The organism is Arthrobacter sp. P4_F10 (assembly GCF_056401435.1).
On record NZ_JBFUJJ010000007.1, the window covers coordinates 115,343 to 171,361 of the forward strand.

Here is a 56,019-nt window from a genome sequence, read left to right on the forward strand (position 1 = left end):
GCCTGGGAGAACTTCGCCGAGGCCACCGTCATCACCGTCCCGTCCGAGGTCCAGGTGGACGGCGAGGTCAGCGTCCTGCTGACCGGGCAGGGCACCGAGGCTTCCGCACAGCACATCGTGATCGTCGCGGAAAAGTTCTCCAAGTCGGTCGTCGTCCTGGACCACCAGGGCACCGCCGTCGTCTCGGAAAACGTCGAAATCCTCGTTGAGGACGGCGCGCAGCTGACCGTCATCTCGCTCCAGGAATGGAACGACGACGCCGTGCACGCCTCCTCCCAGCAGGTCAAGCTCGGCCGCGACGCCAAATTCAAGCACATTGTTGTCAGCCTCGGCGGCGACCTCGTGCGCGTCACGCCCTCGGCCCGCTTCACCGCCCCGGGCGCCGAAGTGGAACTGTTTGGCCTGTACTTCGCCGACGCCGGCCAGCACCTCGAGCAGCGCCTGTTCGTGGACCACGCCGTGGCCAACTGCAAGTCCAACGTCCTGTACAAGGGCGCCCTGCAGGGCCGTAACGCGCACACCGTGTGGGTGGGTGACGTTCTGATCCGCAAGGAAGCAGAAGGCACCGACACCTACGAGGCCAACCGCAACCTGGTCCTGACCGACGGCGCCCGCGCCGATTCCGTGCCGAACCTTGAGATCGAAACCGGCCTGATCGCCGGCGCCGGACACGCCAGCGCCACCGGACGGTTCGACGACCAGCACCTGTTCTACCTGATGGCCCGTGGCATCCCTGAAGACGTGGCCCGCCGCCTGGTGGTCCGCGGGTTCCTGAACGAGATCATCCAGAAGATCAACGTTCCGGCCATCGAAGAGCGCCTCACGGAAGCCGTCGAGCGCGAACTCGCGGCAACGAACCACTAGTGCGCAGCACTAGAGAACACGGAACACATCAATGACTGAACAGCCAAAGGGCGAACTAGTCTGCAACGCCAGCGAGATCCAACTCAAGCAGGCGCTGCGGATCCTGATCGACGACTACCCCGTAGCGATCGTGAAGGACTCGATGGGGGAGATCCACGCGATCGGCGACACCTGCTCGCACGCGGACATCTCTCTCTCCGAAGGAGAGGTTGAAGGCTGCAAGATCGAGTGCTGGGGCCACGGTTCCCAGTTCGACCTGCGCACCGGCGAGCCGCTCCAGCTGCCAGCCTATGATCCTGTTCCCGTGTTTGCCGTGACCGTCCTGGATGACGAGGTCTACGTGGACTTCACCAACGTCCTGAACGGCGCCGAGGCTCCAAACTTCAGCTAGCTGCCTGCAGCCGGCAACTCGCACAAGAAAACTTATCGCCAAGAAAACGCACAGTGCCGGAGGGCACGGTGCAGAGGAGAACAAGACATATGTCGACTCTTGAGATCAAGGACCTGCACGTCAGCATTGACACCGAGCAGGGCACCAAGGAAATCCTGAAGGGCGTCAGCCTGACCATCAGGACCGGCGAGACGCATGCCATCATGGGCCCGAACGGTTCCGGCAAGTCCACGCTGGCGTCCACCATCGCCGGGCACCCGCGTTACAACGTCACCTCCGGCACCATCACGCTCGACGGTGAGGACGTCCTCGCGATGACCGTTGACGAGCGCGCCCGCGCCGGCCTTTTCCTTGCCATGCAGTACCCGGTGGAGGTCCCGGGCGTCAGCATGACCAACTTCCTGCGCACCGCCAAGACCGCGATCGACGGCGAAGCGCCCAAGCTGCGCACCTGGACCAAGGACGTCAAAGAGGCCATGGCGCAGCTGCGCATCGACGCCGACTTCACCCAGCGCAACGTCAACGAAGGCTTCTCCGGCGGCGAGAAGAAGCGCGTCGAGATCCTCCAGCTGGAGCTCTTCAAGCCGAAGTTCGCCATCCTCGACGAGACCGACTCCGGCCTCGACGTCGACGCGCTGAAGGTTGTCTCCGAGGGCGTCAACCGCGCCCACGGCGAAGGCAACATGGGCACCCTGCTCATCACGCACTACACCCGGATCCTGCGCTACATCAAGCCGGACTTCGTGCACGTGTTCGTCGATGGCCAGGTTGTGGAAGAGGGCGGCCCGGAGCTCGCCGACCGCCTCGAAGACGAAGGCTACGACCGCTACGCCACCGGCGCAGGGGCGGCCACCATCGCTGCCGCCTCGGCTGCAGCCCAGGCGTAGTTAGGACTCCGCGATGACCGAACTCAATGTGGCCCGCACGGGCCTCGAGGATGTCGAAGAGGCGCTCAAGGATGTGATCGACCCGGAACTCGGGGTCAACATCGTTGATCTGGGCCTGCTGTACGGTCTGAAGTACTCAGACGACGACGGCGCCCTGCTGATCGACATGACGCTCACCACCGCCGCCTGCCCGCTCACCGATGTCATCGAGGAGCAGGTCGGCAAGGCCCTGGACGGGGTCGTCGATGAATGGCGGCTCAACTGGGTGTGGATGCCGCCATGGGGTCCGGAACGGATCACCGAGGACGGCCGCGACCAGATGCGCGCCCTGGGCTTCAACATCTAGGTCCCCACCGCCTCCCTAGCCTCGCTTCGCTCGGCCAGGGAACCCTCGGCGGCGGAGGCCCCTAATTACGACGACGGCGGCCCCACCTCACCGAGGCGGGGCCGCCGTCGTCGTCGTCGTCCCATCCGGCGTTCCCTGATGGCCGTTCCCTTATCGCCCCGGCGGTGGTCTGATAAAGACAACCAATCCACAGGGCCGCAGGCTTCGGACCGGGCACACTGTCGAACAGGAGGCACACCGGAATGGATGCCACCCCACCACCACGGCCGTCCGGCGCGGGCGGGGACTTTGTGGTCGTTGAGGACAGCGGCGAGTTCTCCTACTACCGCTCCCGGGATGCCCTCCTGGCCGACTTTGAATATGTCGGCGAGGCTCCGTGCATCATTGACCGCAGCGCCACCACGTACCGGCTCGAGCTGGACGAGAACCGCCACCTGCGCATGGGGCCGCCCCTGGGGTCCGTGGAATTCCATTGGCTTCGCCAGGCCCTGGCCGATGCCCGCGACGTTCATCCGGAGGGGCACCGGCTGCAACGCGCCGACACGGCCGGGCTCGCCGGGCTCGTCGCCGGACTGTTCGAGACCCTGCAGCTGGAACGCGGAACGGATGCTGAGCTGGGGCTCTGGAGCCTGGACATCGACGGGCTAGCGACGCGGCGCAACGCACTTGCCGACGTCGACCGCCTCCTGGCCGGGAACGACCGGCTGGAGGCAGTCCTGGTGACCGACCCGTTCGGGCACGAATACCGCCCGGTATGGCACCCGAAGCACCGGCACCTGGGCCACGCCGGATTCCTCAGCTACGTCGAAGTCCCGATCCGGCGCCGGCCGCGGCGCGGATGAGGCCCCGGCGGATGGGGCCGGGGCTTTGGTACCACAGGGGTGGGACTACGGGGTTGCCACCGCAAACGTGTCGCACTTGTTGATGTCCCCGGTGGTGTAGCCCTGGTAGAACCACTTCTGCCGCTGGGCACTTGACCCGTGGGTCCATGCCTCCGGTGAAACGCGGCCAGTCGCGGCCTTCTGGATGCGGTCGTCGCCCACGGCCGAGGCAGCCGACAGGGCATCCCGGATGTCCTGGTCCGTGAAGGGTTCGAGGTAGGGCTGGCCGGTCTTGGGGTCCGGCTGCGTCGTCGCGTAGTGGGCCCACAGCCCCGCGTAGCAGTCGGCCTGCAGCTCAACCCGGACACCCCCGGAGCCGGGGCCCTGGGGATCCTGCTGAGCACGGTCGAGGTCTCCGAGCACGTTCTGGATGTGGTGGCCGAATTCGTGGGCCACCACATACTCCTGGGCCAGCGGCCCGCCGGACGAGCCGAACCGGTCCACGAGCTCCTGGAAGAAGCCGGGGTCGAAGTACGCCGTCGTGTCGACGGGACAGTAGAACGGTCCTACGTCAGAGGTGGCGGCGCCACAGCCCGTATTGGTTCCGCCGGTGAAGATTACGGCGTCGGGCCGCGGGTATTTCGTGTTGTACTGGGCCAGATAGGCCGGCCAGAACGCGTTCAGGCTGTTGACCGTGCCGGTAATCCTGCAGTCGAGGCGGGCGTCGGCGTCGGCGCCGGTCTGGCAGGCGGGGGCAGAGCCCTGGCTCTGCGACTGGGGATCCTGGACGGTGCCGGCCAGGCCCTCGAGAAGCTGGGGATTGATGCCGAAGAGGGCTGCCAGCAGCAGGATGATGCCGCCGCCGATCCCGCCGCCGATCATCGGGCCGCGGCCCATTCCGCGGCGATCCTGGACCTGTGACGGATCCAGCGGGGCGTTGTCGTTAAAGCTCATGGAGTCACAATATCCCGCACAAGCCGCTGGGGCGTCCGGCAACGGTAAAGTTGGTTCGATGCCTTTTCTCGACAGACTCCAGCGCTGGGCCGACGACCGTCCCGACGAAACAGCCGTCGTCGTGGCYGGAGAGCACCTCAGCTGGTCCGGTCTGCGGGACCAGGCAGCGGCGCTGGTGCAAACGGCGCCTGCCATCACCGTGCTCTCCGAACAAAATTCAACCCGCTTCGCCGTAGCGTTCGCGGCGGCCGTCGCTGGTCAGCGGCAGTGCGCCGTGTTGGACCCGGCCTGGCCGCAGCAACTGCAGGACAGCATCACCGCCCGCATCTCCGGGATGGAAACGGGCCGTGCGGACCCGGGCCTTGCGGATCCGGGCCGTGGGGACCCGGGCTCGGCGCTGCCGGCGTGGCAGGGGACCGGGCTGGGCACTGGGCTTGTTGACGGGCCGGCAGACACCTCCTTCCTGATCGGCCTGACCTCCGGCACCACCTCGGTGCCCAAGGCGTTCACCCGCTCGCGACGGTCCTGGCAGGAGTCCTTTGAGGCCTCCATTGAATTCTTCGGGCTGACGCAGGACGACAAAACCCTGGCCCCCGGCCCGCTCGCGGCAAGCCTGAACCTCTATGCCCTCGCCGAATGCCTGTACGCCGGCGCGGAGTTCCACAGCCTGGACCATTTCGACGTCGGCGCCGCCCACGCTGCCGTCAGCCACGACGGCATCACCCGCCTGGTCCTGGTGCCCACCATGCTCCGGCTGCTCAGCGAACGCGGCCTGGCCGGCGGGGTCGATGCCTCCGGCATCCGCAGCATCATCTGCGCCGGTTCCAAGCTGGACGCACGGACACTGGAAGCGGCCCGTCGCTGGGCACCCAACGCCACCATTTTCGAATACTACGGCGCGTCCGAACTCAGCTTCGTCTCGGGCGCCGGGCTGCGTCCGGGTGACCCCGCTGAGCCGGGCGGGACCGGCATTGGGAAGCCGTTTCCCGGCGTCGACATCCGCATCCTGGACGATCGCGGCACCGAACTCCCCGACGGCAGCGACGGCAACATCTGCGTCCGCAGCGGCATGGTCAGCAACGGCTACCTGTGGGGTGACGACGGCCAGGCCCTGCGCTGTTTCGACGGCTGGTACACCGTGGGCGACCAGGGGTACCTCTCCGGCGGGACCCTGCACATGCTGGGCCGCCGCTCCGACATGATCATCACCGCCGCCACTAACGTCTACCCGCACGAGGTCGAGATGGCGCTGGCCTCCGTCCCCGGCGTCGCGGCGGCCGTGGCAGCTGGCATGACCGATGATCTTCGCGGCCAGCGCGTCGTGGCCGGCGTGGTGCCCTCGCACGGGGCGGTCACCGCCACGCAGCTGAGGTCCGGGATCGACGACGTGCTGGCACGGAACAAGCGCCCCCTGGAGTACTTCGCGCTGACGGAGCTGCCCCTGACGGACCGGGGCAAGATCAGCCGGCAGCTGCTGCTCGACTGGATAGCCCGGAACGATCCCAGGATCCGGCGCCTTGGCTGAGCCCCGCGCGGGCACGGGGCCGGCTCCGCTCGGGCTGCCCTTCCCCGGACCGTCATTGCCCCGGCGGCTGCCGGAGGACCGGCAGCCGGTGATCATCGCCGCGCGCCGTACGCCGCTCTGCCGGGCCAACGGGGCCCTGAAGAAGCTGCGCGCCCACGAACTCCTGGCTCCGGTACTCCGCAGCCTGCTCGCCGACGCGGGCGTCGGCCCCGGCCTCGCGCCGGAGTCCGTGACCGACGTCGTGATCGGCAACGCCGTGGGCGGCGGCGGAAACGTAGCCCGACTCGCCGCGCTGGAGGCCGGCCTGCCCGTCACCGTCCCCGGCGTCACGGTGGACCGGCAATGCGGCTCCGGTCTGGACGCGATCGTCCTGGCCTCCCGGCTGGTCGCGGCGGGCGGCGGCAGCCTGTACCTTGCAGGCGGCGTGGAGAGCATCAGCACGGCTCCGCTCCGGGCCCACCGCAACGACGACGGCAGCCCGGACTATTACAGCCGGGCCCAGTTCGCACCCCTCAGCCTCGGCGATCCCGACATGGGAGTGGCGGCCGAGAACGTCGCCGCCCACTTCGGCATCAGCCGGGAACGCCAGGACGCCTTCGCGCTCCGCAGCCACCACCGTGCCCTGGCCGCCGCCGCTGCCGGAAAGTTCGGCGGCGAGATTGTTCCCCTCGCTGCGGGCCCCGGGGTGGCCGCTGAAGCCGACGACGGTCCACGGCCCAGTCTTGGCCCGGCCCTGATGGCCCGATTCCCGCCCGTGTTTGCCAGCGGCGGCACGGTGACGGCCGGGAACTCGTGCTTTGACGCCGACGGCGCGGCCGCCGTGGTCATTACGTCCACGGAACGTGCCCGTCAGCTGGGCGCGGCGGACGGGTTGCTGGTGCTGGGAACCGACACCGCCGGGGTGGCGCCGCAGCTCCTGGGCATCGGCGCGGCCGCAGCAGCCGAACGGCTCCTCGTGGCACACGGCCTGACGGCCGCGGACCTGGGCCTCGTGGAGTTCAATGAGGCCTTCGCCGCCCAGACGCTCGCTTGCTTTGACCAATTGGGGATTGACCCGGAACAGGCCAACCTCGACGGCGGGGCGCTGGCTCTCGGTCACGCCTATGGAGCCTCGGGTGCGGTGCTTGTCACACGGCTTCTGGCACAGGCGCGCAGGTCCGCGGAGCCGGGCCAGCTGGCCCTGGCAATGATCAGCATCGCCGGCGGCATGGGCACGGCAGCGCTGCTGGGGTACTCGCGCCTCACCTGATCCTCCGGGGGACATGCCCATTCTTCGCCGCGCACGGTGGACATATGGGCCACATGTCCACTGGCTGCGGGCAGGGGAGGGCATGCCCATCTGCCGGGTGCGGGGCATGCCCTGCCGTGGCACCGGAGTAGGGACATGTCCGTGCGTTGTGCTGGGGACGGGACATGCCCATTCTTGGGCACGAGGAGCGGGCATGGCGGCCCTATGTCCACTGGCTGCGGCCAAGGGAGGGCATGTCCACTGGCCAACCCCGCGGGGCAGCCACTCCGCGGGCACCCTGATTGGGACATGCCCATTCTTGAGGACGAGGAGTGGGCATGGCGGCCCTATGTCCACTGGCTGCGGCCAAGGGAGGGCATGTCCACTGACCAACTGCACAGGGCAGCCGGGCCGCGCGAGGGCACCCGAGGGGCTATTCCTCCGGGTCCTCCGGCTCACCCAGTCCACGGGCAGCGAGGGCTTCCCCGGTCTGCCGGGCGAAGGCCACAGTACTGATAAAGACGGGCAGCACAAGAGCCCTCGGGTTGCGTTCGAGCCCGCGGGCCCGGGCGGAGTCGCGCACGTCCATGTAGGCCCCGGCAACGAACGGGATGCTGCGGAGCATGATGGCAATGGTCAGGGCGAAGCGTTCCGGGTCCGCACCGAAGCGGCGGAACGGCCGGGCCAGGGACGCCACGCCGTCAAGGAGCGCCTGCACCGGGGTGGTGGCGGTCAGGATTGAAGCCGCGACAACGCAGATCAGGACGTTCAGTACGATCCGCGCGGCGGTCGGTGCGCCCAGCTGCCACCACTGGAAGAGACCGATCGCCGCGAGTACCGGAAGGACCGGGCGCACCGCGCGAAACAGCCGGGCCGGACCCGCCCCGCTGAGCAGGAACAGTCCGCACAGCAGCGCCAGCACGGCGGCGGACACGGCCCAGTCGGCGATCAGGAACGACGCCATTCCGCACCCAACGACCAGCAGGAACTTCAGCCACAGCGGCGCCCGGTGGATCAGCGACGAACCCGGCGCATACGCGGCCAGGAGGAATCCGTGGCTGCTCACGCCTGCTCCAGCCGGGCCTGCTCCGGCACGGCCCGCTCAAGCCCGCCGCCCGCCAGCCCGTCGGCCATGCCGCCCGCCAGCCCGCCGGCCGCAGGCCCCCCGGCCATTCCGCGGCCAGCTGCAGGCAGGCCCGCAGCACTCAGGGCACGGTAGTGCGCGACGGCGGCCGCCGGTTCGCCGTCGAACACCACCTTCCCGTCGTCCACCACCAGGACGCGGTCCATGTCCCGGGCGAGCTCGAGGTCGTGGGTGGACAGAATCACCTGCTGGCGGAGTCCGTCCAGCGTGCGTCGCAGGAGTTCGCGGTTGCGGAGATCCAGCAGTGTGGACGGCTCGTCGAGGACCAGCACCTCAGGATCGACGGCCAGGACCGCGGCGAGCGCCAGGAGCTGGCGTTCGCCGCCAGAGAGTTCGTAGATGCTCTGGTCCGCCAGCGGCAGCAGGCCGAACCGTTCCAGGACTGACTCCGCGTGGGCCCGGCGCTCTGTGGCGTTGCGGAACGATCGCCGTAGGGACAATTCCACATCCTCGCGGCCGGTGGGCATGACGAGCTGGGACAGCGGATCCGTGAAGACAAAGCCCACGCGCCGTCGGACCTCCCGGACCGCGCGGACGGTATCGGCGCCGTCAACCCGCACCGTGCCCTCGCTGGGTGCCACGAGCCCGTTGAGGAGCCGCAGGAGGGTGGACTTGCCCGAGCCGTTGGCCCCGATAACGCCGATCCGCCGTTCCGTAAGGTCCAGCGAAAGTTCCTGGAGCAGCGTCTTGGGTGCGGGGCGGCCGTCAACCGACACCCGCACCGTCACGCGGTCCAGGACGATGATGCTCACGGGCGGGTGTCAGCCGTCCGGACTCGGCTGAGCAGCAGATCCGGGAAGGCTTTGTGCAGGGCCAGGGCGATGCTGACGGCCAGGACGTTCTTGATGATGTCGCCGGGATAGAACGCAAGATCGGCAAGGAAGGCTTTGGAGAAGTCAAGCTTGGCGTTGACCATCATGCCCAGGATGCCCAGGCCGTGGATGAAGACGATGCTGCTCACCATGGCGGCCGCGAACAGGAGGATGCCACGCAGTTTGCCGGTGCGGTTGGCGGTGCGGGCCAGCACGACGACGGCCAGCCAGCCTACCGCTGTGGCGGCCAGCAGGAACCCGATGATGTAGCCGGCGGAGGGGCCGGCGAGGACGCCCAGCCCGCTGCGGCCGCCGCTGAAGATCGGCAGGCCCGCGAAGCCCAGGAGCAGGTAGAGGCCGACGGCGGCGAAGGCGCGGGCCGGGCCGAGGGCCAGCCCCGTGAGCATGACGGCGAGGGTCTGCAGCGTGATGGGCACGCCGAGCCCGCCCACGGGAATGGCGGCGATCAGCGCCGAACCCGCCACAAGGGCGGCGAAGACGGCGATGAGCCCAAGGTCGGTGGCATTCCAGCGGCTCCGGCGGCGCGGGGTCCTGGCTATGGCGGGATGGTCGGTTTGCGTCATGGCGTTCCTGTCGGATGCTGCTGCGGATATCGGACTTGTGATAGCGACTGTACGGTCGCGGCGGGGCGGGTTTTTTGTAGGCGCCCCACTAAGGGGCGGCCCGGAAGCTGGAGGGCGTCGCCAATGAACCCGGCCAGCCGCCTGCATCCGCATCGCGCCGGCGGCTGGCCGCTGCCATGTGGGCCCATGTCAGGGAGAAGGGGCCGTGCCGGTAGACTTGTACAGGCCGTGCTCTCGCACCGCCCTGCCCCGGCCCCGCCCAGACTCCACCCGTTGTGCCGCGGCGTTCCCTGTTGTGAAAGGCCTTAGCTGCATTGATTACCGTCCAGGATCTCGAACTGCGCGCCGGCGCCCGCCTCCTCATGGACCAGGTGAGCTTCCGGATCGACAAGGGAGACAAGATCGGCCTGGTCGGCCGTAACGGTGCAGGCAAGACAACGCTGACCCGGGTCCTCGCGGGCGAGGGCCTGCCCGCCGCGGGCAAGGTAACCCGCACCGGCGAAATCGGCTACCTGCCGCAGGATCCGCGCACGCCGGACATGGAGCAGCTCGCCCGGGACCGTATCCTGTCCGTCCGCGGCCTGGACATTGCCGTGAGCAAGCTCCGTCTGGCCCACGAAGAAATGGCCAGCGAGGACGCCGCGGTCCAGCGCAAGGCGATGAACCGCTATGACCGGCTGGAATCAGAGTTCCTGGCCGCCGGCGGCTATGCGGCCGAAGCCGAGGCGGCAGCAATCTGCTCGAACCTTGCCCTGCCGGACCGGCTGCTGAACCAGCCGCTCAAGACCCTGTCCGGCGGACAGCGGCGCCGTGTGGAGCTTGCGCGCATCCTGTACTCGGATGCCGAAACCATGCTCCTGGATGAGCCCACCAACCACCTCGACGCCGATTCCATCTCCTGGCTCCGTGAGTTCCTCAAGAACCACCAGGGCGGGCTGATTGTGATCAGCCACGACACCGAACTGCTCGAAGCGACTGTCAACAAGGTCTTCCTGCTGGATCCCAACCGCGCCCAGATCGACTTCTACAACATGGACTGGAAGCGCTACCTGACCCAGCGCGAAACGGACGAGCGCGCCCGCAAGCGTGAGCGCGCCAACGCGGAGAAGAAGGCCCAGGTCCTGATCGACCAGGCCAACAAGATGCGCGCCAAGGCCACCAAGGCCGTCGCCGCGCAGAACATGGCCAAGCGTGCCGAGCGTCTGCTGGGCGGCCTCGAGGCCGTGCGCGCGACCGACCGCGTGGCAGCCCTGCGCTTCCCCGATCCGTCACCCTGCGGCAAGACCCCGCTCACCGCGGATGGCCTCAGCAAGTCCTACGGCTCGCTGGAGATCTTCACCGACGTCGACCTCGCGATCGACCGCGGCTCCAAGGTGGTCATCCTGGGCCTCAACGGCGCCGGCAAGACCACCTTGCTGCGCATGCTCGCCGGCGTCGACAAGCCGGACACCGGCGAAGTCGTTGCGGGCCACGGCCTGAAAGTGGGCTACTACGCCCAGGAGCACGAGACGCTCGACGTGGACCGCACGGTCCTGCAGAACATGCGCTCGTCCGCCCCGGACATGAACGACGCGGAAGTACGCAACATTCTGGGCTCGTTCCTGTTCTCCGGTGACGACGTCGACAAGCCCGCCGGTGTGCTTTCCGGCGGCGAGAAGACCCGACTGGCGCTGGCCACCATTGTGGCCTCAAGTGCGAACGTGCTGCTCCTCGACGAACCCACCAACAACCTCGACCCTGCCAGCCGCGCCGAGATCCTCGGGGCCCTGAGTAACTACACCGGCGCCGTGGTCCTCGTGAGCCACGATGAGGGCGCCGTCGAGGCGCTCAACCCGGAGCGCGTGGTCCTGCTGCCCGACGGCATCGAGGACCACTGGAACGAAGACTACCTGGACCTGATCACGCTGGCGTAGGGCGCGGGGCCCGCCGCATCCGGGGGCCGTTTTCAGAGCTCAGGACCGCCCACAGCTGCGAGTCACCTGGATCAGCGGACGGGCATCTCTTCTGCGCCCGTGATCCGCTGGAGGTCTTCGTAGCCGATCGAGAACATCGAGTTGTGGTCTCCGGCTCCTGCCCACAGCACACGGTGGACTGACAGGGATTCGTCCAACAGGGTCCGGATCTTCTCCGGGTGGCCTACCGGGGCTACGCCGCCCACTTCCTGGCCGGTGTGTTCGAGGACGAACTCGGGGGAGGCGCGGCGGATCTTGCCCGAGCCCAGCTGTTCGGCGACCTTGTGGACGTCCACCTTGGCAGCGCCGCTGGCCAGGATCAGCAGTGGAGCGCCCCCAAGGTCGAACACCAGGCTGTTGGTGATCGCCGCGACGTCGCAGCCGAGCGCCGCGGCCGCTGCGGCCGCCGTCGGGACTTTTGAATCGAACACTGTCACCGTGTCTTTGGCGCCCAGGGCGGTGAGGGCGCGTTTGACGTTAGCCACCGGTCCGGGGAAGGCATCAGGGCTCACCGCTCAGAACCCCTGGGCGTCGAGGATGGCGTCTTCCTCTTCTTCCGCCGTCGCGTTCCTGCGCTTGCGCGGAACGGGACGGCGCCGCACGGCCGGGCCGCTGGAGTGCAGGTACACGCCTTCGGCAGCCTCGGCTTCTGCGTCCTCCGCGTCAATCGCGGCGTTGCGGGCCTGCTGCCGGGCGGCGTAGCCGAACCCGACGAACATCAGCACGCCGAATGCGAACCACTGCAGCGAGTAGGACAGGTGCGTGCCTTCATCGGTGGACGGCTTGGGGAACGGGAACGGCATGTCCTGCACCGACGGCGACTCGGAGGCCAGCTGCCCGTATGCGCCCGTGAGCAGCGGATAGCCCAGCTGCGCGGAATAGGCGGCGAGGTCGATCGAGGCCAGTTGGCCGTCAGGGGCGCCGCGCTGCAGCTCGGGCTCCGACGGCTTGAGGCGGGCAACCACTGTTACCGGACCCTGCGGCGGCGCAGGCACGGAGTCGGGCCGGCCCGGGGTGTTGTTGCCGATGGGCAGCCAGCCGCGGTCAATCACCACGGTTTCGCCGGACTCGAGCTTGAACGGAACCACCACCTCGTAGCCGGGCTGGCCGTTGAGCGGGCGGTTGCGGACGATGCGCTGGCCGGCGACGTCGTAGCTGCCCCTGAGTTCCACCTGGGTCCACTCGCGCTCCGGGTTCAGCCGGCTGAACTGGTCCCGGACATCGGCGAAGGGCACGGCGTCGGCGGAATAGTTGGAGACCACCCGGTTGATCTCGGCCAGGGTTTCGGCGCGACGGTCCATCTGCCATCGGCCCAGGCCAACGCAGCCGGCGGCGAAGATCGCGGCCAGCAACAAGTACCCCAGCCACTTACTGGAGAAGAGAAAGCGGTACATTCAGCCGATCCTGCCTGACGGGTCGAGGGGGGCTGTCCCTGCGGAAAGGGGGGCTATTTCTGCGCTGAGGGCCACGGTCTCTTTCCACAGTCCGCGCGTCTGGAGGTAGTCTTCAAGCCAGGCGCGGTGCTCACCGCACGCCAGCCAGATCTTGCGCCGCTCCGGGGTGTGGATCTTAGGGTTGTTCCACAGCAGCTGCCATTCCGCCGCCGCGCGGCAGGCCTTCCGTGAGCAGACGGTGCCGGGGCCCGCGGCGGTGCCGCCACCGTGCCCGGCCAGGTCAAAGAGGTTCATGAAGCTGCCCGTCCGTGGTCGTCATCGTCATCGTTCTCATCATCGATCAGCTCGCCTTCCAGCAGCGTCCCCGAGCCGTCATCGCCGTCGGCCGGGTAAGCCTCGGCCGCGCCCGTGGGGGCCGGGGCATCCAGCTCGGCGAGCGGAACGTAGTCCAGCAGGGAATCACTATGGATTTCCGCTTTGTCGCTGCCGTTGGCGATCACTACCGCAACCCAGGGCAGGAAGACGGCCCCAAGCACCGGGATGAGCTTGAACCAGCCATCCACGACAAAAATCAGGATCAGGCAGACCATGCGGATGCCCATGGCGACGGCGTACTTGATCATCCGTTCGCGCATCTCGTCTGAGTGCGCAGCGGCGGCGTCGGTGATGCTGTGCACCTCGGTACCGCCGGACTCGGCGTCCGGCCTCCCGGGCACATGCGCACCGGGTCGGTTTTTGAGTGTCACGGCTGTCAGATCACGCTCCCAAGGCTTACTTAGATTCTCTCACCATCGGCGGAGCCGCCCAAACGGATGCGAACCGGGCGCTAAGATCGGAGGCAGGAAAAATCCAGCCCCCAGCGCGGCCCTCCCTGCCGCAGAACCCGGAGCCCCATATGTCTGACACACCCACCACCGGCCGCAGCGTTCTGATCACCGGCGGAAACCGGGGGATCGGCTTGGCCATCGCCGAGTCTTTCCTGGCCAACGGCGACAAGGTAGCAGTGACTTTCCGCAGCGCCTCGTCGCTGCCCGAGGGCATCCTCGGCGTCAAGGCGGACGTCACCGACGAAGCTTCGGTCGACGCTGCGTTCGCGGAAGTCGAAGCCGCCCACGGTCCTGTGGAAGTACTCGTAGCCAACGCCGGCATCACCAAGGACACCCTCCTGATGCGCATGAGCGAAGACGACTTCACCTCGGTGATCGACACGAACCTCACGGGCGCCTTCCGGGTCATCAAGCGCGCCTCCAAGGGCATGATCCGGGCGCGCAAGGGCCGCGTGGTGCTCATTTCCTCCGTCTCCGGCCTATACGGCGCGCCGGGCCAGATCAACTACTCTGCCTCGAAGGCAGGCCTGGTGGGCATCGCCCGGTCGCTCACCCGCGAGCTCGGCGCGCGCGGGATCACCGCGAACGTGGTCGCGCCCGGCTTCATCAACACGGACATGACGGCCGAGCTGCCCGAAGCCACGCAGAAGGACTACCTGACCAAGGTTCCCGCCGGCCGCTTCGCCGAGGCCTCCGAGGTCGCCAACGTGGTTCGCTGGATCGCCAGCGACGAGGCGTCCTACATTTCGGGCGCGGTCATTCCGGTCGACGGCGGCCTCGGAATGGGCCACTAGCCCCGGCAACGCCGGACGCGGCGGACAGCGGCCGACGGCGGTATCCGACGTCGTCCGCTGTCTGCCGCGCCGGGCCTTTTTGCCCTTGGCACCGGAACGCCGGGAGCGTGTAATGGGCTCACAGCCCCCGACCATGCCACGGCAGGGGCGTGAGCGCAGGAGGAAAATCATGAGTGATCTCAGCAAGTGGACGCCCTCGGACATGCTGGAACCGGTCCGGCGCTTCCTTGACGGTGATCTGTCCATAGCGCCAGGGATCAAGATCGAACAGTTCCAAGAGGGCAGCACCCTGGTGGTTCGGGCGGAAGTGCCGGGGATCGACCCCGACCAGGACGTCGACGTCTCGGTCAGCGAGGGCATGCTCCATATCGCGGTGCAGCGGCAGGAAGCGTCCGAGCACAAAAGCAAGGCCGGCTACCGCTCGGAGTTCCGTTACGGCCGGTCCGCCCGCAGCATTGCGCTGCCCGCAGGGGCGAAGGAAGAAGATATCACCGCCACGTACAAGGACGGTGTCCTGGAAGTCCGCGCACCGGCTCCCGAGGTAGTGACGGGGGAAACTACCAAGAAGATCCGGATCGACCGCAGCTGACCAACCGCCAGCGCGCTCCGGCCATGACGCGTCGGAACTACACCGCCGGGGCTTCTTTGTTGATGCTGAACAACTGCAATGGTGCGATCCGCTGGCATGATGGATGGCAGACCCACAGTGTTTGGACGTTTGGAACAAAAGGAGCTCGTATGGGACTGCTGGATAACAAGACTGCGATCGTGACCGGTTCGTCGCGCGGAATCGGCGCCGACGTCGCCAAGATTCTGGCTGGCGAAGGCGCGGCCGTCGTCGTGAACTACCGCCAGAAGGCGCCGCGCGCCAACAAGGTCGTTGCGGAGATCGAAGCCGACGGCGGCCGTGCTGCGGCCGTCGGGGCGGACCTAACCACCCAGGAAGGCGTCCAGGCCCTGGCCAGCGCCGCCATGGAGAACTTCGGCTCGCTTGACCTCCTGGTCCTCAACGCCTCCGGCGGCATGGAGACCGGGATGGAAGAGGGCTACGCGCTGAAGCTGAACCGTGACGCCCAGGTGAACATGCTCAACGCCGCCGTGGCGCTCATGCCCGAAGGCTCGCGCGTGGTCTTCGTGACCAGCCACCAGGCCCACTTCATCGACACGGTGCCCACGATGCCCGACTACGAGCCCGTGGCCCGCAGCAAGCGTGCCGGCGAGGACGCACTCCGCGCGCTGGTTCCGGCATTGGCGGACAAGGGGATCTCGCTCGTGGTGGTCTCCGGCGACATGATCGAGGGCACCGTCACGGCCACCCTGCTCGACCGGTCCAACCCCGGCGCCATCGAGGCCCGCCGTGCCGAAGCTGGCAAGCTTTACTCAGTCAAGGAATTTGCCGCGGAGGTCGCCAAGATGGCCACCGCCGACGTCGAGACGGGCCACACCGAGTACGTCGGCGGCGCCGACTACTTCGATAAGACCGCAGACAAGAGCTCCAGCTAGGCGCAGACCGCCGAGATGGCGCGTCGCGGCAGTGTTTACCTAAAACATTGCCGCGACGTGCCATCTCGCGGTTAACGCATCAGACCCCCGCGATGTACCGCACGGCGTCGAGATAGGGGAGGTTGACGGCGGCGTCCGCGGCAGCACGTACGGCAGGCTTCGCGTTGAAGGCGATGCCGATCCCGGCGGCGCCCAGCATGTCGAGGTCGTTGGCGCCGTCTCCCACGGCAATGGTGTGTTCCATCGGGATGCCCTCGGCAGCTGCCCACTCGCGCAGGTACTTCTCCTTGGCCGCCCGGTCGATCACGTCGCCGAGCACCTTGCCGGTCAGCGCGCCGTCGACGATTTCGAGTTCATTGGCGATCCAGTAGTGCAGCCCGAGGTCCTCGGCGATCGGCCGGAGGATCTGGTTGAACCCGCCGGACACCACGGCCACGGCATGGCCGGCGGCCTGGAATGCCGCTACGAGCTCGGCGGCGCCCTCGGTCAGCCTGACCTCGGCGCGGACCGACTCGACGACGCTGGCCGGCAGTCCGGCGAGCACAGCCACCCGGGCGTGCAGGCTCTGGGCGAAGTCCAGCTCGCCGCGCATGGCCGCCTCGGTCACTGCCGTCACTTCCTCGCGCTTCCCGGCGTACGCGGCCAGGAGCTCGATCACTTCCTGCTGGATGAGGGTGGAGTCCACGTCCATGATCAGGAACTTCCGCGGCGCGCTGCGCAGTGCCGCGGGAACCAGCGCCGTGTCCACACCGTCGATGCCGGAGTCCGCCAGCGCACGGCGCGGCCCCTCCAGCCGGGCTCCCGAAACCGCGTCGGGGATGGGACTTTCGGCTTTCGGCGCGCCGTCCAGTTCGGCCTCCAGCGCGCAGTCCGCCGCATATACCTCGAAGCGCCCGTCTCCGGCGCGGGTTTCGGCACCGACGCTCAGCCCCGCGGCCGTCAGGAGCGAACGCAGCCGCTCGATCTCGGGAAGGGACAGTTTCAGGCCGTAGCTCACTGCGGTCACGTTCGAACTCATGGCTTCAATCCTAGCGAGCAGGCGTTGGACGGCCCGAATTCGTTGCGCCCGGGCCGGCGCCGCGTGACGCCCCACGGCAGCGCGCGGCGCCGGTTATCAGTCGTCCGCTTTTTTGTCCTAGTGTCTACTCCTATGAGTGATGTTCTTGAAATGGCCGGCGTCAGCGTTGTACGTGGGGCTAAGACGCTCCTGGACAAGGTGGACTGGCAGGTCAAGGAAGGCGAACGCTGGGTGATCCTCGGACCCAACGGCGCCGGCAAGACCACACTCCTCCAGCTGGCCGCGGCCCGGATCCACCCGACATCCGGAATGGCCGGCATCCTCGAGGAAGTCCTCGGCGCAGTCGACGTCTTCGAGCTCCGCCCCAGGATCGGCCTGTCCTCCGCTGCGCTGGCCAGCCAGATCCCCGAGCACGAGAAGGTCCTCAACGTGGTGGTCACCGCCGCCTACGGTGTGACCGGCCGCTGGCGCGAAGGCTATGAGAAGAACGACGAGCGGCGCGCCTTTGGCCTGCTGAACGAGTGGGGGATGGGCCCGCTGCTGAACCGCCCCTTCGCCTCGCTTTCCGAGGGGGAGCGCAAGCGCGTCCAGATCGCCCGTGCCCTCATGACAGATCCTGAGCTCCTGCTCCTGGACGAGCCGGCCGCCGGGCTCGACCTCGGCGGGCGCGAGGACCTGGTCCAGCGCCTGAGCGAACTCGCCCGCGACGACGCCGCCCCCGCGATCGTCCTCGTCACCCACCACCTCGAAGAAGTGCCGCCGGGATTCACGCACGCGATGCTCATGCGCGACGGCGGCGTGGTGGCCTCCGGTCCGCTGCCGGAGGTCCTCACTGCCGAAAACCTGAGCAAAACGTTCGGCCTGCGGCTGGATGTCACCGTCAACGCCGGCCGGTACACCGCGACCGCCAGCCACTGACGGGTCCACTGACCCCGCGTGGAGCTCCTCAATAGCGCCTTCATTTTCTTCGCCGGGCTGTGGGCGGGCACCATCAACAGCGTCGTCGGATCCGGCACCCTCGTCACGTTCCCGGTGCTGATCGCCCTGGGCTATGCCCCCGTCACTGCCTCCATCAGCAACGCCATGGGGCTCGTGGCCGGCAACGCCACCGGCGCCTGGGGCTACCGGAAGGAGCTCGAAGGCCGCGGCCGGCAGCTGCTCCGGCTTCTGCCGGCTTCGCTGCTGGGCGCCGTTACCGGCGCGTACCTGCTGCTCCACCTGCCCGAGACGGTCTTCTACTACGCCGCCCCTGTCCTGATCGTGCTGGCCCTGCTGATGGTCGTCTTCCAGCCGAGGCTGCAGCGGTGGGTGAAGAACCGCGAGGAAAACCCTGAGCACGCCATCCGGGACCGCCGCCACGGTGTCCTGCTTGTGGCGCTTGTGTACCTGGCCGGCGTCTATGGCGGCTACTTTGTCGCGGCGCAGGGCATCCTGCTGGTTGGCATCCTGGGCGTGTTCATGACGGGGACCATCCAGAACGCCAACGCGATGAAGAACTTCCTGGTCCTGGGCGTGAACGTGATCGCCGCTTGCTCCTACCTTTTGTTCGCCTTCGACCGGATCGACTGGGGCGTGGTCGGACTGATCGCCGTGAGCTCACTGATCGGCGGCGTGATCGGCTCCAAGGTGGGGCGCCGGCTCTCCCCGGCGGTCCTGCGCGGGGTCATCTTCGCCCTGGGCCTGGTGGCACTGGGGTTCATGATCGCCAACCTGTTCAAATAGCCCCCACGAATAGCCTCCGGAAATGACCTGCCCGTGACCATGTACTTTCTCGAATCCGCCGACGACCCGCGGGTTTCCGACTACACGCAGCTCACCGACGTGCACCTGCGCAAAGTCCGGGAACCGGCCGAGGGCCTCTACATCGCCGAGTCCTCCCGCGTCCTGCGCCGGGCGCTGGCCGCGGGGCACCGGCCGCGGTCCTTCTTCCTTGCCGAGAAATGGGCCGAGGACCTGGCGGATGTCTTTGAGCGGTACCCGGATGTCCCGGCGTATGTCGGCTCCGCGGCGCTGCTGGAGGAAATCACCGGTTTCCACCTGCACCGCGGCGCCATGGCCGCCATGCACCGGCCCGCCCCGGTGCCGCTGGCAGAACTGCTCGCCGGAGCCCGCCGGGTTGCCGTGCTGGAGGACATCGTCGACCACACAAACGTCGGCGCCATCTTCCGCTCGGCCGCGGCCCTGGGTGTGGACGCCGTCCTGGTCTCGCCACGGTGCGGTGATCCGCTCTACCGCCGCAGCGTGCGGGTCAGCATGGGCACCGTGTTCCAGGTGCCGTGGGCCCGGCTGGAGGACTGGGCGGAAGGCCTGACCTCGCTGCAGGAGCAAGGCTTCACCGTGGCCGCCATGGAGCTCACGGACGACGCGGTGGATCTCGACGTGCTCGCGGCCCGCCGCCCGGAGCGGCTGGCCCTGGTGCTGGGCACGGAAGGCGCGGGCATGAGCGCAGCGACCCTGGCCGCCGTCGACCTCGCCGTGAAGATCCCCATGCGCCCGGGCGTCGATTCGCTCAACGTCGCCGCTGCGTCGGCGGTAGCGTTCTGGGAGCTCCGTCCGAAGGACTCCCAATGATGCCGTCAACGGATTTTGGCGGTGCCGCTCTCGTTCTCCCGGCCACGCGGCCGGGAGAACTTGGGAGCTTTTAGTCCTTCTTGCCCGGGTAAGGCCCCCAGTCCTGCTCGGGCAGTTCGGCAGCTGCGGCGGGGAGGCTGTCCAGGCCGTCGGACTGGCCCGGGTTCCCGTGGAAGAACACTCCGGCGTTGACCGCTTCGAAGCTGGCGTCCTGTCATCGTCGGGAAGACCCGGAGAAGTGGCCGGTTCGGAATGCCTCGCGGCTTCCGCCTGCTGGGGGAAGTGCGTCAGGTGGGGGTGCGCATGACCCCAGAAGGGTCATGCGCACCCGCGTGTGCCGGGAGCCGGCTCTGTGGTGTCAGTCGCGCCGGTCCTCCCGCCGGTCGCCGCGGTCGTCCTGGCGGTCGTCCCGCCGGTCCTCACGGCGGTCGCCGCGACGGTTTATCCCGTGGGCGACGACAACGGCCCCGCCAACGGCGGCGGCGGTCCTGCGCCTGCGTCGTGCTGCCAGTGGCATGTCAGGCTCCTTCCTTTGCTTCTTCCGATGACTGGGCTTCGGCGTCGGCCTCGAAGGCGGCGATGACGGCCTGGGTCGGGATCCGGCCGCTGGCCACGAGTTGGCCGCCGGCCTTGCGGATGGCCGCGCCGAAAGGGGCCGCCCACTGGTTTTCCCAGACCAGCACCGCGGCGGAGTGGCCGGGCTCGATCGTCTCGGCCAGGTCCATGACGTCCTGCTCAGAGAGCACCATGGCCAGGTCGGCCTCGGCCATGCGCACCTCGCCGAGCTCGCTCGGGTCGAGGTCGGAGATTTCGGCCGTCTCGAGCGTGCCATCGTCGGTTTTTCTCAGGAACACCATGTCGAGCACCCTGATGAGGTCGCGCTTTACCAGGTCCTCCAGGAACGGGGCGAGCTGACCCTTACCGAAGTCGGGCCCGGGGAACTCCACGACGAGCCAGTCCACCGGCCCTAGTTCATCCAGTGTCTCAGCCATACTGATGACCTCCGTTTCTCAATCGGGTACAGGCAATCCGACGGACAGCCGCAGTTCTATCCTGTGCCCGGGTGGGGTGCGGCGCCTCACCCGCGCCGGGTGAGCTCACGCATCAGCCCCGAGCATGGCCTGGATGTGGGGTGTGCTGGGATTTCGCGTGACTGAGGCCAAGCACTGCTGCGCCGCGCTGACGTGCACCGATGGTGTTCGTCAGTGGTCCGGCTATCGGCTATGCTTGATAGCTGGCCGTCCGGTGATTTCCGCCGGCCATCCCATTCATACCTGGCAACTGGCAAAATCCAGTTGTGCGAACAAAGGTCCAATTATGAAGTCTAATACCCACCCGAAGTACGAAGCTGTTGTTTTCAACGACCTGGCTTCCGGCGTCAAGTTCCTGACCAAGTCCACCGTGTCTTCTTCGAAGACCATCGAGTGGGAAGACGGCAACACCTACCCGGTCATCGACGTCGAAATCTCCTCTGAGTCGCACCCGTTCTACACGGGCAAGCAGCGCATCATGGACTCCGCAGGCCGCGTCGAGCGCTTCAACGCTCGCTTCAAGGGCTTCGGCGGCAAGAAGTAAGCTTCTTCTCCAAGGTCTGATGGAAAGCCCGCACCGGCAACGGTGCGGGCTTTCTGCGTCTCTGCCGGTGTTCCGGTTTCGCGTTTTCGTGGTTTCGCAGTTTCCCGGATTCCCGGCTTCATGGGGCAGGATGGATGTCATGACATCCCATCCCGTGGGCACCGCTCCCAGCACTGACGAGGACGCCGGCCGTCACCACGGCGAGTACAAGGTCCCGGGTGGCAAACTCGTGGTGGCCGATTTCGACGTCGTGGACGGCGCACTGGCCCACGTCTCGGTGAGCGGGGACTTCTTCCTGGAACCCGACGAGGCTCTGCCGGAGATCAACCGGGCGATCACCGGGCTGCCCGTCGACACCAGCGCCGCCGACATCGCGGACGCCGTGACGGCGGCCCTGCCCGAAGGCACCGTGCTGTTCGGCTTCTCCGCCGACGCCGTCGCGGTCACCGTCCGCCGCGCCCTGGCGAAGGCGACGGGCTGGGCGGACCACCACTGGAACATCATCGCCCCGTCCGTCCTGCCCACCCACGTCAACGTCGCCCTGGACGAGGTCCTGACCGAGGAAGTCGGCGCCGGGCGGCGCAACCCCACCCTGCGGTTCTGGGACTGGGAGGAGCCGTCAGTGGTGATCGGCAGCTTCCAGTCCGTCCGCAATGAACTCCACCCCGAGGGGGTGGCCCGGCACGGCATCAGCGTGGTCCGGCGGATCAGCGGCGGGGGAGCGATGTTCATGGAGGCCGGGAACTGCATCACGTACTCGCTCTACCTGCCGCAGACCCTCGTGGACGGCATCAGCTTCGCGGACTCTTACCGTTTCCTGGACGCCTGGGTGATGGCGGCCCTGGAAAAAGTCGGCATCAGCGCCTTCTACGTGCCGCTCAACGACATCGCCACGGAGCACGGCAAGATCGGCGGGGCCGCGCAGAAGCGGCTCGCCAACGGAGGGATGCTCCACCACGTCACCATGAGCTACGACATCGACGCCGAGAAGATGGTGGAGGTGCTGCGGATCGGCAAGGAGAAACTGTCCGACAAGGGCACCAGGAGCGCCAAGAAACGCGTGGATCCGCTCCGCCGCCAGACCGGCATGGCCCGGGCCGAGATCGTCGCAGCCATGATGGACGTCTTCGCCGAACGCTACGACGCGACACCGTCGGTACTCACCGACGCCGAGCTTGAGGCCGCCCGCCGCCGCGTGGGGGCCAAGTTCGGCACCGCGGAGTGGCTGCACCGGGTTCCCTAAAGAACCCGCTCCTTAAACACCATCGATTGCTCCCCACCGGCCCCCTCGCCTCGCAAGCTCGGCCAGGGCACCCTGCCGGCGTGGGCCCAGCTGCGTTTTCAGCCGTCAAAAGGGCGGTTACGGAGCAGTCGATGGTGCTATGGCCGGTGCCGTCAGCGCCTGCGCCTTGAGGGAACGGTGCAGGTGGCTGCGCTGTTCGATGATGATCCGGCGCAGGGCGCGCGGCGCGTCGGGGTGGGCGGCCAGCCAGTGGTCGGTGCGGACAATCACGGCATGGGTCTCGGGCGTCCCGCCGTGCCCGTCGAGATCCTGACCTGCGGGATAGAGGCCGCGGACAATCCGGCTGGCGATCTCAATGCTCCGGTCCGCCCAGACCTGCTCGAGGGACTCGAAGTACGGGTCAATGAACCCGGCCAGCAGCGAGGCCGCGCCGGTATTGAACCCGGAAATGGTGGCGCTCAGGAGCTGGTTGGACAGCCCCGTGCCGTGGACGGCGGCCTCCCAGGCTGCCGCCTTGACGGACGCCTCGGGGCGGGCGGCCAGGGCCGTGGCGTGCCCGGACTTCCCTGCCGCCGTGTTGTCCCGGGCGAGCTCCTGGTCCAGCTGCTCCTGTGAGGCCTGGCCGTTGGCGGCCAAGCCATGCCAGAGATTCCAGCGCAGTTCGGCGTCAACAGCGAGACCGTCGATCACGGTGCTGGCGTCCAGGATGCCCCGGAGCAGGTCGAGCCGGCCGGCGTCGTAGCGGCTGGTCGCGGCGAGGGTTCTGGCCCAGGCCAGTTGCTGGTCGGAGCCCGGTGCCGCCGCCTGCAGCTGTTCCGCGGCGGTGGTCAGGAAGCCGCGGCGCGCGGCGTCCCGCTGGCCCCGGGGTACGTAGCGTTCGATCGCCGTCGAGGCGTTGCCCAGCACGTTGAGCAGGACCCCGATTCCCGGTTCGGCGGGGCCGAAGCGCTGGACGGCGTCGACGTAGAGGGCGGCCGGTGTAACGGCATCACGGGCCGAATCCCACAGCGCCGTCCAGCAGAGCGCCCGCGCCATGGGGTCCGTCAGCTTGTCCAGGGAGCCGCGCACAGTGGCCTCGGAGTGCCGGTCAAGCCGGACCTTGGCGTAGCTGAGGTCCTCGTCGTTGACCAGCAGCAGAGCGGGCCGGGGTTTGCCGGCCAGGTCGGTCACGTCGGTCCGGGCGCCGCTGACATCGGTCTCGACGCTGTCCGTGCGGACCAGTGCGCCGGCGTCGTCAAAGTCGTAGAGCCCGATCCGGAGCCGGTGCGGCCGGGGCTCCTGCCTGCCGGTGGCGGGATCAACGGCGTCCTGCAGGACGGCGACGGAACTGAGCGCGTCCCCGTGCTCGGTGATCTCGCTGGAGAGGGTTGAGATGCCGGAGGTCTGGAGCCATTGGCGGGCCCATTCGCCGAGGTCGCGTCCGGACGCCGCGCTCAGTGCCGCCAGCAGCTCGGCGAGGGTGGTGTTGCCGTAGGCGTGGTCCCGGAAGTACTGGCGGGACCCGGCAATGAAGGCCTCGAACCCGACGTAGGCCACGAGTTGCTTGAGCACCGAGGCGCCCTTGGCGTACGTGATGCCGTCGAAGTTCTGTTTCGCGGCCTCCAGGTCCGGGATGTCGGCAACGATGGGGTGCGTGGTGGGCAGCTGGTCCTGGACGTAGGCCCACGACTTGCGGTTGTTGGCAAAGTTCACCCAGGCCGTGTCCCAGTCCGTACTCCGGTCCACGCCGAGGGTGCCCATGTAGTCGGCGAAGGATTCCTTGAGCCACAAATCATCCCACCACTTCATGGTCACGAGATCGCCGAACCACATATGCGCCATCTCGTGCAGGAGCGTGTTGGCACGGGCCTGGTACTGCGAATCGGCGGCCCGGGAAGTGAAGACGTAGCTTTCGGTGAACGTCACCAGGCCGGGGTTTTCCATGGCGCCGAGGTTGTACTCGGGCACGAAGGCCTGTTCGTATTTGCCCCACGGGTAGGGGAAATCAAAGAGCTCGTTGAAGAAAGTCAGCCCGTTCTTGGTGAGGCGGAACAGGGCATCGGCGTCGAAGGACGCGGCCATGGAGGCGCGGCAGTAGAGCGCCAGCGGCACCTCCAGGACCGTGCCGTCGGCGAGTGTGCCGCTCCAGGCGTCCTCGGCCCTGAAGTACGGTCCGGCCAGGACAGTGGTGATGTAGGTGGACATCGCCTTGGTGGGGGCGAAGTCCCAGCGGCTCGTGGCGGGATCGGAAGTTAGTTGGGTGCGCAGCACCTCGGCGCCGTTGGAGGACACCTGCCACTCGGAGGGGGCCATGACGTGGAAGGTGAACTCGGCCTTCAGGTCGGGTTGCTCGAAGTTGGCGAACACGCGGCGGGCGTCGGCGGGTTCGTATTGCGTGTACAGGTAGCACTGGCCGTCGGCTGGGTCGACGAAGCGGTGCATGCCCTCACCGGAAGTGCTGTAGAGCGCTGTCCCGGTGATGGTGACCTGGTTCTCCGGCTGCAGGTTCTCGAGCCGGATCCGGGAACCGTCCACGACGTCGGCGACGGCGAGGCCCTTGCCGTTGAGGAAGACGCTGTGCACGCTGTCCGCGATGAAGTCCACGAAGGTCGATGCCCCGGGTTCGCTGGCCGAGAAGGAGATGACGCTGCGGCTTGTGTAGCCGGCGACGTTCGGGTCGGCTGCCTGCCGGACGTCGAGGGAGACGTCGTAGCTGTGCGTGGTAATGAGAGCGGCACGGACCGCGGCCTCGTCGCGGCTCAAGTTCTGGTTTGACACCCAGCTATCTAATCACGGGAGCGTGTGCGCCGGATCACGCCGGCGGGAACATCAGGTACGCGGCCGCCAGGCCCAGCAGGGCGATCAGCAGCCAGGACGCCAGCGCGGCCAGCAGCGCGCGTGCGCCGGTGTGCACCAGCTGCCCCACGCGGACGGCGGAGCCCAGCCCGAATAGCGCCATGCCCAGCAGCGCGTCCTGGAGGGCGGCGGCCCCGTCCAGCACTGCGGGGGAGAGCCACCCGGTGGTGCGCAGGCCCGCCAGGGCCACGAATCCGATGACGAACAGCGGGATCACCGGCGGACGCGTGGCGCCGTCGTCGGCGGTGCCCAGCCGGTGGTGGAACCCCGCGGCGGCGACCATCGGGGCCAGCAGGATCACCCGGGTGAGTTTGACGACGACGGCGACCGCCAGCGCCGCGGCGCCCGCGGTCTGGGCGGTGGCGACCACCTGCCCGACGTCGTGCACCGAGGCGCCGGTCCACGCCCCGAAGAGCTCCGGGCCGAGTCCCAGCGGCCGCGCGAGCAACGGCAGCACCCCGATTGCCAGCGTTCCACACAGGGTCACGAGCGCCACGGGCAGCACGGTGTCCTCCTGCCGGATTCTGCGCACGGCGGCCATCGCCCCGATCGCGGACGCTCCGCAGATGGCGAAACCGGTGGCCACCAGCAGCGATACCCGGGGAGGAAGCCGGAAGAGCCTGCTGATCCCGTATGTGCCAGCGAAGGCAGCCAGCACCACGGCCGTCACGAGCAGCAGCGCAGCCCAGCCCAGGCCCAGCACATCGCCGAGGCTGACTTTCAGGCCCAGCACCACGATCCCGGCCCGCATCAGGTGTTTGCCGGCGAAGTCGAGCCCGGGACGCGCCGGCCCGGCGGTCCACCCCGCCACGCCGGGCAGGTTCGCGGCCAAGAGCCCGAGGAGCACGGCCAGGGTCATCGCCGGCAGCGCCGGAAGCAGCAGATGGACGGCGACGGCGACGGCAACGGCGGCCGCGGCGCCGATCAGGCCTGGCGCGGCCGCGGCAGCGGATCTCTTGGGGGGCACGCCCCTACATTGCCGTACCCGGCCGGAAAAGCCGTAACCGCGGCCATCCCGGCAAGCGGGCCCGCGCCTGAGGACCGCGCTCCGCGGGCCGCCGCGCGGGCCGCCGAAATGATTTCGTAACGAAAAAGTGGTTGGCTAGTGACCATGTCTGACCTATTCCAGGATTACTCCGAGGCCGCCGGCCGAACCGGCGCCTACGACGAGATGTTTGCCCCCGGCCAGCAGGCCCGGAAGTCCTACGGGCAGGTGGCCGTGGCCCTGCGTGAACTTTCGTTGGCTGACGTCAGCGCCCGTGCCGATTCCATGGCGCGGACCTTCCTGGACCGCGGCGTGACGTTCGACTTCGCAGGTGAAGAGCGGCCGTTCCCGCTGGACATCGTCCCCCGGGTGATCCCCGCCGATGAGTGGAGCGTCCTGGAACGCGGTGTGGCCCAGCGGGTCCGCGCCCTGGAAGCCTTCCTTAACGACGTCTACGACAAAATGACGGTGGTGTCCGACGGCGTCATCCCGCGCCAGCTCGTCACCACCAGCGCGCACTTCCACCGCCAGGTGCACGGCTTCGAACCGGCCGGCGGCGTCCGCGTCCACATTTCCGGTATCGACGTCGTCCGCGACGCCGCGGGCACCTTCCGCGTCCTGGAGGACAACGTGCGTGTGCCCTCGGGCGTCAGCTACGTCCTCGAGAACCGCAGGGCCATGGCCAAGGGCCTGCCCGAGGCCTTCGGCCAGCAGCTCATCCGCCCGGTCGAGGAGTACCCCCGCCGGCTCCTGTCCGCCCTGCGGAAGACGGCGCCCTCCGGCGTCGACGATCCCACCGTGGTGGTCCTGACCCCCGGCGTGTTCAACAGCGCCTACTTTGAGCACACCCTGCTCGCCGGCCTGATGGGTGTCGAACTCGTCGAGGGCCGCGACCTCATCTGCCGCGGCAACCGGGTCTACATGCGCACCACGGCCGGCGAGCAGCGGGTGGACGTGATCTACAAACGGATCGACGACGAATTCCTGGACCCGCTGCAGTTCCGCGCCGACTCCATGCTCGGCTGCCCCGGCCTGGTCAACGCCGCCCGCGCCGGCGGCGTCACGATCGCCAACGCCGTGGGCAACGGCGTCGCCGATGACAAGCTGGTCTACAGCTATGTGCCCGACCTCATCCGCTACTACCTGAGCGAAGAGCCCCTGATCGCCAACGTGGACACGTTCCGGCTGGAAGAGAAAGAGGCCCGGGAGCACGTCCTGGACCGCCTCGACGAGCTCGTGGTCAAGCCCGTGGACGGCTCGGGCGGCAAGGGCCTGGTGATCGGCCCGGACGCCTCCAGGGACGAACTCGATGCCCTGCGCAAGCGGATCATCGCCGACCCCCGCGGCTGGATCGCCCAGCCGGTGCTGCAGCTGTCCACCGTGCCCACGCTCAGCGGCGACAAGTTCGGCCCCCGGCACGTGGACCTGCGCCCCTTCGCCGTCAACGACGGCGAGGACGTCTGGGTTCTCCCCGGCGGACTGACCCGCGTGGCGCTCAAGGAGGGCTCGCTGATCGTCAATTCCAGCCAGGGCGGCGGCTCCAAGGACACCTGGGTCCTGGCGGATTCCCCGCAGGTCCCCGTCGAAGTGATCCCGCGGCCCAGCATCGCAATCCGCGAGCGGGTTTCGGTCTGGCCGGTGGAGAGCAACTGGCGCGACAGCCAGAAAGAACAGCAGCAGCAGCAGATTTCTGACGCGCAGGAGGTACCCGCGAATGCTTAGCCGTATTGCCGAGTCACTTTTTTGGATCGGCCGCTACGTGGAACGGGCCGACGGCACGGCCCGGATCCTCGACGTCCACCTCGAGCGGCTCAACCATCTGCCCATGGAGGAACAGCGCAGCGTCGCGCAGGAACTCCTCGCCGTCATGGGGGCCCGTGCGCAGAATGAGGATTTCGGCCTGCCGGAACTGCTCAATGCCCTCGCCTACGACAAGCAGAGTGCCACGTCCATTGCCGGCTCCCTCGGCGCGGCCCGGGAAAACGCCCGCCGCGCCCGCGAGACCGTTTCCTCCGGGCTCTGGGAAAGCCTGAACACGACCTACTACGGGCTGAACCAGCACCGCAAGGACGTGGTGGGTACCTACCGCTTCTGCAACTGGGTCCTGGAACGCACGGCCATGGTCAGCGGCCTGGCCGRCACCACCGTCAGCCACGATGAGAGCTGGCAGTTCCTGGTCCTGGGCCGGTCCCTGGAGCGGGCCGACATGACCGCGCGCATGCTGTCCACACGCGATGTCCTCTCGGCCGGCATGTCGTGGGTGAACATGCTCCGCTGCGCCGGCGCGTACGAATCCTTCCTGCGGACCCGCCGGGCGGCGTTCGGGGACCAGCACGCGGCCGAATTCCTGCTCCTGGACAGGCTGTTCCCGCGGTCCATCGTCTACGCCCTGCGGGACGCCGACGAGTGCCTGGCGAAACTGGACCCCTCGGCCCAGCGCGTCGGCTTCATTAACGACGCCCGCCGGATTGTCGGCCAGGCCCGCACTTTCCTGGAGTTCCACCGCACCGATGACCTCATGTCGGAGCTGCCGGAGCACATGGAGCGTGTGCAAAAAGCGGTTTCGCAGGCCTCGGACGCCATTTCCCGTAAGTACTTCAATCAGGCAGACGAACTGGCCTGGGTGGGAGAAGTTTCATGACCCGGCTGAACATCGTCCACAAGACGGCGTACAAGTACAACAAACGCGTCACGCTGTCCTACAACGAGGCCCGGATGACCCCGCTGACGGACCCGCAGCAGGTGGTCCTGGAGTCCTCCATGAAGGTGTCGCCCTCGCAGGCGGCCATGAGCAGCTACCGCGACTACTGGGGCACGCGCGTGACGGCTTTCGACATGCAGATGCCGCACGAGCACCTCGAAGTCCTGTCCACCACCACCGTTGAGGTGCACCGGGTCGAGAAGATCGCAGCCGAGGCCGACATCGTGGGATGGGACGTCCTGGCCGCACCGGAGACGCTCAACCAGTTCAGTGACTGGGTTCCCCAGTCCCAGCTGACGAATCCCGGCTCTGAAGTGCTCGCCATCATCCCCGGAGTTGTGGAGGGAAAAACGCCGCACGAGGCGGCCATGGCAGTCTTTGCCTGGATGCGCGGCGAAATGACCTATATGAAGGGCTCCACCGGCGTGACCACCAACGCCGAGCAAGCCTGGAACCAGCGGCAGGGCGTCTGCCAGGACCTGGCACACCTCGCCATCGGCTCCCTGCGCAGTTGCGGTATCCCGGCCCGCTATGTGTCCGGCTACCTTCACCCCCGCTCGACGGCGGATCTCGGCGAGACAGTTGCCGGCCAATCCCATGCGTGGCTCGAGTGGTGGGACGGCGAATGGCGGAGCTGGGACCCGACCAACCACAAGCCGGCGGGGGACTTCCACGTCACTGTCGCCCGGGGCCGCGACTACCGCGACGTGCCGCCGCTCAAGGGCATCCTGTCCGGCGGCGGGGGATCGGCCCTCACCGTCAGCGTGGAGATCACCCGCCTGGCCTAAACCGTTGCGCCGCTCCACGTTGCGCTATCAGATCGGGCTGCCCTGAGGCCCTCAAAGCAGCCCGATCTGATAGAGCATGCGGTGCTTTGGGGGAGTTATTCGAGGCCGGAGCGGGTGGAGTCGTCCAACGGCGTCCACCACGTCTGCGGCGGTACCACCTTGAAGCGCCGGCCTGTGACGGTGTCCGCCGTGATCCGGACGAAGTGTTCCTTTTGTCCGGCCTGCCACGGGAACAGCAGCAGGCCCACCGTGTCCATGACTTCCTGGGGGTTCTGCACCGGCGCGGCCTGGCCTTTGACGACAACGCTCCAGGCGACGCCGGTGTCCGCGTTCACGCCGTCCGCTTCCAACGCCACCGGAGTGTCTCCGGTGGCCGCCTGCAGCTTGGTGCCCTCGGCGGTCCGGAAGACCAGGGTACCGTGGTCCACTTTGTAGTTGATGGGGAAGATGTCGGGGTGATCGTCCACCCAGACCGCAAGCCTGCCGACCGAGACGCTGCGCAATAATTGCCAGCATTCGTGAGTGGCCAGGTTTTCGACGGTGTGGGCCTTGTCCTTTGACTCGTGACTGCCCGGGCTCGACTCAGTACTCATGCCGGCGAGCGTACGCTGCCGGGGCTGGGGACGGCTAGGGCATATGGTCCCAGACGTCGGTTAAAACTGTGAATTCTGAGGCATTCCTGAGTTCTTCGCGGTATTCTGGCATAGGGCCGTCAGCGTCGACACGGGCCGGAGCGAGTGGGGGCAAAGATATGCAATCAACGGGTGAGGGTTCTGGCCATGCCGTATCCGAGCCAAATCCCGTGGTTGAGGAACTGCTGAAGGGGTTCGGCGCCCGGGCAGAAGAGCTGCTCCAATCCAAGGAACGCATGGCGGGGCTGCTGGAAGCGGTTGTCGCCCTGGCCGAGGACCTGAGCCTGGATGCCGTGCTGGAACGCGTGGTCGAATCGGCCTGCCGGTTGTTGCATGCACGCTTTGGTGCCCTGGGAGTCATCGGTGATGACCACGCGCTGAGCCACTTCATCACCGTGGGCATCGATGGCGAATTGTCGCGGCGGATCGGTCCGCTGCCCACCGGTCACGGCGTCCTTGGCCTCCTGATTACAGACCCCCGGCCGCTTCGGCTGCATGATCTGAGCAAGCACCTTGAAGCCTACGGGTTCCCAGCCCACCACCCTCCCATGCAGTCTTTCTTGGGGGTCCCGGTCCGTGTCCGGGAGGTCGTATTCGGAAACCTCTACCTCACGGAAAAGGAAGGCGGGGGCGACTTCACCGCCGAAGACGAAGCCTTGGCCGTCGCATTGGCGGCAGCCGCCGGCGTCGCCATTGAGAATGCCAGGCTCTATGACGACTCCCGCCGCCGGGCCCGCTGGCTGGAAGCCTGCATGGACGTCTCCGGGCTGATGCTGAGCACGGACCGCGACTACACCTCAGGCGGCCTGGACCCGATTGCCGGCCGCGCGCTCCAGGAGTCCGCGTCCGATCTCGCCCTGTTGGTGGCTCCCGCAGCCAACGGCGTTGACCACGTGGTGATCGGCGTTGCCGGTGGGCGCGGCGCGGCGTTTTCGGGAAAGTCATTGCATCTGGAATCAGGGCTCCTGGATAGTGTCCTTGAAGGCGGCGAGCCGGTGCTGTTCGACGACGCGTCGGAAGTGGTCGGGGAGGTCGACGCCGGAGTCACCGGTCCGCTGCTGGCGGTGGCACTGAGCACCCAAGGCGCCCACCATGGTCTCCTGCTGCTGGCACGGAACAAGGATTCGGTCCGCTACGCCCGGACGGACATCGAGATGGGGGCCGTCTTCGGCTCCCACGTTGCCCTCGCCTTGGAACTGTCCCGGGTGCACCGGCTGCGCGAAGAGCTCCTGGTCTTCACGGACCGCGACAGGATTGCCCGGGACCTGCACGACCTCGTCATCCAGCGGCTGTTCGCCGCCGGGCTGAGCGTGCAGAGCCTGACCCGGTTCACCAAGGACGAACTGGCGTGGGAGCGCATCCGTACCATCACAGGTGAACTCGACGAGGCGATCCGCAGCCTGCGCGACACCATCTACTCACTGAAGAGCAATATCGGCGATGCCGAATTGCTGAGCGGACGGATCCGTCGGGTCACGCGAAGTTCGGCGAAATCCATGCCCTTTGCACCGCGCCTGACCATCACAGGACCCGTGGATGCCGTGACTCCGGACAAGGCCGACAACGTCGTGGCTGTGGTTTCCGAAGGGCTCAGCAACGCCATCCGGCACTCCGGGGCTGATACCATCTCGGTCTCGGTGGCGGTCGTCAAGGGCCGCGTGACGGTGGTAATCAGCGACAACGGCGCCGGATTCGCCCAACCCGGAAAACGCAACGGGCTGAGCAATCTCGAGGACCGGGCACGCATGCTGGACGGCGAATGCACCATTACGAGCGCGCCCGACGCCGGCACCAGCCTGGAGTGGTCCGTGCCCCTCTAGCCCGGTGTCCCTCTAGCCGGCGCGCAGGGAGGCTCGCGCAGGGAGGTTACCGGACGCTGTGAGGCCGGGTGCCATCGCCGGTGCCTGCACCGGAGGCCACCGGAAATGCCGGGCTGGCGATGAAGACAGCGGCCTGGGTGCGTCGTTCGAAACCGAGCTTGGCCAGCAGCGACGACACATAGTTCTTGACGGTCTTTTCTGCCAGGAACATTTCGGCGGCAATTTGCCGATTGGTCAGCCCGCCGCCCACCAGCTCCAACACCTTGCGTTCCTGGGGCGTGAGGGATGAGGTGCGCGGGTCAACTTCCTCGGCCTCCACCAGGCTGTCCACGATGCCGGCGGCGACGTCTTCCTCGAAGAGGGTCTCGCCCGCTGCTGCCCGCCGCAGCGCTCCGATCAGGTCCGTGCCGCCGATCTCCTTCAGCACATATCCGCGCGCGCCGGCCAGCACGGCCCCGCGCAGGGCTTGTTCGTCGTCGAAGCTCGTCAGGATGATGCAGTTCAAGGACGGGTCCACCGACCGCACGTCCCGGCAGACTTCAATACCGGTTCCGTCCGGCAAGCGGGCGTCCAGCACGCAGACATCGGGGTGCAGTGCGGGAATGCGGCGGGTCGCCTCCACCGCGGATCCGGAACTGCCGACCACCACGAAACCCTCGCCTTCGAGAAGTTCCTGCAGTCCGCGTCTGACGAGTTCGTGGTCATCGAGGATGAAGACGCGGATCACCGCCTGCACGCCATCAGGTGCAGCGAGACCTGCGTCTGCCCAGGCAATCATGGTTCTCCCGTCCGGCCGCTTGCGGGACCGCTCGATTCTGTAGTCATTGACTTCTGTGGTGCATGAACATCTGTGGTGCATTGACTACCCCAGCCTCTGCCATTCTTCTGCACTGCGGCGCCACGGACAAGGGTCATAGTGCCCAACGGGCCGCCTGCGACCGCTGCACTGATCGCTTTCGGACGCGAGCTGGCTGGTGTGCTTGCATGACTTTTGGCCCTAGGCTCCCTGGCCGGGCGGAGGAAATCATTGGAGCGTCGCCATCTGGCGCAGCAGGCTCGGCCGGCACGAGGACAAGGGTTAACCGATGAACGAAGCCAGGGACGTCCGCACGATCGTGGTAGGCGTTGACGGCTCGGACGCTTCGGTGTCGGCGTTACGGCATGCGCAGGCCCTCGCGGTGCCGCTGTCCGCCAAGATCGTGGCGCTGGCGTGCTGGGACTACCCTCCGGTGTACGACGGCTACGTCGCCGTCGGCATCGAGGACTTCGACGTCCGGGCAGGGGAAATCCTGGCCGAGGCGGTGGTGAAGGCTTTCGGCCCGGACACCCCGGACAACGTCGAGGCCCGCCTCGTCCAGGGACATCCCCGCCGCATGCTTATCGAGGAAAGCAAGTCCGCGGACATGCTCGTGGTGGGCCGCCGCGGCCACGGCGGGTTCGGCGGCCTGCTCCTGGGATCAGTCAGTTCGGCCTGCGTGGCGCATGCGCATTGCCCGGTACTGGTCGTTCACTCGCCAGAAAGCGACTGACGCCGGAATCCCTGCACGGAGCTATTCGAACCCACGTGATTCGAACCGTGTCCTATTCGACCCGCGAGCTATTCGAACGAGGCACGGCGCTGGTCCGAGAGACGGGTGACCCACACATCGGGCCTGTTGACCTTGAAGCGTCGCCCGGTCAGCGCCTTGGGAGCCACACGCACGTAGTACGGCTTGCCGCCGGGCTGCCACGGTTCCAGGAGCAGGGCATCCGCCTCGTCCTTGTCCGCCTGGTTCTCCATCAGTTCGGCTTCGCCGCGTGCCATCACGCTCCAGGCCGTCTCGTCGCGGGCGTCGTACCCGTCGATCTCGAATGCGACCGGCTTGCCCGTGATGGCGCCCCACAGCTTCGTGCCCCCCGAGGTGCGGAAGACAATCGTGCGCCGCTCCAGCACGAAGTTCACCGGAAAGATCTCTGGATGGCTGTCCACGATCAGCGCTACGCGCCCCACGACTTCGGCATCGAGCAGCGCCCAGCACTGGTCCATGGTCAGCGAGTAATCCGGCAGTGGCGTGGTTGTGTCCATGTGGAGCCACGTTACGTACCGGCCCGGACCCCGATTAGGGCCATAAGGCCTGCACTGCGCTCCTCACTGCACTGCACACCTCAGCGTGAGGCGCCACCCGGGTGCCTGTCACCAGGGGCTGGGCTTGTAGTCCTTCAGGAAGACGCCGTACTGGTCCTCGCCGGATTCGCCCATCACGATGGGGTCGTAAACGCGGGCGGCGCCGTCAACCAGGTCAAGGGGCGCGTGGAAGCCCTCTTCCATGAGGCGGACTTTGGTGTAGTGCGGCCGCTCGTCCGTAATCCAGCCGGTGTCCACGGCCGTCATCAGGATGCCGTCGGCGTCGAGCATTTCCTGGGCACTGGTACGGGTCATCATGTTCAGCGCAGCCTTGGCCATGTTCGTGTGCGGGTGCCCGGGGCCCTTGTAGGCGCGGGAGAACTGGCCTTCCATGGCGCTGACATTGACGATGTACTTCCGCCGCGCGGTGGAGCGCTTCATGGCGCCGCGCAGCCGGCTGACCAGCAGGAAGGGAGCCGTTACGTTGCACAGCTGCACTTCGAGCATCTCCAGAGGGTCCACTTCGTCCAGCACCTGGGTCCAGCTGTTGATCGTGGCGAGGTCCGGGACCAGCCCGCCGGCGTCGATGGCGGTGCCGGAGGCAATGCGCTCCAGCGACGCGGAGCCCGTGGAGAGGGCGAGGGAAGTGATTGCGTCCCCGGCCAGGACGGGATGGTCGAACACGCTGCTGGCAAGGGCAAGCGGGTGCTTGTCGTGGGCGTGGCCGAACGTGACGAGTTCCGGGCCCCCGTTGGCAGCCTGGAGAGCGGCTGGCAGCGGCTCGTCCTCTGCGTCGACGAGGGGCTTGTAGGCGTTGCCGGAGCGCCGCACCGTCTGGGCCGCATTGTTGATGATGATGTCCAGCGGCCCTGCGGCATCGAGGGAATCCGTCAGGGCCATTACCTGGGACGGGTCGCGGAGGTCGATGCCCACGATCCGGATCCGGTGCAGCCAGTCGGTACTGTCCTCCATCGCGGCGAAGCGGCGGGCGGCGTCCTTGGGGAACCGGGTGGTGATGGTGGTGTGGGCGCCGTCCCGGAGGAGCCGGAGCGCGATGTACATGCCGATCTTTGCCCGGCCGCCGGTCAGCAGGGCTCTGCGGCCGGTCAGATCGGTGCGGGCGTCGCGCTTGCTGTGGCTGAACATGGCGCACTCGGGACACAGCTGGTGGTAGAAGGCGTCCACTTGGGTGTAGTGCTGCTTACAGATGTAACACGGCCGGGACCTGATGAGATGGCCGGCGATCTCCCCGGTCGCGGACGTGGCGAGCTTGTTGCCGCGCGTCTCGTCGTCGATCCTGTCGGGGGCCGCCGTCGCCGTCTGGGCGATCACGGCGCGGTCCGCCTCGGCGATCTCATCGCGCTTGCTGACCCGCCGGTGGCGCTTGACGGCCTTGAACATCTTCCCGGTGGCGCGGCGCACGGAAAGGTAGTCCGGGTGTTCCTCGTCATAGGCGTGGATCGTGTTCAGGACCTTCAGGCAGGCCTGGATTTCCTCCGGGGTCAGCTCGGCCAAGCCGGGCCCGGCAAGACCAGACTCGGCAGAGGGAAGATCGGAGGACAGATCGGGGGAGCTCATTGCCCTAATTTTACAGGGTGCGGGGACCCGGCCTGACCGCAGCGCCGGGCCCCCGCCTGACTATGCCGTGGGCGATTGCTTGGCCGGTGCGTCCGCGCCGACCGCGGCGGCCTGCACGTGGACAACCTTGTCCACGGACTCCCGCAATTCGGGCCAGCTCTCCGTCGCGGTGCGGACGGCATCCGGCACCAGGCGGAGGTTGGCCGCAGAGAGCGCCCGTTCCGAATCGCTCGGGTCCGGGACCACCTGCCCCTTGGACAGGACCGTAATTCCGGAGTCGGTGACCTTGAACCCGCGGGCGCGGTCCAGTTCGGGGTCGAGCCCGATAGCGGCCCCGGCCGGAACCTTGACGTTCTTGTCGATGATGGCGCGTTTGATGACAGCGCCTTCGCCGACATTGACCTTGTCCATCAGTACCGAGTCCAGGACCCGGCTTGCGGTGCCGACGTAGACGTCATTGGAGAGCACGGACCCCTCCACAATGCCGCCAGAGACGACGACACCGCTGGCCACGATGGAATCCAGTGCCGTACCCACAGTGTTGGACTTGCCGCGGACAAACTTGGCCGGCGGCGAAATGCTCTGGCGGGTGTAGATCGGCCACTCAGAGTTGTAGAGGTTGAAGACCGGAACGGGGGAGATCAGGTCCATGTGGGCGTCGTAGAACGAATCGATGGTGCCGACGTCGCGCCAGTAGGTGCGGTCCCGTTCGGTGGACCCGGGAATGTCGTTGAGGGTGAAGTCGTAGACGCCGGCCTCACCCTGGTTCACGAAGTAGGGAATGATGTCCCCGCCCATGTCGTGCTTGGTGTCGAGGCGCTCGGCGTCCACGTGGAGGGCTTCGACCAGGGCATCGGCGTCGAACACGTAGTTGCCCATGGAGGCCAGGAACTGGCTGGGGTCGGCCGCGAGGCCGGGCGTCGAGGACGGCTTCTCGACGAACGCGGCAATTTTCTCCGGGTTGTCCGCATCCGTTTCGATCACGCCGAACTGGTCCGCCATGTGCAGAGGCTGGCGGACGGCGGCGACTGTGGCTTTGGCCCCGCTGGCGACGTGCTGCGCCACCATCTGGGAGAAGTCCATCCGGTAGACGTGGTCTGCGCCGACCACCACCACGATGTCGGGATTGGCGTCATGAATGAGGTTTAGGGACTGATAGATGGCGTTTGCGCTGCCGAGGAACCAGCTCTTGCCGACGCGCTGCTGGGCCGGAACCGAGGCCACATAGTTGCCCAACTGGGTGGACATGCGCCACGTTTCGGAAATGTGCCGGTCAAGGCTGTGGGACTTGTATTGCGTCAACACCACAATTTGTAGATAGCGGGAATTCACAAGATTTGAAAGGGCAAAGTCAATTAGCCGGTAGCTTCCGGCAAACGGGACACCAGGCTTGGCCCGGTCCGCCGTCAACGGCATGAGCCGGTTTCCCTCGCCACCTGCGAGGACAATTGCCAAAACTCTCTTTTGATGCGGCATGGTGATAGCTCCTGAACGCCTTCGTTACTCCCCAATACAGTCCGGCATGCCCGAACGTCTTCACACTAGATCAGTTCCACCGTAACGACTACCTTGGTGCATGTGCGAATAGATATTGTGACCAAAGAATTCCCGCCGGAAATATACGGCGGCGCCGGGGTCCATGTGGCCGAGCTCAGCAGGGTGCTGGCCCAACGCGTGGATCTTCAGGTGCGTGCCTTCGGCGCGCCCCGCGAGCCCGGGTATCACGGAGCGACCGTCACGTCGTATTCCGTGCCCGACGACCTGGGCTCAGCAAACGCCGCCATCCAGACCCTCGGGGTGGACCTGAGGATCGTTCCGGACATAGCCGGCGCGGACCTGGTCCACTCCCACACCTGGTATGCCAACATGGCCGGACACATCGCGTCCCTGCTCCACGGCATCCCGCATGTCCTCAGCGCCCACAGCCTGGAACCGCTGCGCCCGTGGAAGGCCGAGCAACTCGGTGGCGGATACGCGGTGTCCTCATGGGTGGAAAAGACCGCCTACGAGGCCGCTGCCGCCATTATCGCGGTCTCTGAAGGGATGCGGCAGGACATCCTGCGCAGCTATCCCGACGTGGATCCGGCCAAGGTCAAGGTGGTCCATAACGGCATCGATGTCAGCCAGTGGAACCGGGACGAATCTGATGACATCATCCGTCCGCTCGGGATCGATCCGGAGCGCCCCAGCGTTGTTTTTGTGGGCCGGAACACCCGGCAGAAGGGCGTACCCTACCTGCTGCGGGCCGCCGCCAAGCTCCCGGCCGACGTCCAGCTGGTGCTGTGCCTCGGTGCCGCGGACACTCCGGAACTGGCGGCCGAGACGGCACGCCTGATCGAGGAGCTCCAGAGCCAGCGCAGCGGCGTGATCCTGATCGAGCGGATGCTGCCCCGCAACGAGGTCATCCAGGTGCTCAGCCACGCGACCGCGTTCGCGTGCCCGTCCATTTACGAACCGCTGGGCATCGTCAACCTGGAGGCGATGGCGTGCGGTGCCGCCGTGGTGGCCAGCGCCACCGGCGGTATTCCGGAGGTCGTCGAGCACGGCAAGACCGGGCTGCTTGTTCCGATCGAGCAGGTCACGGACGGCACCGGCATCCCGCTGGACCCGGAGAAGTTCGTCACCGACTTTGCCGAGGCCCTCATCGAAGTGGTGTCCGATCCTGCCCGGGCGCGCGCCATGGGCGAAGCCGGCCGGCGCCGGGCCGAGGAGCACTTCTCCTGGGAATCGATCACGGAGACCACGCTTGAGGTTTACCGCTCGGTGCTCAACGAGGGCTCCTGACCCGCATCTGAACGGCAATCGACGACGGCGCCGCCCCTGCTGAGGCGGCGGCGCCGTCGTCGTAATTCGGCTGGGTCAGGCGCCGTGGGCCTTTGTGCCGTGGGTTTTCGTGCCGTGGGCCTTTGTCACCCGGGCCGCGCGGGCGAGCAGGATCTTTTCGTCCAGGGGTGCCTGGCCGCTGGCCCGCTGCTTCCGGAAGTAGTCCCGGGCCTCGTCCTGGCGGACTTTCTCCGCGCCGGTGGAGATCTCCGCGCGGAGGTGCTCCGGTCCGTAGCCGAAGGCGTCCACCAGGTCCACGGCGTGCGGGCGGATCTTCACGAGCAGGCGGTTGATGTATTCGCCCACGGTGCGTCCGCGCTGCATCGACAGCCTGCCGTTCATGAGGTACCAGGACAGGTTCTTCTCGATCAGGGACAGGCCGAACAGATCACGCAGCCACGTCAGGACCTTGTGCGTGCCCGGGTCGCTGACTTTCCCGAGGGCCTCGGTAAAGGCCTCCCACTGCAGCAGCTCCGCATGGGCCTGGGCGGCCTCGATGAGTTCGTGCTGGTGCGCGTTGAACAAGGCGGCGCCCTGCTGCTGCGGGAGCCGGTTGGCACCCTTGAGGGCCGTGGCCACCTCCGCGACCATGGTCTGGACGCGGTCCGTCAGCAGGGTCCGCTGGCTTGCTTCGTCCTTGATCGCCAGGGCCGCTTTCTGCACTGATCCGGTGTCCGCCACGAACTGGGCGACGCCGCGCAGTCCGGTGCGGTGGATCGCGACACCGGTGGCCTGGCCCACGACGTAGCGGGCCAGCACGCCGAAGTTCACGGTGCGGAATTCCTTGGCGTAGTCGGCCAGCAGCCGCTTGGCGACCAGCTGCAGCAGGACCGTGTTGTCGCCCTCGAAAGTGGCGTACACGTCCAGGTCGGCGCGGAGCGAGGCGAAACGGTTCTCGATCAGGAACCCGGCGCCGCCGCAGGCCTCRCGGCATTCCTGCAGGGTATCGAGTGCGTGCCAGGTGCTGAGCGGTTTGAGTGCCGCGGCCAGGGTCTCGAGGTCCTGGCGGTCCTGGTCGGTGCTGTGACGGCCGGAGAAGACGTCGTCGAATTTCTGCAGCAGCTGGTCACTGGCGAAGCTCGCGGCGTACGTGGTGGCCAGCCGGGTGAAGAGCCGGCGCTGGTGCCGCTGGTAGTCCAGCAGGACTTCTTCGTCGGTCTGCGAGGAGGCGTTGAACTGCCGGCGTTCGGTGGCGTACTGGATGGCGGTTTTCAGGGCCAGTTTCGACGCCGTCACGGCGGCGCCGTCGAGGGAGACCCGGCCCTGGACCAGCGTGCCGAGCATGGTGAAGAAACGGCGGCCCGGACTGCCGATGGGGGACGTGTAGGTGCCCTCAGGGTCGACGTCGCCGTAGCGGTTCAGGAGGTTGGTGCGGGGGATCCGGACCTGGGTGAAGTGCAGCCGGCCGTTGTCGATGCCGTTCAGGCCGCCCTTAACGCCGTCGTCGTCGCCGCCGATGCCCGGCAGAAATTCCTTGGTTTCGGGGTCCCGCAGGTCCATGTAGAACGCGTGCACGCCGTGGTTGACGCCCTTGGTGACCAGTTGGGCGAACACGACGGCGGCCAGGCCGTCGGTGGCGGCGTTGCCGATGTAGTCTTTCCACGCGGCCCGGAACGGCGTGTGGACCACGAACTCCTGGGCCGCGGCGTCGTAGGTGGCGGTGGTGGCAATGCTGGCCACGTCCGAACCGTGCCCGGTCTCCGTCATGGCGAAGCAGCCCGGAATGTCCAGGCTCATGATGCCGGGCAGCCACTTTTCGTGGTGTTCGGCGGTGCCGAGGTGGTTCACCGCGGAGCCGAACAGTCCCCACTGGACACCGGCCTTGATCTGCAGCGACGGGTCGGCGATGACCAGCTCCTGGAAACCGGCCACGTTCCCGCCGTGATCATCCGAGCCGCCCACGGACGTGGGGAATGCGCGGTGAACGGCGCCGTTGTCCACCAGGATCCTGAGCTGTCCGAACGCGCGCTGGCGATGCTCGGTGTGGGTCAGGCCCTCGATCTTGTGCAGTTCCGGGCGGCCGGCGAGGCCCCTGGACTTCAGCCGGATATCGGCCCACTTGCCGAGGAGCTGTTCGCCAAGGGCCGCGACGTCGACGGCGGGCGCCTCAGGGGAGCTGGGTTCGGCGCCGGAACGGCCGGCCGTTGTGGCTGCCGGCGTCGCTGCCGGCGTCGTGGTGTGGCGAGATGCGTTGCCGGTGGTGCGGTCGGCTAGTTCAGTCATGTCGTTTCCTTCTGTGGTTCTGACAATCTTTAGTGCTGACAATTCAGTTCGTCGGCGCGGGCCGGCGTGCCGCGTTACAGCGTGCCCTGGCCTGCCGGGTCCGCCGGTGCTGGCGAGGGCGTCTGCAGCTCGGGCGCGATCCCGAAGCAGAGCCAGTCCGTGATCTGCCGAGCCATGGCTTCCTGGTCCGGTTTACCGGGTCCGGGCGGGCTGGCGAGCCATTGCTCTCCGGCGTTCCGCACCAGGCCGATCGCGGCATTGGGCCAGTAGCCGATCACGGCTTCCTTGTCCGGGCCGCCGCCCAGATGGCTGCGCATGGGCCGGGCAATCATGTCGCTGATGGCGGCGAAGAAGTGGCTCAATGCACCGGCTGTGGAAATGGGCGGGCTGGCGGTATCCGCTTCGCCGGGGGCGTAGCGCGTGACGAAGGTGTAGACATTCGGGCTGGTCTCGGCCATCTGCAGGTAGGCGGACACCATGGCGAACAGTCCTTCACGGGGCGTCTGGGCGCTCTGGGCCGCCTCCTGGATGCGCCGCTGCATCTGGCTCAGGACCACTTCGCCCACGGCCTGCTGGAGTCCGGCCTTGTCGCCGAAATAGCGGTAGAACACAGACTTTGAGGTTCCCGCGGCTGCGGCAATGTCCTCCATCGACGCTTCACTGCCAAGGGCGTGCACAGCCCTCCGGGCCGACTTGATGAGCTCCCGCCGCCGTTCCTCGCGGTGGGATTGCCAGCGGGAAGCGCGGCCGTCGACGGCGGCCTGCCCGGCGGGCGGGGTGTCGTTGGGGATGTTCACGATACCCAGCGTATCAGGTACGCTGGGTATCGGTAATCGCTTTGATCGAAGGAGACAGCCCATGTCCGTCAACGGACCGTCAGTGCCCCGCCCCCAACCAGCCGCCAAACCAGCCGCCGGAACATCCGCCGCGGGGCCCGCCGCGGGGCCCGCCGCCGGGGCGGCCGCAGTGACGACACAGCACGTCGGCGCGGCATCGGCGCAGCTCCGCAGGGCTGTGGTGGTGGGCGGTAACCGCATCCCCTTTGCCCGGACCGGCGGCGCGTATACCAAGTCCTCCAACCAGGACATGCTCACCGCCGCCCTGGACGGGCTGATTGCCCGCTTCGGCCTTCAGGACGAACGGATCGGGGAAGTCGCGGCCGGAGCCGTCCTCAAGCACTCCCGCGACTTCAACCTCACCCGGGAGGCCGTGCTGGGCTCGGCCCTCTCTGCCGAGACCCCGGCGTACGACCTCCAGCAGGCCTGCGCCACCGGCCTGGAAACGGTGCTCGGCCTGGCGAACAAAATCAAGCTGGGCCAGATCGATTCCGCGATAGCCGGCGGCGTCGACTCCGCCTCTGACGCCCCCATCGCGGTCAGCGAGGGACTGCGCGAGGTGCTCCTGGACCTCAACCGTGCCAAGACCGTGTCCCGGAAGCTGCAGGTCCTCAGCCGGCTCCGGCCCAAGGATCTGGCCCCCGATGCCCCGAACACGGGGGAGCCGCGTACCGGACTGTCGATGGGCGAGCACCAGGCGCTGACCACCGCGCAGTGGAAGATCACCCGCGAGGCCCAGGATGAGCTCGCCTTCAACAGCCACCGGAATCTTGCCGCGGCCTTCGACGCCGGCTTCTTCGACGACCTCCTGACCCCTTACCGGGGACTGAGCCGGGACTCTAACCTGCGCGCCGATACGAGCCTGGAGAAACTGGCCACACTCAAACCCGTTTTCGGCAAGAACCTGGGTGCCGAAGCGACCATGACGGCCGGCAACTCCACCCCGCTGACCGATGGTGCCTCCACCGTGCTGCTCGCGTCCGAGGAGTGGGCCGACGCCCACGACCTCCCCAAGCTCGCCGCGGTGGTCGACGGCGAGGCGGCCGCCGTCGACTTTGTCCACGGCAAGGACGGGCTGCTCATGGCGCCGGCATTCGCGGTGCCCCGGCTGCTCGCACGCCACAATCTCACCCTCGCCGACATCGACTTCTTCGAGATCCATGAGGCCTTCGCCGGCACGGTGCTGAGCACCCTGGCCGCGTGGGAGGACGAGGACTTCGGCCGCACCCGCCTGGGCCTGGACGGCGCCTTCGGCAGCATCGACCGGACCAAACTGAACGTCAACGGCTCCTCGCTGGCCGCCGGACACCCGTTTGCTGCCACGGGCGGCCGGATCGTGGCGTCGCTGGCCAAAATGCTGCACGCCCAAGGCCAGGTCAACGGGCGCCCGGCCCGCGGGCTGGTGTCCATTTGCGCCGCCGGCGGCCAGGGCGTCGTCGCAATCCTCGAAGCACTCTAGGGAGAATCGGATGAGCGACAAATACACCCAGTTCGTCAGCCACGGACTCGGCAAGGACATCGCCAAGCGGCTCGGCCTCCCGCAGCCGGTGGCCCTCCGGCGGTACCAGCCCGGCCGCCCCCTCATCGAAGGGCCCTTACTGGTCCAGGGATCAACCGGCGGCGCGGACGAGCTCGCCGCCACACTCCTGTCCTGGAACCTCGATGTCCGCCGTCACGCGATACCCAAGGAAAAGCTCGGCGCCATCATCCTGGTACTGGACGAACTGGCCCACCCCGGCGACCTCGAAAAACCCGTCCTCACCACGGCCGCCTCGCTGCGCGATCTTGCCCCGAACGCCCGCCTCATCACCGTGTCCCGCACGGCAGACTCCGCGCCGGGGCCGGCAACGGCAGCGGCCCGGCAGGGCGTGGACGGTCTCCTGCGGTCTTTGGCGAAGGAACTCCGGGCCGGCGCCACCGGCAACGGCATCCTGCTCGGGGACGGCGCACGGCCTACGAGCCCCGCGACGCTGGGGGCGTTGAGGTTCTTCCTGTCGGGCCGCTCGGCGTTTGTGGACGGGCAGTTCCTGACCGTCAGCTCCGACGCCGGGCAGCTGCCCGGGGACGTCGGGAAGCCGCTGGCCGGCAAGGTGGCCGTGGTGACCGGCGCCGCCCGGGGAATCGGGGCCGCGATCGCCCGCACCCTGTACCGCGACGGCGCCACGGTCATCCTCGTCGACATCCCGGCGGCCGGGGACCATCTTGCTGAGGTGGCCAACGAGGTCCACGGGACGGCCCTGCAGCTGGACATCAGCCGCGACGACGCCGGCCAACGGATCATCGACCACGCCGCGGCACGGCACGGCCGGCTGGACATCGTCATCCACAATGCCGGGATCACCCGTGACAAGCTCCTGGCCAACATGGACGCGGGCCGCTGGAACTCCGTGATCGCCGTCAACATCGCCGCTCAACTGCGGATCAATGAGGCGCTCCTGGCCTCGGAGCATTTCCGCGGCTCGCCCAGGATTGTGTCCGTGGCCTCCACCAGCGGCATCGCCGGAAACCGCGGCCAGACCAACTATGCCGCGTCCAAGGCCGGCGTGATCGGCATGGTCCGTGCCACGGCGCCGCTGATCGGCGGGCGCGGCGGGTCCATCAACGCCGTCGCTCCGGGGTTCATCGAAACCGAGATGACCGCCCGGATCCCCTTCGCGACCCGCGAAGTGGCACGGCGGCTCAACTCCCTGCAGCAGGGCGGCCAGCCCGGCGACGTCGCCGAGGCCATCGCGTTCCTGGCCAGCGACGCTGCCGGCGGGATTTCCGGCGAGGTGCTGCGCGTCTGCGGGCAGAACCTGGTGGGCGCATGAGCGGTTCCCAGACCGTCATCCTCGGCGAGATGCCGGCCCTGTCCAAGCTCTACGTCAACGCGGCGGCCGCGGCGGCGCGGCGACGGGTTCTGGGCACCCACGGCGGCACCGAGCTGCCGGCCTACACCCACGAGGTGCGCGGCGTGAAGGCCGACGTCGCCAACCTGACGGCCTACCAGCACCTGATCGGCGAGAGCGCGAGCGATGTCCTGCCGGCCGGCTTTATCCATGCCCTGGCGTTTCCGCTGGCCATGAGCGTGCTGAACCGGGACGATTTTCCGCTGCCCCTGCTGGGCATGATCCACCTCAGCAACACGGTGGTGCAGTCCGCGCCGGTCCTGTTCACCCAGGCCCTGGATATCCGGGCCCGGGTGCAGGACCTGCGCGGACACCGGGCAGGCACGCAGCTCGATGTCGTGGCAGAGGTCCGTGCCGCCGGCCAGGACGCCGTCCGCTGGCGCGGGGTCTCGACCTACCTGGCCAAAGGGGTGTTCCTGCCCGGGATCGACAAGACCTCGGTGCCGTTGACGCTGCCGCCGTTCTCGGTGCCGGACCCCACGGCCCTGTGGCAGCTGGGCGTTGACACCGGGCGGGCCTACGCGGCTGTGTCCGGCGACTTCAACCCCATCCACCTGAGCGTCCTGACTGCCAAGGCTCTCGGTCAGCGGCGGTCCCTTGCCCACGGCATGTACCTGGCGTCCCGGGCGCTGGCCGACGTCGGCGCCGTCAGGGGGGACTCGTTCCGCTGGGACGTCGCCTTCGAAGCGCCCGTGTTCCTGCCGGCCCGCGTGGCGCTGGACATCAGCACGGTGCAGGCCGACGGGGGCCCATGGCAGCGCTCCGACTATGTGGCGTGGAACCCGCTGTCCGGGCGCCGGCACTTCAGCGGTTCTGTCGCGGCGCTGCCGTAGCCGGGCCCGGGACGAATCTCCCGGGCCGGGACAACCCAGCCCCCGCCGCCGCCGTCCGTTCCGTCGGGCCTGCCCAGCGGGCGGACGCCGCGCGTTTGCCTAGCTTGCAGGCGTGTTGGCCGGTTCTGCCTCCGGCCGGCCCGGCGTGGCGACGCGCAGCATGCGGTGGAGGCTCACGAGGATGGATTCCACCGCGCTCGGGGCGTCCCTGCTGTGCTGTTCGGCGGCAAGCCGGGCCGTCAGCTCGTTGATGGCCGCGTCGGCGGAGCGGGCCAGTTCGGCCTGGCGTTCCGGCTGTTCTTCCTCCAAGGCACGCAGCACGTCCCCGACGGAGGCCATGGCGTCCCCGAGGGGCGCCGCGTAGGCGTCGGGGACCACGAACGGGGTGTCATGGTCCCAGATGACGTCCGAGAGCACCTGGGTCACGTCCTGGACGTGGAAGGTCAGCCGCTCGAGGTCCCGCAGGTTCCGGTAGTCGAGCTCCATATCGCGCGGATGCAGGTGGCGGCGGGGATTGGCCTGGCGGCTCGCATCGGCCTTCTCGACGGCGAGGCGCACGGAGCGGGCGTGGGCTGCGAGCGCCTCCGAGCGGCGGGACCAGTCCTGATGTTCCGGCGGCCAGCTTTCCTTGAGGGCCTTGCCCATGTCCCAGAGCTGCTGGGCGAGCGCCTGGCGCAGTTCCGCGATACTCAGGGCCGCGGCCCGGAAGTGCAGCGGCGGGAAGACCAGCAGGTTCACGATGATGCCCACCGTGACGCCGACGCCCATCTGGAAGAGGTACCCGAACGAGAACGAGTCCGGATTATGGCCGCCGACCAACAGCACCAGAAGCGCCGCCGTCGGGATCCAGTCCCGGCCCGAACCGATCTTGGGCAGGCCGGCAAGAATAACGCCCAGGCCCATGACCACCGCGACCGTCCACGGAGATGGCGCGCCGAGGCTGAACAGCATGAACGCAAGACCGACGCCGATCGCCAGTCCGACGAGCGTCTGTACGCCCTGGCGCATGGAACCGGCAACGTTCTCGTACATGGCCACCAAGGCGCCGAGCGGGGCGTAGTACGGATACTCGGCGGCGGAGCCCGGCATGAAGGGGGCGATCGCGAAGGCGATGCCCGCGGCCAGCCCTGCCTTCAGGGCCAGCTGGAGCCGGGGCCACAGCACGGCCGCGGCGACTGCGCTGCCCGCGGTTCGGGTCCATCGGCGCAGCGGGGAGGGCGGGCTGCCGACAGTCTTTTCTGGAAGGGCCATTCGGCTCACCCTAGGGCCGGGAGGCTCCTGCGACAACTGGACGAACCCCGGGAGGCGCCGAAGGAACCGATGCGGACCCGCTCAGGACGCGGCGTGGGCGGCCCGCCGCACCGCCGCGGACAGCCGCTGGGCCCGGCCCCCGGTCCTGCCCTCTTCGCTGCGGCGGGGCACATACCCGAACCCGAGGCCGTAGCCGGGATCCGCGAAGCCGAGGGCAGCGTTGGCGCCCTCGTGTCCGAACGCCAGATGGCTGCCGAAGTTCCGTCCCGGCTGGGGTTTCATGAACACCACGGCGAAGGCGTTGTCCGAGCCGGAGCAACGGTCCAGTCCCCAGACCTGCTCCGCGGCCATGAGATCGATGGTGGCCGGGTTCAGGAACGCGGGGCTGCCGTCCACCCCCGTTGTGGCGGCGGCATAGAGCCTGGCCAGCCCGTCGGCTGACCCCACACCTCCGGCGCTGCTCATCCCCGAGGCGCGCACTGACCGATGGTTGGGCAGCTCCATGATGGTGCTGACCGGCGCGTTGCTGACCAGGCCATCGAGGCTGAGCGGGTCCAGCCACGGCTGGGCCGGGTCGGGATCGTAGAGTACCTCGCGGTATCGCGGTTCCTGGTCCTCAGGCAGGCCCAGGAAGAAGTCAATGCCCCACGGGTGGCGGATGCGTGCGTCGTAGAGCCCCTGGAGCGGCATCCCGGAGATACGGCGGCAAAGCTCCTCCATCAGGATCCCCATGGTCAGTGCGTGGTAGCCGAAGGCCGTGCCCGGGCGCCACAGCGGCGCCGAGGCCGCGAGACGCCGTGCCGCGGCGGGCGTGGTGAACTCCGCCAGCGGAAAACCGCCGACGACGCCGGGCAGCCCCGCCTGATGGGACAGGGCCTGCCGCACGGTGAGCCGGTCCTTGCCCTGGACGCCGAACTCCGGCCAGTAGGACGCGACGGTCCGGTCAAGGTCGAGCCGGCCGTCCTGGACGAGGAGGGCGATCACGAATGCGGCGACTCCCTTGGAACAGGATTAGGTGCCAGTGATGTCCCCTGGCGCGAAGCCCGGGCCGCCGTAAAGGTCCACCACCTTGGTGCCGCGGCGGTAGACGGACAGTTGCGCGCTGTAGCCCGCGTCATCGGACAGGAAGGAGTCGAAGAGCTCACGAACTTCCGCGAATTCGGGGGTGGCAAGGCCGGTCGAGACGGTCCGCGCTGATGTGTCCACAGCTCCCGTCTCCACAGCTCCGCTTGCCGTGCCCCACCCCGGCTCCGCGCCGGCCGCTGCCGGCATCAGGCTGCGCCGTGTCCCGGGGCGACCTCTTCACCGGCGCGGACCGGTCCGGGAGCCGTGCCGTCGCCGAACGGCCGGCCGCCCAGCGCTTCGCGGCCGTGTTCTGAGAGCCAGTTGCCCAGTTCAGGTCCGCGCGGGACCACTCCGGTGGGATTGATGTCCTCATGGACGATGTAGTAGTGCTCCTTGATCTGCACAAAGTCGGTGGTGTCACCGAACCCGGGCGTCTGGAATAGGTCGCGGGCGTAGGCCCACAGGACCGGCATCTCGCTGAGCTTTTGCCGGTTGCACTTGAAGTGGCCGTGATACACGGCGTCGAAGCGGGCCAGCGTCGTGAACAGGCGGACATCTGCCTCCGTGATGGTGTCGCCCACCAGGTAGCGTTGCCCGGCCAGGCGGTCTTCGAGCCAGTCGAGAGCCGTCCAGAGCCGATCGTAGGCGGCGTTATAGGCCTCCTGGGAACCGGCGAAGCCGCACCGGTAGACCCCGTTGTTCACTTCGGTGAAGACGCGCTTGTTGACGGCGTCGATTTCTTCCCTCAGGTGCTCCGGGTACAGCTCCGGCGCACCGGCCCGGTGATACTGCGCCCACTGCGTGGAAAAGTCGAGCGTGATCTGGGCGAAGTCGTTGGTGACGACCTGCCCGCTGGGCACGTCCACGATCGCCGGGACGGTAATCCCTCGGGGGTAGCCGGGGAAGCGGCGGAAGTACGCGTCCTGGATGCGCTCAATCCCGAGGACGGGGTCCCTGCCATCCGGGTCGAGGTCGAACGTCCAGGACCGGGCGTCGTGGGTGGGACCGGGCTGGCCGAGGGAGATGACCTCTTCCAGCCCGAGCAGCCGGCGCACGATCACCGTGCGGTTGGCCCACGGGCAGGCACGCGCCGCGATGAGGCGGTAGCGGCCAGGCTCCACCGGCCAGCCGGGCTCGCCGTTGCGGCCCGCGCCGCCGTCCCGGGTGATCCGGTCCTCAATGTAGTTGGTGTCCCGGGTGAATTCCTCGCCGCCGGTCACGTAGGCGCCCTTGGTGCTGAATCCCGGATCGTCGGTGTGGGTTCTCTGGCTCATGGTCCCAGCCTAAGGCCGGGCACTGAACGGTCCGAACACTGTTGCGCACTACATGGCGGTGAACACCGGCGCCATGGGCTGCCAGGCAAACCACCAGGCGCCGGCCACCACGGCGGCGAAGAGCGCAATCCATACCGCGGCGGGGACGGAGGTGGCCCGGGCCAGCAGGTAGGCGTCCGACGTCGGGAGCCTGTCGCGGTGCCGCAGATGGACGTTCGCCAGTTTGCCGAGATCCCTGACGGCCGCGACCAGGAGCGCCAGGCCCAGCACGATCATCACGTGAGCGTTGAACGCCGGCGGCACAAACAGCACCAGGAGCGCCGAGCCCAGCACGGCGGCGGCAGTGATGAGGAGGCCGACGCCGTTGCGCAGGAACAGGAATGACGCCAGGAGGATCAGCGTGCCCACCGACATCGCGGCGGGTCCCCAGCCGTTGAATCCGCACCAGACCATCACTGCACCAACGACGGCGGGCACGGGGTAACCCCAGAAGGTCGACCAGGCGGCGGAGAGCCGGCTCCGGCTGTAAGTCGTGGTGGTGCCGGAGTGGTCCAGGCCCAGCCGGATGCCCCCGAGCCGCTGGCCGGAGGTGAGGGCGGCGAACGCGTGTCCGAGTTCGTGGGTCACGGTGGCGAGCAGACCAAAGTAGCGCCAGGTCTGGCGCGGCAGGGACACGGCGACGGCCAGCAGGATCACCGCCACGAGCTCGGTACTGGTCACGTGCGGGCTGGGGGTGTGGGTGAACCCGGCAACGATCCGCTCCCACCACGTCAGGGCCAGGTTCGGTTCCACCGGGAGGCCGTGGCGGGTCATGTCCTGCCCGAGGCATGCTCGATGCAGTACGCCGTCCAGGGCCTGGCCTCCAGCCGGCCCTCGGGGATCGGGGCGCCGCACACTGCGCAGATCCCGTAGGTGCCCTCTTCCATCCGGGAAAGGGCGGCATCGATCTGCGCCAAGGAGGCCCGGCTCTGTTCCAGGAGCGCGGATGCCTGGGACAGCTCGAAGGCGATGGTGGTGCCCTCGGGATCGTGCTCGTCGTCGACATTGGAGTCCCGGCGGGCGGCATTGACCGAGGTGATGTCTTCGCGGAGAGCGGGCAGGAGGGCAAGCTTCCGGTGACGTTCCTCGTGCAGCAGGATCCGGAACCGTTCGACGTCAACCATAGAGTGCAAGGCTAGCGCGGGCGCTGTGGCGGCGCCTAAACGGTCGGAAGGGCCTTTCCGCGCCGCGGGCAGTGTCCGTGGTGGTACCCGTCCATCGGTCCTGCGTTTGCGGCCGCCGTGGAGGGACTCGAAGAACTGGTAGGTGAATCGCACATCCACGGAGGGGGCGCGGGGCGCGGAGGCAGCGTCTAGAGTGGGCGCATGGCGGACCAGACGCATCCCGAGACCACCGAAAACCCCGCAAACCCGGAATACGCAGGTTCACCTGGAAGTCCCGGGAACCCCGGGGTCACTGACATGGCTGACGCACTGCTGCGCGAACTCGCCGCGGCCCATGGCGTGGACACGAGCTACTGGGGCTGGGACGGAGTAGAGCACTCCGTGGCCGCCGGAACGCTGCGGGACGTGCTGGCGGCCCTCGGTGTCCCCGCCGACGGGCTCCAGGAGCAGCAGCGCTCCCTGGCCGAGTCCCGGCTGGCACCGTGGCGGCGCACCCTCCCGCCGGTTCTTGTGGTGAGGGAGGGACGGGAGACCCCCGTGGATGTCCATGTCCCGCACGGCAGCGGTGTCCGCGTCTGGATCGATGCCGAGGACGGCAGCAGGCATGACGCCGTCCAGCGGGAGAACTGGGACCAGCCGGTTGACGTCGACGGCGTCCTGACAGGACGTGCCACGTTCGCCATTCCCGGCGGCCTCGGCCTGGGCTGGCACACCCTGACAGCCGACGCCGAAGGCACCCTGGCGCAGTGCCCGCTGGTTGTGACGCCCGACCAGCTCCGGGCCCCTGCCGTGCTCGCGAAACGCCGCACCTGGGGGCTGACGGCCCAGCTGTACTCCGTGCGGTCCTCCCGGTCCTGGGGGATTGGCGACTTCGCGGACCTCAGCGACCTCGCCGCGGTTGCCGGTGAGCAGGGGGCCGGCTTTGTGCTGGTCAACCCGCTGCATGCCGCCGAACCCGTGCCGCCGGTCGAGGACTCCCCGTACCTGCCCGCCACCCGGCGCTTTTTCAGCCCGCTCTACCTGCGGGTGGAGGAAATCCCGGAATACGGTTACCTGGACGCTGCAGGCCGGGCCGAGGTGGCACGCCTGGCCGAAGGTTTGCAGGCGGCCAACCGGTCACGGGACCTCCTGGACCGCAACGCCAGCTACACGGCGAAGCTCACGGCCCTGGAGCTCGTGTTTGCGGTTCGCCGCGGTCCGGCCCGCACGCGGCAGTTCGCGGACTTCTGTGCCGAGCAGGGGCAGGGGCTCGAGGACTTTGCGCTGTGGTGTGCGCTCGCCGAACAGCTGCCGCAGTCGGCGCCGGAATGGGCCGGGGCGGCGGCATCCCCGGCCTCGCCATACTGTGTGGAGCAGCGGCAGAGGCTCGCCGCCCGGATCGAGTTCCACTGCTGGCTCCAGTGGCTCTGCGACCAGCAGCTCGAGGCGGCCCAGCGTTCTGCACGCCAGGCGGGGATGGGGATCGGTGTGGTCCATGACCTCGCCGTTGGCGTGAAGCCTGGCGGTGCCGACGCCTGGACGCTGGCCGGCGTTCTCGCCCGGGGCGTTACGGTGGGCGCACCTCCGGACATGTTCAACCAGCTGGGCCAGAACTGGTCCCAGCCGCCGTGGCACCCGGGCCGGCTCGCCGAATCCGGCTATGCCGCCTACCGGGACATGCTCCGGACCGTGCTGCGGCACGCCGGCGGCATCCGCGTGGACCATATCCTCGGCTTGTTCCGGTTGTGGTGGATCCCCGAGGGCGCCGGCCCGGAGCACGGCACGTACGTGCATTACGACTACGAGGCGCTCATCGGCATCCTGGCCCTCGAGGCGCAACGGGCCGGGGCGATCGTGATCGGCGAAGACCTGGGCGTGTTCGAGCCGTGGGTCCGCGGCTACCTGGCCGAACGGGGGATCTTCGGCACATCAATTCTCTGGTTCGAACACGACGCCGACGGCCCGATCCCGCCGGAGCACTACCGCCGGCAATGCCTGACCAGCGTCAACACCCACGATCTGCCCCCGACGGCGGGTTACCTTGCCGGGGAACATGTCACTTTGCGGGAATCGCTCGGGCTGTTGCGGCGCCCCATTGATGAAGAACGCGCCGAGGCCGCGGCCGAGCAAGAGGCAGTGCTGGGCCAGGTCCGGGCACGCGGCCTGCTGACGGACACCGGCGGCACCGATGTCCGGGCCACGGTGGAGGCGCTGTACGCCTACACGGCGTTGGCCCCGTCCTCGCTGCTGGGCGTGGCGCTCGTGGACGCCGTGGGGGAGACCCGGACCCAGAACCAGCCGGGCACCAGCACCGAGTACCCGAACTGGCGCATCCCGCTGGCCGCTCCCGAGGGCGTGGTCCTGATCGATGACCTGCCGGGCAATGAGCGGTTCCTGTCCCTGCTGGGCACCGTCCGGAGTGCCCTCGATTCCGGGACCTGAGCCGGACCTGAGACCCTGCCCGCAGACGGCATTGGCCGCGCCGATGCCGGCCGCTAGCATGGTCCGATGACGCGGATCGGCCGAGGGGGTCTGGCGGGCGTTTGGGCGCTGGCGATGCTGTTGGCGGGGTGCACCCCGGTGCAACCCTTCCAAGCGGGCCCGCCTGCGCCCTTCCAATCCACACCGCCCCAATCCACGCCTGCTGAGTCGGCTCCTGCCGAATCCCCGTCCCGGCCCCCGGGCCAGGACACGCCTCCCGCCGCGACCCCTCCACCGTCCCCGTACTTCGCACAGCCGGCGCCGCACCCGGAGCCGGGGCGGCAGGGCAACGGCGGAATCGAACACATTGTGATCATCGTCCAGGAAAACAAGGCGGCCTCGCAGATCATGGGAGCCAGCGAGGCAGGCTACTTCAACAAGCTGGCGGCGGAATTCTCCACGGCCGCCAACTATCGGGCCATTACGCATCCGAGCCTGCCCAACTACCTCGCCCTGACGAGCGGGACCAACGCGGGGATCACCAGCGACTGCAAACCGAAGTCCTGCACCGCCGATGTGCGCTCCATCGCCGATGAGATCACCCAATCCGGACGGACGTGGAAAATGTACGCCGAGGGCATGCCCGCGCCCTGCGTTGCGCACGACTCCCGGCGGTATGCGGTGAAGCACAATCCGTTCATGTACTACCCCGCCGTGACGGACGATTTGGCCTCGTGCTCGGACCATGTTGTGCCGTATGGCCGGCTGGAACAGGACCTGCAGTCGGCGTCGGCCCTGCCGGACTACTCCTTCATCAGCCCAGACATGTGCAACGACACCCACGACTGTCCCATCAGTACCGGAGACGACTGGCTCTCCCGCGAGGTGCCGCGGATTCTTGGGTCACCGGCCTTCACGACGCAGAACTCCCTGCTGGTGCTTACGTGGGACGAGGGCAGCAAAGACGACAACCGGGTGGCCACGGTATTTGCCGGCCCGGCGGCGCGGAAGGGCTTCACCTCCCATGCCGCCTACTCGCACTATTCGTTGCTGCACACCATCGAGGACGTGTGGGGGCTGACGCCCCTGACCGACAACGTCCGCAATGCGCCCCTCATGAGCGAATTTCTCAACCCCTAGCGGCGGGCGGCCTTTCCCGACCAATACACAGGAATCACTGCCCATAATGGTCCCGAAGCTCCGGTCAACCGCTATTTGACCGGAGCTTCGCCACGTGCCCCTGGCAGGCGCAGCCGCGGTGCCGGGTTCCCCTGAAAGAGGGCTTAGGGCACGGGCGGGCGGGCATGCCGGTTCCTAGAATGGAGTATGGCCGGTTCCGAAGTCATTGAGGTGGAACACAAGTACAGCCCTTCGGAATCCGACGCCCTCCCGCAACTGGGAGCAATCCAAGGGGTGGCTCGCGTCGGGCAACCCGTTACAGAGCAGCTGGACGCCGTCTACTTTGATACTGAGGCACTGGCGCTGGCCGCACGGCGGATCACCCTGCGCCGCCGGTCCGGCGGTCCGGATGCCGGCTGGCACCTCAAACTCCCAGTCACCGCGGGGGAGCGGCGGGAGATAGGGGAGCCGCTTGGAGGCGACCAGGATGCCGTGCCGGAGCTTTTGCGCCAGTTAGTGCTTGTTCACACCCGCAGCCAGATGCTGGTGCCCGTGGCACGCGTCAAGACGAACCGGAGTTCGACCCCCTTGTACGCCGCCGACGGCGCCGTCCTGGCCCAGTTCAGCGACGACCACGTCGAGGCGCAATCCCTGTTAGCCCCGGCAGCACCGTCTCGGTGGCGGGAGTGGGAGATTGAACTCGCCGACGGTCCCCGGCAGCTGCTCCAGGACGCCGACGCACTGCTCGCAGCTGAGGGAGTCCCCGTCTCCTCCCTGCCGTCCAAGCTGGCCAGGGCTCTCGGATCCACCTATCCGGGGGATCCCGAAGCCGCCCCAAAGCCGAGCCGGCACGGGCCGGCCTCGGACGTCGCGCTGTCCTACATGTTCCAACAGGCAGGCGCCCTGAAGTTCCATGACCCGGGAGTCAGAGTCGATGCGCCCGATGCCGTGCATCAACTTCGGGTGTCCGCGCGCCGGTTACGGTCAGCATTGGCGACCTTCCGGAAGCTCACAGATGGGACGACCGCCAAGTTCCTGCGGGCCGAACTCCAGTGGCTCGCCGGCACCGTGGGCCAGGCCCGGGACACCGAGGTCATCCGCGCCAGGCTGAAGGACATGCTCGACGCCGAACCACGGGAGCTGTTGATCGGTCCGGTTGCGCAGCAAGTCGAAGAGCACCTCGGCACCATCCAGCAGCAGGGCCGTGCCGCAGGCTTGGCGGCGCTGGACAGCGACCGCTACTTCCGTCTCCTCGATTCCCTCGATGCCTTCCTTGCAGCACCTCCACTCAGCGCCTCAGCAGAAAACGAAGCGCTGCGGACGGTTGGACGGCTCGTCTCAGGGGAACGAAAGCGCCTGAACGCAGCGGTCCGCGCCGTAGACAGCGCCACCGGACGGGGGCCGCAGGATGTTGCACTGCACGAAGTTCGAAAGAGCGCCAAGCGGCTCCGCTATGCCGCTGAAGCCGCCTCCCCGATTTTCGGCAAACAAGCAACTGCCCTTGCCCGGGCCGCGGAGGGCATCCAGGAAATACTCGGAGACTTCCAGGACAGCGTGGTCACCCGACAAACCCTGCTCACACTCGCGGCAGAGTCCGCGGCCAACGGAGGCAACGGATTCAGCTACGGGCGCTTACATGCCTTGGAACAGCTACGCGGGGATCAGGCCCGCGCACGGTTTTACGATATGTGGCAACAGTCCAGACCGAAACCCTTGAACTGGAAGTAGCCGCGATAAATTCAGCGCTGCGAAAGAGAGAGCCCGATGACCGAACCCCACACCGGTATTGCGGCCATATGGTCGGACGGACTCGGCCGGGCCAGCATCCGATCCGTCCAGGCCCTCACGGTGGCCGCCCTCGCATGGGCGATCATCTGGACCGCGACCCGTGTTCCACTCGTCATCATCCCGGTCCTGATTGCCGTCATCCTGGCCGCCGCCATCTCGCCGCTGGTCCGCTGGCTCACGGAGCGCTCCTGGCCGCGGGCCCTCGCCGTCGTAGCCTCATTCGTGGCCATCCTCGCTGTCGTCGGCGGCATCATCACCGGCATCGTGATCCTGGTCTCCCGCCAGTGGGCAGAGCTCTCAGCCCACGCCGCCGCCGGGGTTGCCCAACTGCACTCCTTCCTCACCACCGGACCTGTCCCAATCAGCGACATACAGATCACCGCCGCCATCGACTCGGTGCGGGAGTTCTTCACCTCCAGCACCTTCGGTGCAGAAGCCCTCATCGGGGCACGCACCGTGGGGGAAATCTTCGCCGGCGCC

The 56,019-nt window shown here is 67.8% G+C and carries 53 protein-coding genes and 1 pseudogene (2 of these 54 only partly in view); 29 read left to right on the forward strand and 25 right to left on the reverse strand.

The window, feature by feature from the left end; all coding sequences use genetic code 11:
• From sufD to AC1DR1_RS10435, 5 genes are all read left to right on the forward strand, one after another.
• Nucleotides 1–864, forward strand: the 3' portion of a protein-coding gene (gene sufD, locus AC1DR1_RS10415; RefSeq protein ID WP_229992622.1) for a Fe-S cluster assembly protein SufD. The gene continues 423 nt to the left of window position 1, outside the view; 864 of the gene's 1,287 nt are visible here — the last part of the coding sequence; its start codon lies beyond the left edge, outside the window; its stop codon occupies nt 862–864.
• Between the two features lie 31 nt (nt 865–895).
• Nucleotides 896–1,255 carry a non-heme iron oxygenase ferredoxin subunit gene (locus AC1DR1_RS10420; RefSeq protein WP_090577778.1) on the forward strand — a complete coding sequence of 120 codons (360 nt, stop codon included), beginning with the start codon at nt 896–898 and terminating at the stop codon, nt 1,253–1,255.
• 89 nt (nt 1,256–1,344) lie between these two features.
• Complete coding sequence (sufC, locus tag AC1DR1_RS10425; RefSeq protein WP_229992621.1) at nt 1,345–2,142, forward strand: Fe-S cluster assembly ATPase SufC; 798 nt, start codon at nt 1,345–1,347, stop codon at nt 2,140–2,142.
• Between the two features lie 13 nt (nt 2,143–2,155).
• A complete protein-coding gene (locus AC1DR1_RS10430) occupies nt 2,156–2,488 on the forward strand; it encodes a metal-sulfur cluster assembly factor (protein WP_056434018.1) in 333 nt (110 codons plus the stop codon).
• 242 nt (nt 2,489–2,730) lie between these two features.
• Nucleotides 2,731–3,330, forward strand: coding sequence for a hypothetical protein (locus AC1DR1_RS10435; protein WP_229992620.1), 600 nt, complete (start codon nt 2,731–2,733; stop codon nt 3,328–3,330).
• A gap of 45 nt (nt 3,331–3,375) precedes the next feature.
• On the opposite strand, the gene ypfJ is transcribed toward AC1DR1_RS10435, so the two are convergent.
• The gene (gene ypfJ, locus AC1DR1_RS10440; RefSeq protein ID WP_229992619.1) at nt 3,376–4,263 is read right to left on the reverse strand and encodes a KPN_02809 family neutral zinc metallopeptidase; all 888 of its coding nucleotides are present in this window, start codon (nt 4,261–4,263) and stop codon (nt 3,376–3,378) included.
• A 58-nt stretch (nt 4,264–4,321) separates the two neighbouring features.
• Between ypfJ and AC1DR1_RS10445 the strand changes: the two genes are divergently transcribed.
• Both AC1DR1_RS10445 and AC1DR1_RS10450 read left to right on the forward strand, forming a co-directional pair.
• Nucleotides 4,322–5,788: a class I adenylate-forming enzyme family protein gene (locus tag AC1DR1_RS10445; RefSeq protein ID WP_229992618.1), complete on the forward strand. Its 1,467-nt coding sequence runs from the start codon at nt 4,322–4,324 to the stop codon at nt 5,786–5,788.
• A 34-nt stretch (nt 5,789–5,822) separates the two neighbouring features.
• Nucleotides 5,823–7,037, forward strand: coding sequence for a thiolase family protein (locus AC1DR1_RS10450; RefSeq protein ID WP_229992650.1), 1,215 nt, complete (start codon nt 5,823–5,825; stop codon nt 7,035–7,037).
• Nucleotides 7,038–7,449: 412 nt separating this feature from the next.
• Here the strand turns inward: AC1DR1_RS10450 and AC1DR1_RS10455 are convergent, their stop codons facing one another.
• The 3 genes from AC1DR1_RS10455 to AC1DR1_RS10465 are packed head-to-tail and all read right to left on the reverse strand — an operon-like array spanning nt 7,450 to nt 9,556.
• Nucleotides 7,450–8,082: an energy-coupling factor transporter transmembrane component T family protein gene (locus AC1DR1_RS10455; protein WP_229992617.1), complete on the reverse strand. Its 633-nt coding sequence runs from the start codon at nt 8,080–8,082 to the stop codon at nt 7,450–7,452.
• Nucleotides 8,079–8,912 carry an energy-coupling factor ABC transporter ATP-binding protein gene (locus tag AC1DR1_RS10460; RefSeq protein ID WP_229992616.1) on the reverse strand — a complete coding sequence of 278 codons (834 nt, stop codon included), beginning with the start codon at nt 8,910–8,912 and terminating at the stop codon, nt 8,079–8,081. The genes AC1DR1_RS10455 and AC1DR1_RS10460 overlap by 4 nt, the downstream gene beginning before the upstream one ends.
• A complete protein-coding gene (locus AC1DR1_RS10465; RefSeq protein ID WP_229992615.1) occupies nt 8,909–9,556 on the reverse strand; it encodes a biotin transporter BioY in 648 nt (215 codons plus the stop codon). Before AC1DR1_RS10465 ends, AC1DR1_RS10460 begins: the two co-directional genes overlap by 4 nt.
• Nucleotides 9,557–9,870: 314 nt before the next feature.
• On the opposite strand from AC1DR1_RS10465, the gene AC1DR1_RS10470 reads away from it, so the two are divergent.
• Nucleotides 9,871–11,469 carry an ABC-F family ATP-binding cassette domain-containing protein gene (locus AC1DR1_RS10470; protein ID WP_229992614.1) on the forward strand — a complete coding sequence of 533 codons (1,599 nt, stop codon included), beginning with the start codon at nt 9,871–9,873 and terminating at the stop codon, nt 11,467–11,469.
• 71 nt (nt 11,470–11,540) lie between these two features.
• Here AC1DR1_RS10470 and AC1DR1_RS10475 read toward each other — a convergent pair whose 3' ends face one another.
• From AC1DR1_RS10475 to AC1DR1_RS10490, 4 genes are read right to left on the reverse strand one after another with little or no spacing between them, the layout of a single operon-like run.
• The gene (locus AC1DR1_RS10475) at nt 11,541–12,020 is read right to left on the reverse strand and encodes a YbaK/EbsC family protein (RefSeq protein WP_364743250.1); all 480 of its coding nucleotides are present in this window, start codon (nt 12,018–12,020) and stop codon (nt 11,541–11,543) included.
• Nucleotides 12,021–12,023: 3 nt separating this feature from the next.
• The gene (locus AC1DR1_RS10480) at nt 12,024–12,902 is read right to left on the reverse strand and encodes an SURF1 family cytochrome oxidase biogenesis protein (protein WP_229992612.1); all 879 of its coding nucleotides are present in this window, start codon (nt 12,900–12,902) and stop codon (nt 12,024–12,026) included.
• Nucleotides 12,903–13,196, reverse strand: a complete 294-nt coding sequence (locus AC1DR1_RS10485; RefSeq protein WP_229992611.1) for a hypothetical protein — start codon at nt 13,194–13,196, stop codon at nt 12,903–12,905. It lies immediately after the preceding gene.
• A complete protein-coding gene (locus AC1DR1_RS10490) occupies nt 13,193–13,648 on the reverse strand; it encodes a DUF3099 domain-containing protein (protein WP_229992610.1) in 456 nt (151 codons plus the stop codon). Before AC1DR1_RS10490 ends, AC1DR1_RS10485 begins: the two co-directional genes overlap by 4 nt.
• Before the next feature lie 149 nt (nt 13,649–13,797).
• Here AC1DR1_RS10490 and fabG point away from each other — a divergent pair, with 149 nt between their 5' ends.
• From fabG to AC1DR1_RS10505, 3 genes are all read left to right on the forward strand, one after another.
• Nucleotides 13,798–14,523 carry a 3-oxoacyl-ACP reductase FabG gene (gene fabG, locus AC1DR1_RS10495; protein ID WP_229992609.1) on the forward strand — a complete coding sequence of 242 codons (726 nt, stop codon included), beginning with the start codon at nt 13,798–13,800 and terminating at the stop codon, nt 14,521–14,523.
• 169 nt (nt 14,524–14,692) lie between these two features.
• On the forward strand, nt 14,693–15,112 hold the full coding sequence (locus AC1DR1_RS10500) for an Hsp20/alpha crystallin family protein (RefSeq protein ID WP_229992608.1): 420 nt from the start codon (nt 14,693–14,695) through the stop codon (nt 15,110–15,112).
• 149 nt (nt 15,113–15,261) lie between these two features.
• Nucleotides 15,262–16,026 (forward strand): SDR family oxidoreductase, encoded by a 765-nt coding sequence (locus tag AC1DR1_RS10505; RefSeq protein WP_229992607.1) that lies wholly within the window; start codon nt 15,262–15,264, stop codon nt 16,024–16,026.
• A gap of 79 nt (nt 16,027–16,105) precedes the next feature.
• Here AC1DR1_RS10505 and serB read toward each other — a convergent pair whose 3' ends face one another.
• Entirely contained in the window at nt 16,106–17,044 is a 939-nt protein-coding gene (serB, locus tag AC1DR1_RS10510; protein WP_229992606.1) for a phosphoserine phosphatase SerB, read from the reverse strand.
• Between the two features lie 132 nt (nt 17,045–17,176).
• On the opposite strand from serB, the gene AC1DR1_RS10515 reads away from it, so the two are divergent.
• The 3 genes from AC1DR1_RS10515 to AC1DR1_RS10525 are packed head-to-tail and all read left to right on the forward strand — an operon-like array spanning nt 17,177 to nt 19,615.
• Nucleotides 17,177–17,962: an ABC transporter ATP-binding protein gene (locus tag AC1DR1_RS10515; protein WP_229992605.1), complete on the forward strand. Its 786-nt coding sequence runs from the start codon at nt 17,177–17,179 to the stop codon at nt 17,960–17,962.
• A gap of 18 nt (nt 17,963–17,980) precedes the next feature.
• Nucleotides 17,981–18,766 (forward strand): sulfite exporter TauE/SafE family protein, encoded by a 786-nt coding sequence (locus tag AC1DR1_RS10520; protein WP_229992604.1) that lies wholly within the window; start codon nt 17,981–17,983, stop codon nt 18,764–18,766.
• A gap of 33 nt (nt 18,767–18,799) precedes the next feature.
• Nucleotides 18,800–19,615: a TrmH family RNA methyltransferase gene (locus tag AC1DR1_RS10525; protein WP_229992603.1), complete on the forward strand. Its 816-nt coding sequence runs from the start codon at nt 18,800–18,802 to the stop codon at nt 19,613–19,615.
• Between the two features lie 358 nt (nt 19,616–19,973).
• Here the strand turns inward: AC1DR1_RS10525 and AC1DR1_RS10530 are convergent, their stop codons facing one another.
• Nucleotides 19,974–20,132, reverse strand: coding sequence for a hypothetical protein (locus AC1DR1_RS10530; protein ID WP_229992602.1), 159 nt, complete (start codon nt 20,130–20,132; stop codon nt 19,974–19,976).
• A 1-nt stretch (nt 20,133) separates the two neighbouring features.
• Nucleotides 20,134–20,607, reverse strand: a complete 474-nt coding sequence (locus tag AC1DR1_RS10535) for a DUF6325 family protein (RefSeq protein ID WP_229992601.1) — start codon at nt 20,605–20,607, stop codon at nt 20,134–20,136.
• A gap of 325 nt (nt 20,608–20,932) precedes the next feature.
• On the opposite strand from AC1DR1_RS10535, the gene AC1DR1_RS10540 reads away from it, so the two are divergent.
• Together AC1DR1_RS10540 and AC1DR1_RS10545 are read left to right on the forward strand one after the other, a co-directional pair.
• Nucleotides 20,933–21,190, forward strand: a complete 258-nt coding sequence (locus AC1DR1_RS10540; RefSeq protein WP_018772953.1) for a type B 50S ribosomal protein L31 — start codon at nt 20,933–20,935, stop codon at nt 21,188–21,190.
• A 139-nt stretch (nt 21,191–21,329) separates the two neighbouring features.
• On the forward strand, nt 21,330–22,433 hold the full coding sequence (locus AC1DR1_RS10545) for a lipoate--protein ligase family protein (protein WP_229992600.1): 1,104 nt from the start codon (nt 21,330–21,332) through the stop codon (nt 22,431–22,433).
• Nucleotides 22,434–22,550: 117 nt separating this feature from the next.
• On the opposite strand, the gene pepN is transcribed toward AC1DR1_RS10545, so the two are convergent.
• Together pepN and AC1DR1_RS10555 are read right to left on the reverse strand one after the other, a co-directional pair.
• Complete coding sequence (gene pepN / locus AC1DR1_RS10550) at nt 22,551–25,190, reverse strand: aminopeptidase N (RefSeq protein WP_229992599.1); 2,640 nt, start codon at nt 25,188–25,190, stop codon at nt 22,551–22,553.
• Between the two features lie 34 nt (nt 25,191–25,224).
• On the reverse strand, nt 25,225–26,235 hold the full coding sequence (locus AC1DR1_RS10555) for a YeiH family protein (protein ID WP_229992598.1): 1,011 nt from the start codon (nt 26,233–26,235) through the stop codon (nt 25,225–25,227).
• A 144-nt stretch (nt 26,236–26,379) separates the two neighbouring features.
• On the opposite strand from AC1DR1_RS10555, the gene AC1DR1_RS10560 reads away from it, so the two are divergent.
• The 3 genes from AC1DR1_RS10560 to AC1DR1_RS10570 are packed head-to-tail and all read left to right on the forward strand — an operon-like array spanning nt 26,380 to nt 29,742.
• The gene (locus AC1DR1_RS10560) at nt 26,380–27,975 is read left to right on the forward strand and encodes a circularly permuted type 2 ATP-grasp protein (RefSeq protein WP_364743222.1); all 1,596 of its coding nucleotides are present in this window, start codon (nt 26,380–26,382) and stop codon (nt 27,973–27,975) included.
• Entirely contained in the window at nt 27,968–28,894 is a 927-nt protein-coding gene (locus AC1DR1_RS10565; protein WP_476992556.1) for an alpha-E domain-containing protein, read from the forward strand. Before AC1DR1_RS10560 ends, AC1DR1_RS10565 begins: the two co-directional genes overlap by 8 nt.
• Nucleotides 28,891–29,742 carry a transglutaminase family protein gene (locus AC1DR1_RS10570; protein WP_229992596.1) on the forward strand — a complete coding sequence of 284 codons (852 nt, stop codon included), beginning with the start codon at nt 28,891–28,893 and terminating at the stop codon, nt 29,740–29,742. The genes AC1DR1_RS10565 and AC1DR1_RS10570 overlap by 4 nt, the downstream gene beginning before the upstream one ends.
• A 95-nt stretch (nt 29,743–29,837) precedes the next feature.
• On the opposite strand, the gene AC1DR1_RS10575 is transcribed toward AC1DR1_RS10570, so the two are convergent.
• Nucleotides 29,838–30,335, reverse strand: coding sequence for a pyridoxamine 5'-phosphate oxidase family protein (locus tag AC1DR1_RS10575; protein WP_229992595.1), 498 nt, complete (start codon nt 30,333–30,335; stop codon nt 29,838–29,840).
• 158 nt (nt 30,336–30,493) lie between these two features.
• Between AC1DR1_RS10575 and AC1DR1_RS10580 the strand changes: the two genes are divergently transcribed.
• On the forward strand, nt 30,494–32,194 hold the full coding sequence (locus AC1DR1_RS10580; protein ID WP_229992594.1) for a GAF domain-containing sensor histidine kinase: 1,701 nt from the start codon (nt 30,494–30,496) through the stop codon (nt 32,192–32,194).
• Between the two features lie 46 nt (nt 32,195–32,240).
• Here AC1DR1_RS10580 and AC1DR1_RS10585 read toward each other — a convergent pair whose 3' ends face one another.
• Nucleotides 32,241–32,972: a response regulator gene (locus AC1DR1_RS10585; RefSeq protein WP_290369320.1), complete on the reverse strand. Its 732-nt coding sequence runs from the start codon at nt 32,970–32,972 to the stop codon at nt 32,241–32,243.
• A 307-nt stretch (nt 32,973–33,279) separates the two neighbouring features.
• Here AC1DR1_RS10585 and AC1DR1_RS10590 point away from each other — a divergent pair, with 307 nt between their 5' ends.
• Nucleotides 33,280–33,723, forward strand: coding sequence for a universal stress protein (locus tag AC1DR1_RS10590; protein WP_229992593.1), 444 nt, complete (start codon nt 33,280–33,282; stop codon nt 33,721–33,723).
• Nucleotides 33,724–33,791: 68 nt separating this feature from the next.
• Here the strand turns inward: AC1DR1_RS10590 and AC1DR1_RS10595 are convergent, their stop codons facing one another.
• The 3 genes from AC1DR1_RS10595 to glgC all read right to left on the reverse strand — a co-directional run bounded on the left by AC1DR1_RS10595 (nt 33,792) and on the right by glgC (nt 37,352).
• Entirely contained in the window at nt 33,792–34,259 is a 468-nt protein-coding gene (locus AC1DR1_RS10595; RefSeq protein ID WP_229992592.1) for a pyridoxamine 5'-phosphate oxidase family protein, read from the reverse strand.
• Nucleotides 34,260–34,367: 108 nt separating this feature from the next.
• On the reverse strand, nt 34,368–35,876 hold the full coding sequence (locus tag AC1DR1_RS10600; RefSeq protein ID WP_229992591.1) for an SDR family oxidoreductase: 1,509 nt from the start codon (nt 35,874–35,876) through the stop codon (nt 34,368–34,370).
• A 60-nt stretch (nt 35,877–35,936) separates the two neighbouring features.
• Nucleotides 35,937–37,352 carry a glucose-1-phosphate adenylyltransferase gene (gene glgC, locus AC1DR1_RS10605; protein WP_414645444.1) on the reverse strand — a complete coding sequence of 472 codons (1,416 nt, stop codon included), beginning with the start codon at nt 37,350–37,352 and terminating at the stop codon, nt 35,937–35,939.
• 102 nt (nt 37,353–37,454) lie between these two features.
• Here glgC and glgA point away from each other — a divergent pair, with 102 nt between their 5' ends.
• Nucleotides 37,455–38,660: a glycogen synthase gene (gene glgA / locus AC1DR1_RS10610; RefSeq protein WP_229992590.1), complete on the forward strand. Its 1,206-nt coding sequence runs from the start codon at nt 37,455–37,457 to the stop codon at nt 38,658–38,660.
• Nucleotides 38,661–38,735: 75 nt separating this feature from the next.
• Here the strand turns inward: glgA and AC1DR1_RS10615 are convergent, their stop codons facing one another.
• Both AC1DR1_RS10615 and AC1DR1_RS10620 read right to left on the reverse strand, forming a co-directional pair.
• Entirely contained in the window at nt 38,736–40,922 is a 2,187-nt protein-coding gene (locus AC1DR1_RS10615; RefSeq protein ID WP_476992557.1) for an acyl-CoA dehydrogenase family protein, read from the reverse strand.
• Nucleotides 40,923–40,996: 74 nt separating this feature from the next.
• Complete coding sequence (locus AC1DR1_RS10620) at nt 40,997–41,719, reverse strand: TetR/AcrR family transcriptional regulator (RefSeq protein ID WP_229992588.1); 723 nt, start codon at nt 41,717–41,719, stop codon at nt 40,997–40,999.
• Nucleotides 41,720–41,780: 61 nt separating this feature from the next.
• Between AC1DR1_RS10620 and AC1DR1_RS10625 the strand changes: the two genes are divergently transcribed.
• Genes AC1DR1_RS10625 through AC1DR1_RS10635 form a run of 3 tightly spaced genes read left to right on the forward strand, consistent with a single transcriptional unit; the run spans nt 41,781 to nt 45,479 of the window.
• Nucleotides 41,781–43,217: an acetyl-CoA C-acetyltransferase gene (locus AC1DR1_RS10625; RefSeq protein ID WP_229992587.1), complete on the forward strand. Its 1,437-nt coding sequence runs from the start codon at nt 41,781–41,783 to the stop codon at nt 43,215–43,217.
• A 10-nt stretch (nt 43,218–43,227) separates the two neighbouring features.
• Nucleotides 43,228–44,568 (forward strand): 3-oxoacyl-ACP reductase, encoded by a 1,341-nt coding sequence (locus AC1DR1_RS10630; RefSeq protein ID WP_229992586.1) that lies wholly within the window; start codon nt 43,228–43,230, stop codon nt 44,566–44,568.
• A complete protein-coding gene (locus tag AC1DR1_RS10635; RefSeq protein WP_229992585.1) occupies nt 44,565–45,479 on the forward strand; it encodes a MaoC family dehydratase in 915 nt (304 codons plus the stop codon). The genes AC1DR1_RS10630 and AC1DR1_RS10635 overlap by 4 nt, the downstream gene beginning before the upstream one ends.
• Before the next feature lie 99 nt (nt 45,480–45,578).
• Here AC1DR1_RS10635 and AC1DR1_RS10640 read toward each other — a convergent pair whose 3' ends face one another.
• The 5 genes and pseudogenes from AC1DR1_RS10640 to AC1DR1_RS10660 form a co-directional block, all read right to left on the reverse strand.
• Nucleotides 45,579–46,640 (reverse strand): FUSC family protein, encoded by a 1,062-nt coding sequence (locus AC1DR1_RS10640; protein WP_229992647.1) that lies wholly within the window; start codon nt 46,638–46,640, stop codon nt 45,579–45,581.
• 171 nt (nt 46,641–46,811) lie between these two features.
• Nucleotides 46,812–47,936, reverse strand: a pseudogene (locus AC1DR1_RS10645) (serine hydrolase domain-containing protein).
• A 65-nt stretch (nt 47,937–48,001) separates the two neighbouring features.
• Nucleotides 48,002–49,069, reverse strand: coding sequence for a glutathione S-transferase family protein (locus AC1DR1_RS10650; protein ID WP_229992584.1), 1,068 nt, complete (start codon nt 49,067–49,069; stop codon nt 48,002–48,004).
• A 48-nt stretch (nt 49,070–49,117) separates the two neighbouring features.
• Complete coding sequence (locus tag AC1DR1_RS10655) at nt 49,118–49,882, reverse strand: M50 family metallopeptidase (protein ID WP_229992583.1); 765 nt, start codon at nt 49,880–49,882, stop codon at nt 49,118–49,120.
• Nucleotides 49,879–50,232: a TraR/DksA family transcriptional regulator gene (locus tag AC1DR1_RS10660; protein ID WP_229992582.1), complete on the reverse strand. Its 354-nt coding sequence runs from the start codon at nt 50,230–50,232 to the stop codon at nt 49,879–49,881. The genes AC1DR1_RS10655 and AC1DR1_RS10660 overlap by 4 nt, the downstream gene beginning before the upstream one ends.
• A gap of 201 nt (nt 50,233–50,433) precedes the next feature.
• Here AC1DR1_RS10660 and malQ point away from each other — a divergent pair, with 201 nt between their 5' ends.
• The 4 genes from malQ to AC1DR1_RS10680 all read left to right on the forward strand — a co-directional run.
• A complete protein-coding gene (gene malQ, locus AC1DR1_RS10665; protein ID WP_476966746.1) occupies nt 50,434–52,653 on the forward strand; it encodes a 4-alpha-glucanotransferase in 2,220 nt (739 codons plus the stop codon).
• 348 nt (nt 52,654–53,001) lie between these two features.
• The gene (locus tag AC1DR1_RS10670) at nt 53,002–53,772 is read left to right on the forward strand and encodes an alkaline phosphatase family protein (RefSeq protein WP_476966747.1); all 771 of its coding nucleotides are present in this window, start codon (nt 53,002–53,004) and stop codon (nt 53,770–53,772) included.
• Nucleotides 53,773–53,958: 186 nt separating this feature from the next.
• Complete coding sequence (locus tag AC1DR1_RS10675) at nt 53,959–55,479, forward strand: CYTH and CHAD domain-containing protein (RefSeq protein WP_476966748.1); 1,521 nt, start codon at nt 53,959–53,961, stop codon at nt 55,477–55,479.
• A gap of 36 nt (nt 55,480–55,515) precedes the next feature.
• A protein-coding gene (locus AC1DR1_RS10680) for an AI-2E family transporter (protein WP_476992558.1) crosses the window boundary here: on the forward strand, nt 55,516–56,019 show its 5' end (the start). Its footprint extends 594 nt past the window's final position; the window shows 504 of its 1,098 coding nt (coding positions 1–504); its start codon is at nt 55,516–55,518; its stop codon lies beyond the right edge, outside the window.

What these genes read in the sequence shown, in the direction of transcription:
- AC1DR1_RS10580 (WP_229992594.1), top strand. Translation starts at nt 30,494, where the DNA reads ATGCAATCAACGGGTGAGGGTTCTGGCCATGCCGTATCCGAGCCAAAT.
- AC1DR1_RS10630 (WP_229992586.1), top strand. Translation starts at nt 43,228, where the DNA reads ATGAGCGACAAATACACCCAGTTCGTCAGCCACGGACTCGGCAAGGAC.
- AC1DR1_RS10500 (WP_229992608.1), top strand. Translation starts at nt 14,693, where the DNA reads ATGAGTGATCTCAGCAAGTGGACGCCCTCGGACATGCTGGAACCGGTC.
- AC1DR1_RS10655 (WP_229992583.1), bottom strand. Translation starts at nt 49,882, where the DNA reads ATGACCCGCCACGGCCTCCCGGTGGAACCGAACCTGGCCCTGACGTGG.
- AC1DR1_RS10585 (WP_290369320.1), bottom strand. Translation starts at nt 32,972, where the DNA reads ATGATTGCCTGGGCAGACGCAGGTCTCGCTGCACCTGATGGCGTGCAG.
- glgC (WP_414645444.1), bottom strand. Translation starts at nt 37,352, where the DNA reads ATGCCGCATCAAAAGAGAGTTTTGGCAATTGTCCTCGCAGGTGGCGAG.
- AC1DR1_RS10635 (WP_229992585.1), top strand. Translation starts at nt 44,565, where the DNA reads ATGAGCGGTTCCCAGACCGTCATCCTCGGCGAGATGCCGGCCCTGTCC.
- AC1DR1_RS10575 (WP_229992595.1), bottom strand. Translation starts at nt 30,335, where the DNA reads ATGAGTACTGAGTCGAGCCCGGGCAGTCACGAGTCAAAGGACAAGGCC.
- AC1DR1_RS10430 (WP_056434018.1), top strand. Translation starts at nt 2,156, where the DNA reads ATGACCGAACTCAATGTGGCCCGCACGGGCCTCGAGGATGTCGAAGAG.
- AC1DR1_RS10600 (WP_229992591.1), bottom strand. Translation starts at nt 35,876, where the DNA reads ATGAGCTCCCCCGATCTGTCCTCCGATCTTCCCTCTGCCGAGTCTGGT.
- AC1DR1_RS10530 (WP_229992602.1), bottom strand. Translation starts at nt 20,132, where the DNA reads ATGCCACTGGCAGCACGACGCAGGCGCAGGACCGCCGCCGCCGTTGGC.
- fabG (WP_229992609.1), top strand. Translation starts at nt 13,798, where the DNA reads ATGTCTGACACACCCACCACCGGCCGCAGCGTTCTGATCACCGGCGGA.
- AC1DR1_RS10480 (WP_229992612.1), bottom strand. Translation starts at nt 12,902, where the DNA reads ATGTACCGCTTTCTCTTCTCCAGTAAGTGGCTGGGGTACTTGTTGCTG.
- AC1DR1_RS10465 (WP_229992615.1), bottom strand. Translation starts at nt 9,556, where the DNA reads ATGACGCAAACCGACCATCCCGCCATAGCCAGGACCCCGCGCCGCCGG.
- ypfJ (WP_229992619.1), bottom strand. Translation starts at nt 4,263, where the DNA reads ATGAGCTTTAACGACAACGCCCCGCTGGATCCGTCACAGGTCCAGGAT.
- AC1DR1_RS10625 (WP_229992587.1), top strand. Translation starts at nt 41,781, where the DNA reads ATGTCCGTCAACGGACCGTCAGTGCCCCGCCCCCAACCAGCCGCCAAA.
- AC1DR1_RS10675 (WP_476966748.1), top strand. Translation starts at nt 53,959, where the DNA reads ATGGCCGGTTCCGAAGTCATTGAGGTGGAACACAAGTACAGCCCTTCG.
- AC1DR1_RS10590 (WP_229992593.1), top strand. Translation starts at nt 33,280, where the DNA reads ATGAACGAAGCCAGGGACGTCCGCACGATCGTGGTAGGCGTTGACGGC.
- AC1DR1_RS10540 (WP_018772953.1), top strand. Translation starts at nt 20,933, where the DNA reads ATGAAGTCTAATACCCACCCGAAGTACGAAGCTGTTGTTTTCAACGAC.
- AC1DR1_RS10560 (WP_364743222.1), top strand. Translation starts at nt 26,380, where the DNA reads ATGTCTGACCTATTCCAGGATTACTCCGAGGCCGCCGGCCGAACCGGC.
- AC1DR1_RS10515 (WP_229992605.1), top strand. Translation starts at nt 17,177, where the DNA reads ATGAGTGATGTTCTTGAAATGGCCGGCGTCAGCGTTGTACGTGGGGCT.
- AC1DR1_RS10650 (WP_229992584.1), bottom strand. Translation starts at nt 49,069, where the DNA reads ATGAGCCAGAGAACCCACACCGACGATCCGGGATTCAGCACCAAGGGC.
- AC1DR1_RS10535 (WP_229992601.1), bottom strand. Translation starts at nt 20,607, where the DNA reads ATGGCTGAGACACTGGATGAACTAGGGCCGGTGGACTGGCTCGTCGTG.
- AC1DR1_RS10505 (WP_229992607.1), top strand. Translation starts at nt 15,262, where the DNA reads ATGGGACTGCTGGATAACAAGACTGCGATCGTGACCGGTTCGTCGCGC.
- AC1DR1_RS10545 (WP_229992600.1), top strand. Translation starts at nt 21,330, where the DNA reads ATGACATCCCATCCCGTGGGCACCGCTCCCAGCACTGACGAGGACGCC.
- AC1DR1_RS10435 (WP_229992620.1), top strand. Translation starts at nt 2,731, where the DNA reads ATGGATGCCACCCCACCACCACGGCCGTCCGGCGCGGGCGGGGACTTT.
- AC1DR1_RS10660 (WP_229992582.1), bottom strand. Translation starts at nt 50,232, where the DNA reads ATGGTTGACGTCGAACGGTTCCGGATCCTGCTGCACGAGGAACGTCAC.
- malQ (WP_476966746.1), top strand. Translation starts at nt 50,434, where the DNA reads ATGGCGGACCAGACGCATCCCGAGACCACCGAAAACCCCGCAAACCCG.
- AC1DR1_RS10485 (WP_229992611.1), bottom strand. Translation starts at nt 13,196, where the DNA reads ATGAACCTCTTTGACCTGGCCGGGCACGGTGGCGGCACCGCCGCGGGC.
- AC1DR1_RS10420 (WP_090577778.1), top strand. Translation starts at nt 896, where the DNA reads ATGACTGAACAGCCAAAGGGCGAACTAGTCTGCAACGCCAGCGAGATC.
- AC1DR1_RS10595 (WP_229992592.1), bottom strand. Translation starts at nt 34,259, where the DNA reads ATGGACACAACCACGCCACTGCCGGATTACTCGCTGACCATGGACCAG.
- sufC (WP_229992621.1), top strand. Translation starts at nt 1,345, where the DNA reads ATGTCGACTCTTGAGATCAAGGACCTGCACGTCAGCATTGACACCGAG.
- serB (WP_229992606.1), bottom strand. Translation starts at nt 17,044, where the DNA reads ATGAGTTCGAACGTGACCGCAGTGAGCTACGGCCTGAAACTGTCCCTT.
- AC1DR1_RS10570 (WP_229992596.1), top strand. Translation starts at nt 28,891, where the DNA reads ATGACCCGGCTGAACATCGTCCACAAGACGGCGTACAAGTACAACAAA.